The organism is Metabacillus idriensis (genome assembly GCF_050483325.1).
In the GTDB taxonomy this organism is placed as follows: domain Bacteria; phylum Bacillota; class Bacilli; order Bacillales; family Bacillaceae; genus Bacillus_P; species Bacillus_P idriensis_A.
The window spans coordinates 57672-112462 of sequence record NZ_JBCMYF010000006.1; the positions used below are offsets into that span (position 1 = coordinate 57672).

A 54791-nucleotide genomic window follows, 5' to 3' on the forward strand; every position below is an offset into this window, starting at 1 on the left:
CCGAATCCGGAATGGGGAATGATGCTGAGCGAAGCAAGAAAAGTAATGTTTACAAGGCCTGAGCTTATGCTTGCCCCCGGATTTGCTATCATAGCGGTTGTAACGGCCTTTAACTTTTTGGCTGATGCCCTTCAGGTTGCCGCTGATCCTAAGCTTGGAAAAGCCAAGAAGAAATTAAATGATTATCATTCGATTTCAACAGACAAAACTCAAAGGCTGGCAGTAAAATGACTAAATTACTAGAGGTTAAAGATCTTACAATCCGTGATAGCGGAGATGACCGTACGATTGTTGAGTGCAGCACGTTTGCCTTAGAAAAAGGCAGGTGCCTTGCCATTGTCGGTGAAAGCGGGAGCGGGAAGTCAGTGACATGCAGAGCGCTTATGAGGCTGAATAAACCGCACCTGCATCAATCAGGGGAAATACGATTAAATGGAGAAGACCTGATGAGTCTGACTAACAGGGAAATGCGGAAAAAGAGGGGGAAAAACCTATGCATGATTCTACAAAACGGGATGAGTGCATTTGATCCTACTTGTGTAATTGGGGTCCATTTATATGAAACACTTCATGAACATTACGGCTGGAGTAAAAGAGTAATTGAAGACAAAGTGAAATATGCAATGGAACGTGTAAACCTTAAAAATCCGGGAGAATTATTGAAAAAATATCCCCATCAATTGTCAGGGGGGATGCTGCAGCGGATGATGATTGCGCTGGCACTCGTATTGGAACCGGATATTATCATCGCAGATGAACCTACCACAGCTCTTGATACCATTTCCCAATATGAAGTGATTGAACAATTCAGCAGATTAAGAGAAAGAATGGGCTGTTCGCTTATTTTTGTTTCACACGATTTGGGAGCTGTGAGAAAAATTGCGGATGATGTCATGATTATGAAGGATGGAAAAATCGTCGAAATGGGAGAAAAAGAAATCATCTTTTCCAGCCCCCAGCACCCGTATACAAAATATTTAGTATCAACCAGGTATTCTTTAAGTAACCACTTTAAAAAACTGATGGGGGAGGAGCTTTAATTGCTTAAGGTTGAGGGAGTTGAGAAGAGCTATAAACAAGGCGGTCTTTTCTCAAATGAAAGTCAGAAAATAATCAAAAACGTCAGCTTTGAGTGCAGGAACGGAGAATGTCTGGGGATTATAGGAGAAAGCGGCAGCGGTAAATCGACTTTGGGGAGAATGCTAATTGGAATTGAAAAACCGGATTGCGGAAATGTTTTGTTTGAGGGAAAGGATGTAAGCAGCAGAAGAGTCAGATCGGGAAAAATCAGTGCTGTTTTTCAGGATTATACATCTTCTATTAATCCGTTTTTCACAGTAGAAGCAGCGATCCTGGAGCCTATGAAAAGCCAAATATCAGAACGTGAGCAGAGCAGCAGAAAAGTAGATCAGCTGCTGAACCGTGTAGGATTGGACCCATCCTACCGGAAAAAATATCCCCATGAACTTTCAGGAGGTGAAGTTCAGAGGGTGTGTATTGCACGGGCTATTTCTACAAACCCGAAGTGCATATTGCTGGATGAAGCTGTCAGCTCATTGGATGTCTCCATACAGGTTCAAATTCTGGATTTGCTTAAGGATCTGAAAGAAAGTGAGAATATGAGCTATATTTTTATTACTCATGATGTCCAGGCAGCTGCTTATTTATGTGACAGAGTCATCTTTTTTAAAGATGGCCGGATCGAAGAGCTGCTTGAAATCAGCCAGCTGAAAAATGTGAAGTCTGAATATGCCAAAAAGCTGTTAAACAGTCTTTTGATGTTTTAATCGTGTTTTCGAAAATAATAAGCGGTTTTTTTGAGGAGTGAAACAAAAGTGAGCGGAGCTTTATCCTGGCCTTTTTTGCGATTATACCTGCTGGTGCTTCTTTATTTCAGTGCCAACTCCATATTGAATGTGCTGATACCTCTTCAGGGGAATGCATTAGGGGCCACTAACACGACTATAGGCATCATAATGGGAGCCTATTTGTTTACAACGATGTTTTTCAGGCCATGGGCCGGCCGTGTCATTCAGCAGTACGGGCCTATAAAAGTCTTAAGAGTTATCCTTATTATAAATGGTTTTGCATTAATTCTGTACACGTTTATCGGTCTTGGGGGATACTTTGCTGCGCGTATGCTGCAGGGAGTATCGACGGCATTCTTTTCAATGGCGCTGCAGATTGGCATTATTGATGCCCTGCCGGAGAAAGACAGATCACAGGGCATATCTCTCTATTCCTTATTTTCCTACATTCCGGGAATTATTGGTCCGCTGCTTGCTTTAAGTATATGGCAGGGGGAGATGACTTATTTTGCAGCTGTGATGATTGTGATTGCCGTTTCCACTGGTTTATTTGGATACAGTGCAAGAATAGAGGGAAAAAAGGAAGAAGTGACGGATGTTCCGGCTGGAAAAGAGGAAGTTCATACATTTAAGGTATTTGGCCAGCTGTTTAAAAATCCTTTCCTGTTCAAATGCAGCATATTAATGCTGATTTCATCCATTGTTTTTGGAGCCATTACAGCGTTTATACCATTGTATGCCCTGGAGCTAAAGGGCGTCAGCGCAGGAATTTACCTGATGATTCAGGCATTGACCATTGTTGTAGCACGATTTACATTGAGGAAAAAAATCCCTTCTGATGGAAAATGGCATTCCTCATTCGTAATGGGGACGATGCTTCTTTTGGCCGCGGCCGCTTTATGTGTAAGTGCTGCACCTTTTGGAGGACCTGTTATATTTTACTCCGGTGCGGTATTAATGGGATTCGCCCAGGCAATGGTTTATCCGACTCTGACGACTTATTTAAGCTTCGTGTTACCAAAGGTAAACCGTAATGTTCTGCTTGGTCTGTTTATTGCCATGGCGGATCTTGGCGTTTCCATGGGCGGTGTTATTATGGGGCCGGTTGCTGATTTATTCTCATATTCAGTTATGTATACAATATGTGCGTGTCTTGGTGCATGTCTGATTTTATTTGCGTATGACAGACGGAAGATGTTTGTTGAGGGAGTTTCTTTATAGGTGATTATCCTTTAATGATGATTGTCTGACTAAGTATATTTTTTAATTCCTCCTGAAATACTAAATGTAAGATTGAAAATCGGGAGTGATAAGAGAAATGCAGCATTCAGTTCATAAAGGAGATCATCCGCATCAGCACGGTATGGCTTGCGGACATACAAAAATTAATCATGACGGCCATATTGATTATGTGCACAACGGGCATCTGCATCACGAACATGAGGGACACTGGGATGAATGTAAAATACCAGTGAGTGAAACAAATCCTGAAGAATGCAAACCTATACCTTGTGAATGCCATCATGATGAAGACTGCGGACATGAAATGGTCCCTCATGGAGATCATATGGACTATCTTGTAAATGGAAGACTCCACCATGTGCACAATGGACACTGTGATGACCACGGGCCTGTAGAGATCATTGGAAACTAATAATCTCATTTACACATTGAAAAGAGAGGAAAACCTCTCTTTTTTTGTGGTCTCTAAGTCAGTACCTCAGCTTGAAGGCCTTCTTATTTCTTCACCATGAAAAGGAAGCTCCAACATCTAGGTCTGCATATTTTAATCGATGGTGATATGAAAGCAGACTGGTTCTAATATTCCTGTGAGCAGAAAAAATTTCAAACAGCATTTACATACAAAACCCTTTCGTTTTTAAGACTGTGCGTGTATAATATATAAACAAATCGTAATTATTACGATTTGTTTATACTCTCATCGAAACCGGGGTGCTGAGATTGAATGAAAAAGGGATGAATGTTCTGGCAAAGGGAATTATTGCAGGTCTATCTGAGACAAAAAGAAACGTTTATCGATATATAGAGAGCAGAGAAGATGAACTTGCGTCCCAATGCGAAACAAAAGAACAATTTCTAACTATGCTCGTTCAAGTGTCGCCTTATCATGAAGCAGCAAACAGGTTCAGTATAAGTGTTGAAGAAATTTACCGGCTGATGAAGGAAACAGAAGCTGAAATCAATAAAAAGCTCGAACAACAACTGAGCACTTATAAATGGATCGACTGTACAGAACGAATAGAAAATGGTTCGGCAAGCAACAAAAAGCATTTTCTCTTTCTAACATAATGGACCGGAAACAGTTTGCATTTTAAATCGTAATGATTACGGAAAGGAAGGATGAATGAACTATGGCAAAAAAATCCAAAGTAGCAAAAGAAAAAAAGCGTCAGGAGCTTGTTGAAAAATACCGTGAACTGCGTGCAGAATTAAAAGAAAACGGAGATATTGAGGCATTGCGCAGACTGCCGCGCGATTCTTCTCCAACACGATTAAAAAACCGCTGCGAGGTAACAGGCAGACCTAGAGGGTATCTGCGTAAATTTAAGCTGTCAAGAATTGCATTCCGTGAGCTTGCCCACAAAGGCCAGCTTCCCGGTGTGAAAAAATCAAGCTGGTAAGGAAAAAGAAGGAAAACATACTCTGCCAAGATGTGACTGAAGCATGCCATTTGCCGTGGTATGCTTTTTTCATTTGTATATAAGTATCTATTTTCAATAAATAAACATCTTCTTCCAAGGTATGACTGGCTGCTTTTGATATGTCTTCTCATGCAGTGGCTGATGCTGAAATCAGGCCTTGAAACGAAGGATGAACTTAAAGTCATTACACTGTTCCATATCATCGGGCTTGCCCTTGAACTTTTCAAGGTGCATATGGGCTCCTGGTCATATCCGGAGGAAGGGTATTCCAAGGTTTTTGGAATTCTGCTATACAGCGGCTTTATGTACGCAAGTGTAGCGAGCTACTTATGCCAGGCTTGGATGCGTCTCGGGGTCGAGCTGATAAAATGGCCCTCTCTCTGGGCAGTCGTGCCGCTTGCTGCTGCCATCTATTTAAACTTTTTTACACACCACTTCTGGATTGACATTCGCTGGTTGCTTTTCGGACTGGCCATCCTTATTTTCTGGCAGTGCTGGGTTTTCTGATGAGGTGAACGGAACCAGGTACCGCATGCCTCTTGCTCTATCTTTTGTTCTGATCGGCTTTTTCATATGGATTGCCGAGAATATTGCCACCTATTTTGGAGCCTGGAAGTATCCGAATCAAACAGACGCCTTGAGCCTCGTCCATGTGGGGAAAGTCAGTTCATGGCTGCTGCTTGTGATTGTCTACATTATATTTAAAAGATGTTTAAAAATAGAAATTAAAAAAGAGGTTTTAAAGGGCCATATTGATACGTTACTTTTGTCACTGCTTAAAAACCGGATTATGTACGGCTATGAGCTGGCAAAAATGGTGCGGGAAATAAGCAATAATCAATTTGAATTAAAGGAAGCTACTCTCTATTTATCCTTAAAGCGGCTGAAAAAAACAAGTGGATTTCATCTTACTGGGGTGAAGAACAGGGTCCGGGAGAAAGGCGCAGATATTATAAAGTGACACAATTGTTGATTTTTATAAGTGTCTTATGGAGCCCCGATACCTTGCCTTCTTTATGTGATTGCGTCTGCTGGTGTAGTCAGCGTCCATTCTGAAGGTACGCTGGTTTTTCGGTCCGAGCCAGCCGGGATCGCTGTCGAAAAGTTTTACCCTGAAGGGGTGGCGCTTTAGCATCGTTACTTCTCCCGGATAAAGATCTGCAAGCTTATTCGAAAGGTGAGCTGCCGTCATTCCGCCGCCAATGACGGCTACCTGACCGGGAAGCTTATCAAGCTCCAGGTCTTTGTCAAAAACATGATAGATTTGTTCAAAATCTTTTTTCGCTGCTTCAGCCCACTCTGGCCAATAAGGCTGTTCCCCGATGCCAATGGCAAGGACAATATTTTCAGAGATCAGCGTTTCCCCGTTTGAAATGGTAACCTTCCAATGTTCACCTGCTTTTTCCAGCGATTTCATACGGCCCTGAATCCAGCAGTTTTCAAGATTAAGTTCCCGGTATATGTGATCACAGTGGTTTTTAAATAACTCCAGTGAAGGTCTTTTAAACCTGCCATAGAAATCATGATATCCCATCTGTTTTGAAAAGCGCTCAAGTCCAAAGGGATTCATCTCAATATGGTGAACAGATGGAGACCGCAAAAATGGCATAGATATTGCTTCTGTACAGTTTCTCCAGTTTTCAAGAGGCTCGGAATGTGGATCAATCACTCTCAATTTTTCCGCCTCCGTTTTTTTGCTTTGCAGAAGAAAAGCGGCCATTGTCATTCCCTGAACTCCGCCTCCGATAATGATCCATTCGTACATAATCCCACTCCTAAAACGTAATTGTTACGATTTAATTAGTTTACCTAATCCCTATGAATTTTACAATAGGAGGGATTTGTCATGAAATTGCATAATTTAAGAACCGGCCCCGTATGATATAATGCTAGGAGAAATAATAGGATTGGAGTTTTAAGATGAAAAAACCGGCGTTTTCTATTGTGAAAGAGTCTCTGGCTCTTGCATTAATAGGGTTGTTTATTTATCTTTTTATATTTATAGATTTCGGGGACTTCCAGGTTGAAGCTCCTAAATCGTTCTTAAACTTAAATACGATTTTCCTGAGCATTGTGCTTGAAGCCATTCCCTTCATCCTGCTCGGGGTATTTGTTTCCGCTTTGATTCAGTCATTTGTATCGGAAGAGATGATTCAAAAATACCTTCCTAAAAATGCTGTTATTGCCCTGTTTCCTGCAGCACTGCTCGGCATTATTTTTCCTGTCTGCGAGTGTGCCATTGTTCCGATTGTGAGACGATTGATAAAAAAAGGCATGCCGCTTCACGTTGGAATCGTGTTCCTGGTTTCTGCTCCGATATTAAATCCAGTCGTGTTCGCATCTACATTCTATGCGTTTCAGTCCTCTAAAGAAATCGTATACGGCCGCATGGGGCTTGCCTTCATCGTTGCGGTTCTGGTTGGTCTTGCGGTGTATCTGATTTTTAAAAATCGCGATCAGCTGAAATGGACAAGAGAGGAGCTTGTTGGAAGAACGGTTCCTTTAGAGCCTGTAAAAGGTGTAAGCAAGTGGAAAGAAACACTTTTCCATGCAAGCGATGAGTTTTTTGAAATGGGGAAATACCTCATTCTTGGAGCGTTCATTGCAAGTGTCTTCCAGACGTTCCTTGACCGCACCCTGCTGACGGATCTTGGATCGAGCGAATTCCTGTCTCCGGCCATCATGATGGCATTTGCCTACATTCTTTCGCTCTGTTCAGAGGCTGATGCGTTTGTGGCTGCCTCATTCGGCGGGACGTTTTCGGCAGGTTCTCTGCTCGCCTTCCTGGTTTATGGACCAATGATCGATTTGAAAAATACAATCATGCTGTTCGCCTTTTTTAGAGCGAAATTTGTTTTTGCTTTTATTGCGATTGTAACAGCAGCTGTTTATCTATCCGTGCTGGTTTATCAGCAGGTAATCCTGTAAGGAGGAAAACCGATGGAAAATAAAAGAGATTACCGTTTTCACTTATATTTGCGCGGCATTATCCTCATGGGCTTTACGATGCTTCTTTTTAAACTCATCGTCACAGGAGACATCCGGAATTTTATTGCACCCCGGATGCTTCCGTTTATCTATTTTGCCGTTATCACGTTTTTAATTCTAGGTGTCGTTCAAATCTGGAGGAGCGGCAGTAAAAATGCTGAAGAGCTCTATTGTAACTGCGGTTTTGATCATTCAGGAAAAAGTTCGCCGATTCAGTCGCTTGTTATCTACTCGTTCTTTATCTTTCCTGTCATTACAGGTTTTGTTTTCCCTGACACGGTCCTTGACAGCTCAATTGCTGCTAAGCGCGGCTTTAAAAACGGTCTGGCCCAGTCTCAGGAACAGCAGGCCGAATCAGAAGAAGACGCTCAGATGGATGAAGAGCTCGCTGATCTGTACTTGCAGGATCCAGATGAGTATATGAAGCAGCTTGAGGAAAGAGTAGAGGAGAAATCGCAGTCGCCTGAATCAAGTCCAGACGTACCTCTTGAACATCCGGACGGATTCCAGATCCAAGCTCCGCCAGATGGTTATTATGAAGAGCTGGAAGCTAACATGCTGAAAATGGACAAAATTGTTCTGAATGAGAAAAACTATATCGCAATGACCAATATATTAGATAAAAACCCTCAGAAATTTGAAGGCAAAGAAGTGGAAATGCACGGATTTGTTTACAGAGAAGAGGGTTTTGAAGAGGATCAGTTTGTTGTCGCCAGATTTGGCCTATCGTGCTGTGTAGCGGATGCTTCAGTGTATGGAACTCTGGCTTCTATTGAAGACGGGGAGACATACGAACAGGATGAGTGGGTAAAAGTAAGCGGCAAAATAAAGAGTGTGAAATTTAAGGACTGGACGCTGCCGAGTGTGGAGATTCAGTCTATCAAGAAAATCGGGCAGCCGAAAGAACCTTATGTTTATGAAGAATATTAAAACGAAGCGCGGATTAAGTATCCGCGCTTTTGTGTTCGAACTCTAACGGGTGAAAGTCCCGAGTACGACCAGGTAGCGGTAAGTACATAGCCAAAAGCAGCAGGGGAGAGCGGAAGCGGGAAGAGTATGACAGCAGCGGCTGTACTTGGACTTCTTCCTCCTAATATCGGGATTTCAGAAGGCAGTATTCTTTTTTCAGGAAACGAAATGACAGCCATGCATGAAAAAGATAAAAGAAAAATACGGGGCAAAGAGATTGCCTATATTTTTCAAAATTATCAGGGAAGCTTTACTCCATTCATTAAAATAGGAAAGCAGCCCGTTGAAGCGATAGTATCTCACAGAAAAATAGGAAAAGAAAATGCGAAAGAGGAAGCACTCCTAACATCTTTCCATGGCAATCATCGATCCGTCGGAGCAAGTTCAGGAACACGCAAAAACCTATATTACGATTAGAATATGGGGAGCGCCATTTGCTTTAATGAATTATGTGATCCTTGGCTGGCTTATGGGACTGTCAAAAATTAAGTTCGCGTTTTATCTGCAAGTCGGAATGAATGTGCTGAATATTCTTCTTGACCTGCTTTTTGTTTTTGGATTTTCCTGGAATGTGGCAGGTGTAGCTGCAGCAACACTGATTGCTGAAGCAGCCGCGGCTGCGCTGGTTTAACGTATATCCTTAAAAGTCAGCGCAACCTGCTGAGGCTTCCGAATCTAAAGAAAACGGCAGATATTACTTCCTTAATGAAAATGATGACAGTGAACAGGGATTTATTCCTTCGCACCGTCTGTTTACTGATCATGTTCAATATATTTACAAAGTACGGAGCTTCCTTTGGAACAGACGCACTTGCAGCAAATGCCATCTTAATTCAAATTCATTACATCATGGCTTACTTCTTTGACGGATTTGCCAATGCCTCCAGTATTTTAACCGGAAGTGCGATAGGGGCAAAAGATCGAAACGGGTTTGATAAAATTCTTTCCCTGTCCTATCAATGGTCTGTATATGCCGCTTTGCTGATTACATTGGTGTACTGTTTTGTGAAGGACAGCGCAATCGAGCTTTTTACGCAAATTCCAGCCGTTGCAGAGCTAGCTTCTCATTATGGAGACTGGCTGCTGCTGTATCCTCTGTCTGCCTGTGCCGGATTGATTATCTATGGCGTGTTCACGGGTGCAACATCTGTCGTTCATGTAAGAAATTCAATGATCTTTTCTCTAATTGTCTACCTTCTATTTCTCTGGGCGTTTTTGCCCGTATACGACAATCATGGCTTATGGGCAGCATTTCTTGCATTCAGCTTCTGCAGATCTGTCTTTTTAATGATGTATGTACCGCGGTTAAGAAAAAATTTGTTTAGCCGTTAAGAGCTGCGTCGGTAAAAATACGGTTGCTTAACAAAAATCAATTCGATATACTGTTCTCATTGCTTATACAGTTGTCCGTACAGGAAATACATACGGACTTAGGAGGAATCAGGATGATAGGAAGACTATTGATTTCATGTGAGGACCGTCCGGGAATTGTCGCCGCGGTTTCAAGGTTTCTGGCAGATGAGGGGGCTAATATAATTCACTCGGATCAGCACTCCACCGATCCGGTCGGCGGGCTTTTTTTTATGAGGATTGAATTTCAGCTTCATGGCATAGAAGATCATATAAATGAACTCAGAACCAGATTTGAACAAACAGCAGCACCCTTTCAAATGAAATGGCGCATGTCCTGTGCCAGCGAGAAAAAGAAGATAGCCATTTTTGTTTCTAAAGAAGATCATTGTCTGCAGGATCTTCTTCAGCGTTTCCGGCTTGGAGAGCTGTCTGCGGACATCTCAATGGTCGTCAGCAATCATGATGACATGAGAGAAATTGTGAAACCATACGGCATTCCGTATCATCATGTTCCGGCAACAAAGGATACAAGGGAGGAAGCAGCAGAACGCCATCTATCATTGCTTGAAGAAGCCAATGTTGGTACTGTTGTGCTTGCGCGTTATATGCAAATCATTCCGCCAGTTATGATTGAGCAATATAAAAACCAAATCATCAATATTCATCATTCGTTTCTTCCCGCATTCGTCGGGGGTAAACCGTACAATCAGGCATATGACCGCGGTGTGAAAATCATTGGTGCTACAGCCCACTATGTGACAGAAGAGCTTGATCAAGGCCCGATTATCGAACAGGATGTTGAGCGGGTGAATCACCGCTATCAAATTAAGGATTTAAAAAGAATTGGAAGAGATGTCGAGAAGCTTGTTCTGTCAAGAGCAGTAGGCTGGCACTTAGATGATAAAGTCCTTGTTTATGAAAACAAGACGGTTGTGTTTCCATAAGAAATTAAATCATGCAAAAAAGCCGCTATTTGCGGCTTTTTTCATGTGACGTCGAATAGACTATTTCTTTACACTCTGCTTTGAATCAATTTTCTCATACACTTTATCAAGCAGAATTTTATCATTCAAGATGGTTTGTTTATTTTCTTCGACCAGTTCTTTAAATGATTTCTTTTTAATTCTCATCAGGTTATCTCCTTCCCCTGCATTCTTTCGCTGAATTCCTTCTCAAGCTTGGTTTCGCAAAGCTCGTAAAGCTGACCTTCTGCGGTTCTATATATCCCCATATCAAGCAACCGTTCAATTAATTCATTTTTTCTTGAGTCAGCAGCTCCATGAATTGTTGGTTTCATTGTGAAAAACTCACCTCGTTATAAATGATTACGATAATCATTCTCAATTAAAGTATACATGCAATGAATCATTCTTGCAAATATTTTCTGAATTTTCAAAGGGCAAAAATGTATCCCATTATATATATCACCAAATGAAGAAAACAAAACTAGAAAATTTGTTTTTTGAGGAAAGATGGTTTATTATACAAATAATAATAATTACGATTTGGTGCATCGAAAGAATTAATCCGTCAGAAAATGGTTGAAAAATATAGAGAACTAAGACTTCATCTAAAAGCGGAAGGAGATTTAGAGGCTTTAAGAAACCTGCCGCGTGATTCCTCGCCGGCACGTTTGAAGAATCGCTGTGCAATCACCGGCAGACCAAGGGGGTACATGCGCAAGTTTAACCTTTCAAGAATTGCATTTCGAGAATATGCCCACAAAGGACAGCTGCCGGGAGTGAAAAAAGCAAGCTGGTAGAGATAAAAAAGCGGGGGATATTGGCGTCCCCCGCTTTTTTAAAGTATCAGAATTTATATGTTTTTCTATGGTGTCTAGCTCCACCGCTCAGGCTCCTCGGCCAGAACGGCTCCGTCTGTAAAGGCAAAAAGCGCCTTTTCAGCCGGATCCTTATCTGTCTGTCGGAGCTAAACGGGCGTTTCCGCTTTTCGTGCTGTCTAGCTTCACCGCTCAGGCTCCTCGGCCAGAACGGCTCCGTCTGTAAAGGCAAAAAGCGCCTTTTCAGCCGGATCCTTATCTGTCTGTCGGAGCTAAACGGGCGTTTCCGCTTTTCGTGCTGTCTAGCTCCACCGCTCAGGCTCCTCGGCCAGAACGGCTCCGTCTGTAAAGGCAAAAAGCGCCTTTTCAGCCGGATCCTTATCTGTCATGCCTTTGCTAAAAGGGCGGTTGCGCTTTTCTCATTTTCGGTAAGAAAGCTCTGCAACAGCATCATGAAGATGAATGGATTCTTCATTTCGGCATTCGACATGAAAAGCTGCCACAAAATCCAGCTCGTAAAGATCTGCTGCGACCAGCCGCACCATATCTTCGACAAAACGAGGATTTTCATAGGCTGTTTCGGTTACCATTTTTTCATCAGGACGTTTTAGGACGGGGTGGATCATCGCACTTGCATTTGTTTCTGCAGCAGCAAGCAGTGCTTCTTTCCAGTCCTGCTCCTCACGGTAGTCATCTGTAAATTCAACATCCATAGTGATAAATCCGCGCTGATTATGCGCGCTGTATTCACTGATTTCTTTTGAGCACGGACAAAGGGTTGTGACAGCACAAGTAAGCTTAGCACTGGAAGTGAACCCTTTATTTTCTTCATATTTAATTTTTAAGCCTGCCGTTGCATGATTTAAGCCTGCAAGCTCAGAACTCGGTCCTTTTCGCTCATAAAACCATGGGAAAGTGACTTCAATTTCGGCATCCTTTTGTTTAAGGCGCTCTGCAAGTTCTTTAGTGAAATCATAAAGCTCGTTTAATGAAAGTGTGAATCCTCCATTTAAGCGGTATTTCTCAAGCTGTTCTGTAAAGCGGCTCATGTTTGTGCCTTTCGCTTCATAAGAAATGGATGAGGTCATTTTAAAAGAAGCAACAGTGGTCTGCTCCATTGGACTTAATGAAGACAGGATCTGAACAGGGTATTTAACGTTGCTGATTCCAACTGCATTTATATGAAAAAGAAAATCTTTTTTAGAATTTTGCAGATCAGGCATTTTGTCTTTTTCGGTTGGTTTTGTTTTTAAACCAGGTTCAACAGAGCCGAAGAGTCTGTGTCTCTCTTTTTTCGGCGGTAATGTAATCTCTCTAATCATGGATGATCTCCTCTCAAGTGCCTCAATAATAGAGAGTATACTGTACAAAGATAGATAACGGCAATTAAAAATGCTTTACAAAGGAAGATAAACTCAGGTTTTTTGGGCGAATTTTTAAATTCGAAAGGCTGTTTTCTCATAGAATGTTGTTTTTTATTAAAAATGTTGTTCGTTCCTTTCCGCTTTAGGAACTTGCTTTCCGCGGGGAGCATGGGAGCCTCCTAGGCTTTGCCTGCGGGGTCTCCCATTTTGCTCTATCTCCCGCAGGAGTCAAGTTCCTTCCGCTGCAATCCACTAAAGGTTACCAACATTTAGTCTAATAGCAACAAAATTAAAGAATTTGACGCCGCATTGCATAATTTATGACAGCCATCAGTATGATATATTGCTAGAAGAAAAAATAGGATTGGAGTTTTAAGATGAAAAAACCAGCCTCTTCTATTGTGAAAGAGTCGTTAGCTCTTGCCTTAATAGGATTGTTTATTTATCTTTTTGTTTTCATAGACTTCGGGGATTTTCAAATTGATGCCCCAAAAGCATTTCTTAACTTAAATACTATTTTCTTAAGTATCGTGCTTGAGGCAATCCCGTTTATTTTGCTTGGCGTTTTTGTTTCGGCACTCATTCAATCGTTTGTATCTGAGGAAATGATTCAGCGGTTTTTGCCAAAGAACGCAATTATTGCTCTATTTCCGGCGGCTCTGCTCGGCATTATTTTTCCAGTTTGCGAGTGTGCGATTGTCCCGATTGTCAGACGATTAATCAAAAAGGGCATGCCTCTGCATGTAGGAATTGTCTTTTTAGTTGCCGCTCCAATAGTAAATCCAGTCGTCTTTGCGTCTACATACTATGCATTTCAGTCCTCAAAAGAAATTGTATATGGAAGGATGGGACTTGCGTTCATCGTTTCTATATTAGTTGGATTCGCGGTGTATTTGTTATTTAAAAACCGCGATCAGCTGAAGTGGACAAGAGAAGAATTAGTTGGAAGAAGCACAGGGGCAGAGCCTGTCAAAGGTGTGAATAAATTTAAGGAAACACTCTTCCATGCCAGTGATGAATTTTTCGAAATGGGGAAATATTTGATTTTGGGTGCATTTATCGCCAGTGTTTTTCAAACCTTCTTAGACAGAGCTCTATTAGCTGAACTGGGTTCCAGTGACTTTTTGTCACCGGCAATTATGATGGCATTCGCCTATATTCTCTCGCTTTGTTCAGAAGCCGATGCGTTTGTTGCCGCTTCATTCGGGGGAACGTTCACTGCTGGCTCGCTGCTGGCATTCCTGGTTTATGGTCCGATGGTAGATTTAAAGAATACGATTATGCTGTTTGCTTTTTTCAGAGTGAAATTCGTGGCCGCGTTTATTGGAATCGTGACGGCGGCCGTTTATGTCTCTGTTATAGTTTATCAGCAGTTAATTTTATAAAAGAAGGAGTCCTGAAGAAATGGAAAAGCAAAGAGATTACCGTTTTCACCTCTACCTGCGCGGAATTATCTTAATTGGTTTTACCATGCTTCTCTTTAAACTGATCATAACGGGAGATATTCAAAATTTTATAGCTCCCCGCATGCTGCCGTTTATCTATTTCGCAGTGATGACTTTTTTGCTGCTGGGAGTAGTCCAGATTTGGAGAAGCGGCAGTAAAAATGAAGAAGAATTATACTGCAATTGCGGTTTTGATCATTCAGGAAAAAGCACGCCGATTCAATCATTAATTATTTACGCCATGTTTATCTTCCCGGTAGTCACCGGTTTTGTTTTCCCGGATGTCGTTTTAGACAGTTCGATTGCTGCAAAGCGCGGTTTTAAAACCGGCTTAAGCGCTTCTCAAGAAACGGCAAAAACGGAAGAGGAAGAACCAATGGATGAAGACTTAGCCGATCTTTACCTGCAGGACCCTGATGAATATATGCAGCAGCTTGAAGAAAGGGTGCAGGAAAAATCTCAATCCCCGGAATCGAGTCCAGATGTTCCGCTTGAACATCCGGATGGATTCCAAATCCAGGCTCCGCCGGAAGAATTCTACAAGGAGCTCGAAGCAAAAATGCTGAAAAAGAAAAAAATTGTTCTAACAGAAGAGAATTACATTGCCATGACAAACATAATGGATGAAAATCCTGAGAAGTTTGCTGGGAAAGAAGTAGAAATGCTCGGTTTTGTTTATCGTGAAGATGATTTTAAGGAAAATCAATTCGTGGTAGCAAGATTCGGATTATCGTGCTGTGTTGCCGATGCATCTGTCTATGGAACACTTGCATCGATTGAGGATGGAGAAAAATATCAGCAGGATGAATGGGTAAAAGTCACCGGGATTATAAGGAGCGTTAAGTACCAGGACTGGGTTCTCCCAAGTGTGGATATTCAATCTATTGAAAAAATCGAACAGCCGAAGGAACCATATGTTTATGAAGAATATTAAAAGAAACCGGCTTCCCTGAGTGGATGCCGGTTTATTTTTGGTCTTTTTCGTTTTCATTCGATTCATCTTTTTTCAGAGGATCAATTTTATGCTCGTATTTATACGCTTTTGAAGTAGTCAGAACACTGAGCAGAAGCACGATAATAATGATGAGAATACAAATCGCAAAGATAAAAAACATATTAAATCTCCTCCTGTGTATCATTAATTGTATCAGAAATCTGCTCAGAAATTGTTTTATTTTCTCTTAAAAGGGGTAATTTATAAGTACAATAAGGAGGAGACTTGAATATGTCAGAAAAATTAGTGCAAACCGTCAATAAACAAGTAGCTAACTGGACAGTTTTATATGAGAAACTACATAATTACCATTGGTATGTAAAAGGACAGAATTTCTTTACTCTGCATGAAAAATTCGAAGAGCTTTACAATGAAGCGCACGTTCATATCGATGAACTTGCAGAACGTCTGTTGGCACTTGAGGGAGCTCCTGTTGCAACGCTGAAAGAATGCCTGGAACTCTCAACAGTAAGTGAAGCAGAAGGAAAAGAAACAGCAGAGCAAATGGTGCAAACCGTGTATAACGACTTTTCAAAAGTTGCCGATGAACTAAAAGAAGGCATGGACCTTGCAGATGAGGTCGGTGATGAAACAACGGGTGACATGCTCCTTGCTATTCACCAAAGTCTAGAGAAGCATAACTGGATGCTGAAATCATTCTTAGGGAAATAAGGCTGCCGCAGGGCAGTCTTTTTCGTTGATTAATCTCTTCTGGAAAAAACGTAAAATGGAGGTTTGCTCAATGATTTTTATCGGCATCCGAACCGGTCTTTTGGCTGCTTGTAGATTAGCACATTTTTTTAGGGATGAGATACCTGCTAGAGCAAGGTGAGAAACGAAAACATAAAATAGATGGAATGTATTCTTATAGAAAGGATGGCAAGAACATGTCTCGTCTGGAAATGGGCTTGCTTATGCTTACCTCTATCTATTTCTCCGTACTCACCTTCATAATCGGCGAACTTCATGAAATCTTTTTAATTCTGTTATCATTAATGTTAATCGAGTTTTTAACGTTTATTTTGGCTGACGCTCTTACTGACACTGCGAATTTGCTGAAAAATTCGGCATCAAGGCTTGTTGCAAAAGTTATCATCATTTCGGTTGTGGCCGTTGCGAATTTACTTGATCTTGTATTAAATACAAATTACATTCTGCGCGATGGAACGATTTGTTTCTATATTGTTTTTGAAGCTCTGCGAATATTGAGAAACGCCCATAATGTCAAGCTGCCTGTCCCTAAGTTTTTAATCAGGATTTTAGAGTATATTGAGCAATTGTTTAAAAAATGAGTGCCGAATAATTTGTTCATGAATAGGAAAAAAATAAACAATGGACAAGTAAAGGGGTGCTTAAAGAAATGTCAGATACGAAGCAAACTTATTATGTAACGGTTGCGAACGGTGAAATATCACAGCTGAGCACGGAAGCTCCGTGGGATTATAAGATTGAAGCGACAGAAGAGGAAATTACATCTCTCAGAGAGTATTTTGATCAGGTGTATTCATCTGACTGGCAGGGATTTTTCAGAGCCCATGTTCCGTACTTGGAATATCATTACGACAGGCAGAATGATGCGGTAGATCAAACAAATTATAAAATTTATGAAATGATTTATCAGCTTGGAGACGAAGAAGCAAGGAACCATATTCGCTCACAGGGAATTTTAAAAAAGATTGAAGAACAACAATAGGTCTTATACAAACTCTTTCATTGTGATAAGATTTTTATGGACACATAGAAATTGAGGGATAGGAAAATGTTTCGATTTAAAGATTATTATCACAATGAAGTTCATCTGTCTTTTGAGGAAAATGCATTCTCAAAAGATCCTAAGCATGTTTGGGTCATTTGCCGTTACGGAGATCAGTGGCTGCTTACGATTCATCGCGATCGGGGATATGAATTTCCGGGAGGCAAGGTCGAAGAATCTGAAAGTCCTGATGATGCTGCTGTCAGAGAAGTCAAAGAAGAAACAGGGGCGTCTGTGTCGAAGTTAACGTATATCGGACAATACAAGGTGCTTGGAAAAGAAAAAACAATCGTCAAGAATATTTATTACGCAGAAATTGGGGAGATCATCCCCCAAACAGATTATCTTGAGACAAAAGGGCCTATCTTATTTGACTCCCTGCCTTCGGATATTGGGAGAAATCGAAAGTTTAGTTTTATCATGAAAGATGAAGTATTGGTTAAGAGCTTGATGAAAGTAACAGCAGAGTATATTTAGTGAATCCCGGCAAATGAATGCCGGGATTTTTTTATAGAATCATAAAAAAACAATGGAAAATATAGTAATATGAAGAAGAGCAGATGAAATTAGGGGGGAATACAATGTCTCACAGTGAACCAAGGTACGTATGGATTGCTGTTTCTTTGTTATTGGCAGTCTCAAGTTTTTTTGTCATTCTGATTGTTCCGTATACCATACATAACATTTTATATCACACAATGAATACCGCTACGATCCAAACGCCTAAGCTTGTCCTGTATATGTACGGAGTCTCTATTGGAATACTTGCTCTTTCCAGTTTTTTGATGTATTTAAATCAGAAAAAACTGTGGAAAGCGGCATTGCCTCTGGCGATTATCGGGTTTATCGGAATTGCACTTGGCACAGATCACTATAAAGTAGTGACCTATGATGAAATTAAGTTCAGTAACCCATGGTCCTTTTCTGAAACAAGCTACAAGTGGAAGGATGTTAAAGAAATTATCACCGAAGAGTCTGATGATGAGGCGGTTAACTGGCAAGTAAAGTTTTTATTCAAAGATGGGGAAGAACTTGTCTTTCTGCGCGACAGAAGATTTAACAGTGATCATGCGAATTTTTATTCTGCTGCAAAAATGAACGGTGTTCCTTACAAAGGAATAAATGATAAATAATAAAACAGGCTTTCGGATATCCGAAAGCCTGTTTAAATGGATCATACTCCAATAGATGAAGCAATATTTTCTTTTTTAAGAAAATCAGCCAGCAGGTCTGGAGCCGTCAAGTAGATTAAGCCGTTTCCTTCAAGACTCTTAGGAAAGCCAAGCGGAATCGTTCGTTTCATCAGCTGGGCATAGATTTCCGGTTCTGAAAGTTTTCTTTCGAATTCACTCTCAGCAAGCTTCTTGACTAATGCAAGAGCCCCTGAAACATGCGGTGCGGACATGGATGTTCCGCTGAATACGGCATATTTTCCGCCGGGAATGGTAGAAATGATTTTCTCCCCAGGTGCGACGGCGTCTATTTCATTATTTGAATTGGTAAAGTAAGAAGATTTTCTTTGGAGACTGATCGCTCCGACTGAAATGACTTCATTGTAGCAGCCGGGGTATGAGAATTCCGATGTTTTGCTGTTGCCGTCTCCTTCGTTGCCTGCTGAACACACAACGAGAATTTGGTTTTGTACAGCTTTTTGTATCACTTCATGAAGCTCAGGCACATCAGATGGCCCCCCGAGAGACATTGAGATAATATCAGCCTTTTCTGAAATGGCATATTCAATGGCATTGATAATCCACTCATAGGCACCTGAACCTTCTTCTCCCGCAAGTGCTTTTAAAATAAGGAGCTTAGCTTCAGGTGCAACACCAATCACACCTGATGCCGCATTTACGGCAGCAATCGTACCGGCTACGTGAGTTCCGTGGCCGCTGTAATCTGTAAATACATCAGGATCTCCATTATCATCATCGGTAAAGTTGCGGCCGCCGATTACTCTGCCCTCTAAATCAGGATGCTGTGCGTCACATCCAGTATCAATTACTGCAATCAATACATCTTTGCCTTTAAATCCTTTGCTCCATAATGCGGGGGCTTGAATCATATCCACGCCTTCCGGGATTTGCTGAGCCTCTGCAAGATGATTGTCAACTTTGTACGGGATCAATTTAATAGACTTTTCCATTACAACCCCTCCTATCATTTCTTCAGAAACAAATGTAAGGCCAGAGACAGAGGTATAATAATCAGAACTTTCTGTTAAATTTTATCATTTTCCATCAATTCTAGCAAATGCCAAATAGACTAGAGATGAATAATGAAAATGGCACAGACGACTTAGACTGATAAAACAAAAATACGGCCCAATTAAGACCGTATTTTTTATTCATCATCCTTAACCAGCTTTCTCTCCAGCAGTTCAACGGCCTGATACATAATGGTTGCAAAGCAGGCAATGATGATAAGCGAGAGGAGGACAAGCGTAAAGTTGAAGACCTGAAAACCGTAAATGATCATGTACCCCAATCCTTTTGCGGATACCAGGAATTCTCCTACAATGACTCCAACCCATGAGAGTCCTACATTGACTTTAAGGGTTGATATAATCGTTGGAAATGATGCAGGCAGTACGGCTTCTTTGAACATCTGCCATTTCGACGCCCCAAAAGTTTGAAGCACCTTCAGATAGTTGGAATCCATTTCCCGGAATGCCGTATAAACTACGATTGTTGTTATTATGATAGAGATGATGGCACCCATTGCAATGATAGAGAAATAACCAGGTCCAAGCGCCACAATTAAAATAGGTCCTAGCGCTACCTTTGGCATAGCATTTAAAATGACCAAGTAAGGATCAAGAATATTTGACAGCCGTTTAGACCACCAAAGAACAGCTGCAAGCACAGTTCCGGACAGTGTGCCGATGATAAAGCCAAGCACGGTTTCAAATAAGGTGACGCTCAAATTTGAAAGAAGAGATCCGTCCGCAATCTTTACTAAAAATAAGTTCCATATTTTTGAAGGGTAACTGAACAGCAGAGGATCAATCCATTCTCTTTTTCCTGCTATTTCCCAAAGGGAGAAAAACGTGATAAAGATAAGAAGCTGATAAAACCTTACCCAGTTTTTCTCTTTTTTCAAGCCTTTTAAATAAGATTGATGCAGTCTGTTTAATTCACTCTTTTCCATCAAGCTGATCCAGCTCCTTCCAAATATGCTGAAACAGGTCTGTAAAGGAGGGGTGCTGTCTCGCTGTAAATGGTGTCATGATTTTTAATTCTTCTGGAACTTGAAAGATTTTAGCGATTCTTCCAGGTTTTGAGGAAAGAAGAAAGATGCGGTCGCTCATAGCGATGGCTTCACCGATATCATGTGTGACAAGCAGCGCCGTTTTCCTGAAATCCTTCAATGTGCTCCAAACGAGGTCTTCAAGCTTAAGCTTTGTTTGATAATCCAGCGCAGAAAAAGGTTCATCAAGCATGAGAAGCTTAGGATTCGTAGAGAGTGTTCTGACCAGAGCTGCACGCTGTCTCATCCCGCCTGACAGCTGGCGCGGATAGTTCTTCTCGACATTCTCAAGTCCCATATCTTTCAGCAGAGTAAGACTTTTCTTTATTGCATCAGCTGACATGCTGCCCCCGATTTTTAATCCGAGCAGAATGTTTTCTTCAATTGTTTTCCACGGGAAAAGGTAATCCTGCTGCAGCATGTATCCAATGGCAGATGTGTCATGTTTGACCGGTCTGCCTTCCATTAAAATGCTGCCTTTTGTAGGTGAGATCAGACCCGCGATAATGGACAGCAAGGTAGTTTTGCCGCATCCGCTCGGGCCAAGAAAGGAGATGAATTCTCCTTCCTCCACTTGTAAATCAATATCCTCTAATGCAAGAGTTGCTGATTCTTTTGTAAAATACATATGGTGGATATGCTGGACCGTCAAGAAAGACATGCTGAAACCTCCTTACTTTGCAGCGTCTTCTGCGAACTTCGTATTAACCAGTGTTTCGTGCTCAATTCGCTCAGGCAATTCGTTCGCTTCTTCCATGATGTTTTGAAGATTCGTCCATTCTGCCTCATCAAGGATTGGATCATTTGCAAAAGATCCCTGCTCTTTATAGCGCTCTACTACTGTTGTGATAAGCTCAAGTTCTGTATCTTTAAATTGCGGGGCAATTGCCTTTGCAATGGTTTCAGCACTATTTTCCTCTACCCATTGCTGGGCTTTATAAATGGCTTTTGTGAATTTTTCTGCTGCTTCTGAATCTTCTTTTAAGAAGCTTTCTTTTGCCATAAATGTTGTATAAGGAACTTTTCCGGATTCATTCCCGAATGATGCCACAATGTGCCCGGTGCCTTCTTTTTCAAAAATGCTTGCTGTAGGCTCAAAAAGCTGGACAAAATCGCCGGTTCCTGAAGCAAAAGCGCTTGGAATATTGGCAAAATCAATATTTTGAATCAGATTTAAATCATTTTGCGGATCAATACCATGCTCCTTTAAGACGAATTCTCCAACCATCTGCGGCATTCCGCCTTTCCGCTGGCCAAGGAACGTGCTGCCTTTCAGCTGATCCCAGCTGAAATTCTCGATTTTTTCTCGTGACACTAAAAAGGTGCCGTCCGTTTGTGTAAGCTGGGCAAAATTGATTACGGGATCTTTAGAGCCTTGAGCAGAAACGTAAATCGACGTTTCAGAGCCGACAAGTGCAATATCCGCACCATCTGAGAGAAGAGCTGTCATTGTTTTATCTCCGCCCCATGTTGTTGTAAGCTCAACATCAAGACCCTCTTCTTCAAAGAAACCTTCAGACATTGCAGCATACAATGGTGCGTAAAAAATGGAATGGGTAACTTCAGCCAACCTGATTTTTTCCGGCTTGTTTTGATTGCACGCACTTAGTGTAAAGATAAGAAGAGCGAGTACCGCAAAGCCGATGAGACTTTTTTTCATATAAAATCCTCCTTGGTGACAGACACCATCAAAAAATATTAAAATGAGTATCCAAATTTGTAACGCCTAGAATAATGTATGAGAGCGAAAAAAATGTGTGAATGCCTATAAATGATTTTGCGAGGTGCAAGAAAAAATGGAGAATGGTTCAATTATCGAGCGTCAGCTGCTGCCGTCGCCTAATCCTAAAATCAGACTGCAGCTCATCACCTATTTATCCGAAGGGCTTAAAGTAAAGGGACTCCTGGCTGAACCTCAGAAAGAAGGAAAATATGACGGTTTTCTTTATTTAAGAGGCGGAATTAAAAATGTTGGCAAGGTCAGAGCGGGACGAATTGTGCAATTTGCTTCAGAAGGATTTGTCGTGATGGCTCCGTTTTACCGGGGGAATCAAGGGGGAGAAGGAAACGAGGATTTCGCGGGAGATGACAGATATGATGCGCTGCATGCGCTCACTTTATTAAAAAACCATCCTAAAGCTGATCAGGAACGAATCCATGTCTTCGGATTTTCAAGGGGAGGAGTAATGGCGCTTTTTGCTGGAATTTTAGACCATGACGTCCGTTCAGTCGTTACATGGGGAGGCGTTTCTGATATGTCCCTTACATATGAGGAGCGGGAAGATCTGCGGAGAATGATGAAGCGGGTGATAGGAGGGACTCCTTCAAAATATCCTGAAAGATATAAGTGGAGAACGCCTCTGTATAATCTGGATTCATTGAAGGCTCCAATTCTTATTATTCATGGCGCACATGATCAAAATGTATCTGTGGAACATGCTTACCTGCTTGAAAAAAGACTTGGTGAACTTGGAAAAAGCGCAGATACGATGTATTTTGAGGAGTATACACATTACTTTCCGCCTGCCGTTAACCGAAAAGTAGTAAGAGAGCTGACTTCCTGGATGAAAAAGCAATAAATACGGGGATCCTGAGCTGAATGAATATGTTAAAATAATGATATATGAAAAGGAGTGATTGAGATGGGGATGCCTTTAGAATTGAACACGATGATCGTGACAAAAGGGAGAGAAAACCGATTAGAAGAGAATCTATTTTCTCTCGAGAAAGAGGGCTATCGCATTTATCCGCTGGAGATTCCCGTTGAAGTCAGGAAAACAAAAGAAGGGGACGTCAGCGGACAGGCTCTGATCAAAAAACTTGAGCTTTCTGATTCTAAGACCATTCTGACGTATCAGCTGATTGCGCTGAAATCAACAAATTAATTTTTAACGTAAGAAAAGCTGCCTGCGGGCAGCTTTTTTCATGGGGAGCATATCAATTCAATCTGAACATGTTCTATTTATCCGGCAAGCTGTGATTCTTTCATCTTTTGGGGCTTTTTTGTGCTGAATTTATTGACGAGCATTGTCAGAGCTCCGTCACCTGTAACATTTGTTGCTGTGCCAAGGCTGTCCTGAGCGAGGTATAAAGCAATCATAAGGGAAACCATTGTCGGATCAAAGCCGAGCATTGTTTCAAGCAGGCCGATTGCAGCCATTACTGCTCCACCTGGTACTCCAGGTGCGGCAACCATTGTAACACCGAGCATTAGAATAAATGGAATCATCATTTCAAATGATGGAGTTGTGCCGTTCATAAACAGAACACCCATTGCGCAGCAAACAAGTGTAATTGTACTTCCTGACAAGTGAACAGTTGCCAGAAGAGGTACACTGAAGTCTGCTATCTTTGACTGAACGCCGGTTTTTTTAACTTGTCCAAGCGTTACGGGAATTGTAGCTGCGGAAGATTGTGTCCCGAGTGCTGTAAAGTATGCCGGAGACATAATCTTTAAAAGCTTTATTGGGTTGTTTTTAGTCAGCAAACCGCTAGTGCAATATTGAATCAAAAGCATTGTGATATGAAGCAGGATAATAAGGACAAAAACTTTTGCAAAAACAGATAAAATCGACTGAACTTGTCCTCCGTAAGTCATATTTGCGAAAATACCAAAAATGTGGAACGGAAGCAGCGGGATAATCGCTGTTTTGATCAATTTCTCAACAATCTTTTGAAAGTCTTCAAATGCATTTTGCAGTGTATTTCCTTTGATGGATGCAAGCCCAATTCCAATGATAAAAGAGAATATGAGGGCGCTCATGACTTCCATAACAGGCGGCATTCCAATTTCAAAGTATGGTGATAATAAAAATTCCTCAGGATTATCAGTCTTTACAAGCTGATTTCCAGAAATGAAATTTGGCAGAATAGATAAGCTTGCTGCGAACGCAAGCAGTCCTGCAAAAATCGTAGAGATATAGGCAAGTCCTGTTGTAATTCCAAGCAATTTGCCAGCACCTTTACCAAGCTGGCCGATGCCAGGTGCAATAAATCCAATAATAATAAATGGAATCACAAAGCCTATAAAGTTGCCGAATATCCCATTAAATGTTGCAAATCCTTTTACGAGCCATTCTGGTGAGATACTGCCGATTACGACACCGAGAAGAATAGCAAGTATGATTTGCGGCAAAAGTCCGAGCTTTAATTTCATGATGTTGTCCTCCCGAAAAATACATGTGTACATGTGTTATAGAACTACTTTAGCACAGGAATGAAGGGTTTTGTATAAAAATGTTCATTTTTATTTTATTAATATATGGAAAAGAAAATAAAAAGCTATGCCGGAACATATGGCATAGCTTTTGAAAGGTTTATACAGCTGGTCCGCCAAGGGTCTCGATCTCAGCTGAAACATTATTGAACTTCTTGAAGTTTTGCTTGAATTTTCCAGCAAGCTCTCTTGCTTTTTCATTATAAGCATCCATGCTGTCCCAAGTTTTAACCGGCTGCAGCACTTCATCAGGTACACCAGGCACATGAATTGGAATTTGAAGTCCGAAGTTTTCATCCTTGACAGTTTCCACATTGTCTAACTCACCTTCAAGAGCGGATTGAACCATTGCGCGCGTATATTTCAGTTTCATGCGCTGGCCCGTTCCGTATTCTCCGCCAGTCCAGCCTGTATTCACTAAGAATACATTAGCTTGATGCTCATCGATTTTCCGGCCGAGCATCTCTGCATAAACAGTGGCTGGAAGGGGGAGGAAAGGTGAACCAAAGCATGTTGAGAATGTAGCCTGAGGCGATGTAATGCCGCGTTCAGTTCCAGCAAGCTTGCTTGTGTATCCGCTTAAAAAGTGGTACATGGCCTGTTCTTTTGTTAACTTGCTGATAGGAGGCAGAACGCCAAATGCATCAGCTGTTAAAAAGACAATTGTATGTGGGTGGCCGGCAATACTAGGCTTCACAATATTATCCATTGCTTCAAGCGGATAGGCTGCTCTTGTATTTTCAGTAAAGAAAGTATCATCGTAGTCAGCGATTCGTGTATCATCGTCAAGGACTACATTTTCAAGCACTGATCCAAATCTTATTGCATCAAAAATTTGAGGCTCTTTTTCACGTGAGAGGTTGATGCACTTGGCATAACAGCCTCCTTCGATATTAAAAACACCAGCATTGGACCAGCCGTGCTCATCATCGCCGATTAATTTGCGCTTTGGATCAGCGGAAAGGGTTGTTTTTCCTGTGCCTGACAGACCGAAGAAAAGGGCAACATCGCCTTCCTGGCCAACATTTGCAGAGCAGTGCATTGGCAGGATACCGCTTTCAGGAAGCAGATAGTTCATGACAGAGAAAATGGACTTTTTCATCTCTCCTGCATATTCAGTGCCGCCGATAAGAATGGTTCTTTTCTCAAATGAAATGATGATAAATGTTTCAGAATTTGTTCCATCCACTGCAGGATCTGCTTTAAAGTTAGGAGCTGAAACGATTGTGAAAGGATTGTCATGCTGAATCAGCTCATCCGTGCTCTCTGGCTGAATAAATAATTGCTGAGCGAACAGGTTGTGCCATGCGAATTCATTTACAACCTGGATCGGCAGGCGGTATTTTGCATCAGCGCCGGCAAAGCCTTTAAAAACAAAGAGCTCATTGCGGTCTTTTAAGTATGAAAGAACTTTTAAGTACAATTTTTCAAATGCTGTTTCTGAGAAAGGCTGATTAACAGTTCCCCACTCAATTTTGTCATTTGTTGCTTTTTCATTTACAATAAATTTATCTTCAGGTGAACGTCCTGTGTAAGTACCCGTTGTTGCACGGACTGCTCCCGTCGAAGTTAATGTTCCTTCACCGCGTTCTAAAACTTTTTCAACAAGAACAGGAACTGATAAGTTATGAAATGCATTTTCCCCTTTAAGCAACACATCAAGCTCATTTGTAATTTCGATTGAATTCATCCCATACCCATCCTTTACCTATATTTCTATTATTATTTTTAACTATATGTTAAGTGACTCTTCTTAATTAGTATAACACATTATAATAAATAGTCTATACTATTTAACTCATTCTACGTACAAAATCATGAAATGGAACCGTTTAAAGGACGATTTTGATGAAAATGATACATATATAATAGGAAGTGTTTTTATTTCGGCATTTTGTGGAAACATACTAGAAGGGACCAAAAAAATCGAATCCGAAAACCTTGTCATTTTTTGTTGACACCTGGAGGAAATATACGATATTATATGTCCTTGAACGGATTCTCTTATCCCGAGCTGGTGGAGGGACAGGCCCAATGAAACCCAGCAACCTGCTTTATTTTTAAAATTCATTCATGAATTTTTGCAAGCAAAGGTGCTAACCTGATGCAAGGCGAAAGCCCTTGATCGATAAGAGCGAAAGGCTACGATTTTAGTAAATAACCTTTCCTCGCGGGAAAGGATTTTTTATTTCGAATAAATATTTTTTGCCTGAAAGTACTCGTGGATTCTCCTAAAACATGCCAACTGAAATATTTTGCCGAATGGTCAAAATATGAAAGGGAATGAGTTCCGTATCATCTAACCTTTTGAGGAGGAAAACTTTAATGACTAAACAACGTCGTCTGTTTACTTCAGAGTCTGTAACTGAAGGTCATCCTGATAAAATTTGTGACCAGATTTCTGACTCGATTTTAGATGCAATCCTAGAAAAAGATGCAAATGCCCGTGTAGCTTGTGAAACATCTGTTACAACAGGTCTTGTTCTGGTTGCTGGTGAAATTACAACTTCTACTTATGTAGACATTCCAAAAATCGTTCGTGAAACGGTGAAAGAAATTGGCTACACTCGTGCAAAATATGGTTTTGATGCAGAAACTTGTGCAGTACTTACTTCAATTGATGAGCAGTCAGCAGACATCGCAATGGGTGTTGACCAGGCGCTTGAAGCACGTGAAGGAAAAATGACTGATGAGCAGATTGAAGCGATTGGTGCAGGTGACCAAGGATTAATGTTCGGTTTTGCCAATAACGAAACGAAAGAATTAATGCCGCTTCCGATCTCTCTTGCTCACAAACTTGCACGCCGTTTAACAGAAGTACGCAAAGAAGAAATTCTTCCATACCTTCGTCCGGACGGCAAAACTCAAGTAACAGTTGAGTATGATGAAAATGACAAGCCAGTTCGCATTGATACAATTGTTATTTCAACTCAGCACCACCCTGAAATTTCATTGGAGCAAATTCAGCGCAACGTAAAAGAGCATGTTATTAACCCGGTTGTACCTAAAGAATTAATTGATGAAGATACTAAATACTTCATCAACCCGACTGGCCGTTTCGTTATCGGCGGACCACAGGGTGATGCAGGCTTAACAGGCCGTAAAATCATCGTTGATACTTACGGAGGCTATGCCCGTCACGGCGGAGGCGCATTCTCAGGTAAAGATCCAACAAAAGTTGACCGTTCTGCAGCATATGCGGCTCGCTATGTAGCTAAGAACATTGTAGCAGCAGGCCTTGCTGATAAATGTGAAGTTCAGCTTGCTTACGCAATTGGCGTTGCTCAGCCAGTATCGATTGCAATCGATACTTTCGAAACAGGCAAAGTGAAGGAAGATGTGCTGGTTGACGTTGTTCGTGCTAACTTCGACCTTCGTCCGGCAGGAATCATCAACATGCTGAATCTTCGCCGTCCGATTTACAAACAAACAGCTGCTTACGGACACTTCGGCCGTAATGATCTTGACCTTCCATGGGAAAGAACGGATAAAGCAGAAGCTCTTAAAGAGCAAGCGTTAAACCAATAATTAAATGAAGGATGAAACCGGCTTTGAGCCTGGTTTCATCCTTTTTTTATGCTAAATTGCTGAACCTGAAGATCTGTGATTGGCATGTTGGCGGTATATGTAAAGAAACTGAATGTACTCCTGCCATCTAAATGCTTAATCTCGATCCAAAGGTATCATTCTTGTCTTTTTTTGTAAAAACCTGCAACATTCTCTCAAAATCTGTCGTTTAATAAGCAATCAGTATTTTGGAGGGAAATAAATGTGCGGTTTTGCAGGAGTAATTGATTTTGAAAAAGGGCATTCAAAAAGGTACCGCGAGTATATAGAGGCAGCAAGCAGACAAATTGTGCATAGAGGACCTGACGACAGCGGAATGTTTGAGGATGATCATGCTATCCTTGCTTTTAGGCGGCTCAGCATCATTGATGCAGATGGCGGACATCAGCCTATGCCATATGGAGATGATGACCGCTATCAGATTGTTTTTAACGGGGAAATCTATAATTATGTGGAACTTAGAGAACTCTTAATTCAAAAAGGAGAAAGGTTAAGAACAGAAACAGATACTGAAGTAATCGTTGCGCTGTTTCATCTATATGGTAAGGATGTTCTTTGCTATTTAAGGGGGATGTTTTCCTTCCTGATCTGGGATAGGCGGGAGCAGCATCTTTTTGCTGCCAGAGATCATTTTGGAATAAAGCCGCTGTACTACATAGAGGATGGATCAGCTGTCCTTTTTGCTTCTGAAATGAAATCCTTGAAAGAATACAAAAGAATATCTCGTGTTAATGATGTGTCTTTACAGCATTATCTTTCATTTCAATATGTTCCTGATCCTGATACCATCGAGAAAGAGATTCACAAAGTTCCGCCAGGATATTGTGTGACAAAAGAGGCAGGCGACCGGATGGTATTAGAGAAGTATTGGGAACCAAAGATGAAGCCTGTCAAGTCAAGTGATAAGAGCAGGATGATTGATGCCATTCAAACTGTGATCGTCGATTCGGTGAAAATGCATATGCGAAGCGATGTTCCGGTTGGCTCTTTTTTGTCTGGGGGTGTTGATTCGAGTATCATTGCTTCCATTGCAAGACAGTTTCACCCAGGCTTAAAAACATTTTCTGTTGGATTTAAGCAGGATGGCTACAGTGAAATCGATGTAGCAAAAGAAACAGCAGCTGTCATTGGAGTAGAAAACTTCGCATATTATGCAGATCATACCGAGTTTATGAGAGAGCTTCCAAAGATCATCTGGCATATGGATGATCCGGTAGCAGATCCTGCTTCTATCCCGCTGTATTTTCTTGCCCGGGAAGCCCGCAAGCATGTAAAGGTTGTATTATCAGGTGAAGGGGCAGACGAACTGTTTGCAGGCTATAACATTTATAAAGAGCCTTATGATCTGTCTGTCTTTAGTCATCTTCCAACTGGCATCAGGCAGGCATTAAAACAGCTTGCATCCGTCTTTCCTGAAGGAATGAAAGGCAAAAGCTTCATTGAAAGGGGAACAACTCTTCTAGAAGACCGCTACATAGGAAATGCCAACATTTTCTCTGCAGATGAAAAAAAACGGCTCCTCACAGGAAGAGATCAATATGTGAAACCAACGGAAATCACAGGAACTCTTTTTGAAAATGTCCGTCATCTCGACAGTGTTTCAAAAATGCAGTATATCGATCTTATGACGTGGCTGAAAGGAGATATTCTAGTTAAAGCAGATAAAATGACAATGGCTCATTCTCTGGAATTAAGAGTTCCCTTTCTGGATAAAGAGGTCTTTCAGGCAGCGGCAGCTATTCCTTTTGAATGGAAAGTGAAAAATGGCGAGACCAAATATCTGCTTCGCCAGGCTGTCCGTGATCTAGTTCCATCACACGTCCTCAACAGAAGAAAGCTTGGGTTCCCAGTGCCAATCCGTAATTGGCTGAAACATGAGATGTATGGGTGGGCGAGTGCCCTCATTTCAGAAAGTGAATTAGATGATTTGATTAATAAGGGATATGCCCATGAACTTCTTCTGAAACATAGAAAAGGGGAAGGAGATTACAGCAGAAAAATATGGACGATTTTAACATTTATTCTCTGGCATCAGGTTTTTATAGAGAATGTATACAGCTTTAACAGGGACAAGCTTGCTGCAGCAAAATAAAAAAAGCCTCTTCATATGAAGGGGCTTTAAGCATAACGGATAAACTCATGCTGATGAAGGACTTCACTGTATTCATTAAGGAGTCCTTCAAATATGCTGTCCCATGTTTGACTGAGGGCGTAAGCACGCGCACTCATTCCCATCTGATACCGCAAAGCATCATTTTGCAAAAGTGTTTCAATGGCGCTTATGAACTCTGAAACCGATCCTGTGGTGCATAAATACCCTGTTTTTCCCTGCTGAATAATGTTTTTTACTCCGCCTGAGTTTGCCCCGACAACAGGAGTTCCTGCAGCGAATGATTCAAGAACAACGTTTCCGAAAGTTTCAGTAGGTGAGGGAAAGACAAAAAGATCAGAGCCGGAATAGATCTTTGCAAGCTTTTCGCCGCTTGCGTATCCGGCAAATGTCATATTGTCCGGTGCATCTTTTAACATTTCTTCTTTAGACGGTCCATCCCCGACAATTAAAAAGTGCACTTTGCATTTTAGGTGCTCTGGAAGCTGGTGGGAGATCTTCATCAATGTCTCAACATCTTTTTCGGGTGCAAGCCTTCCCACATAAGTTAAGATGAATTTCTCTTTTATTTGATATTCAAGCGTGACTTCTTTCCGCAAATAGTTGGGGTGAAATAATTGGCAGTCCACACCCCTCGACCATATATGGACATTTTCAAATCCCTGATGCAGCACTTGCTGCTTTGTTTCTTCAGAAGGCACAAAGATTTTCTCCAAGGGCCTGTGAAACCAATGCATATACTTCCATAAAATCTTTGAGAATATCTGCAGATCATAAAATTCCAGATATTGATCAAAATCAGTATGATAGGAACCGACAATGGGAATATTTAATTTCTTGGCATAATGCAGTCCGCATAAACCAATGTTAAAAGGAGTGGCTACATGAATAATGTCAGGCTTGAATCTGATGAGCTCCGACTTTACTTGCAGCATGTTCGGCCAGGCAAGCCTGCATTCCGGGTATAAAAAAAAGGAAGAACTCGCAAACCTGTGGATATGGCTTGAAAAAAGAGATTCCTTTGTGCTTTCGGGAGCAAAAACTTTATATTCATGACCTTTGCTTTCTAAATAATCGGTAAGACGTTTTAACGTTCTCGCAACACCATTTACATCCGGTGCAAATGTGTCTGTGAATATCGCAATTTTCATCTTATCCCTCCATAAATCAGTTACAGTAGCCTGAGTTTGTTACAAATTCAGCTGGAACTTAGAGAATCAGAGAAGCCCCGAAATATTTATTAATAAGAAGAAAACAAGTAATGCCTGCTGTAGTGCCGAGTAAACATCCTGCAAGTACATCAGAAGGGTAGTGCAAGCCAAGATACATTCTTGAGACGCCGATGATGACACCGAGCGGCAGAAGCAGGATGGCTGCCTGTGGAAGAATAAAAAGAAAAGGAATAATAACTGAGAAAACAGCTGTTGTATGTCCTGATGGAAAAGAATGATCTTCTAACGGATTTGCTGTTACTTTAATTTCTAATAAAGCGAGATAGGGACGTTTCCGGGGATAGCGTTTTTTGACAAATGCTACAGGCAGATGACTAATGAGCAGAGCTGCTGCACTTGAAATGGCCGCCATGCGTGTTGCGCCGTCCGTCATGAATATAAGCAGCAGACAAATGGAAATCGTGAAGGTAGCTCCGCCAATGTGTGTAATATTTCGGAAAAAGCAATTCATAAATTTCCGGTCAAAATGTCTGTTAACACTGCGGAACAATCTGCATTCGAAATCGTACATGTTTTCCATTAGTTTGGTCATCAATCGGATGCTCCTTTTCACTGTTTAACCACATTGTAAAACACAAATATTTAGCAAATAATAAGGAAATGTAAAATTTACAAGTAAATTATTTACAAAACAGCACCAGAATCGTTTGATCAGCCTGAAGCTATTTTCACAAAATAAAAGGAGGAGCACACAATTAACAGCTAATGAAAAAAATCCGTGAAACCGCAGACAAGGGCAATTTCACGGAAATACAGGATGATGAAAACACCCATTACTCGGTGTTAACATATATGAGGAGAGAGCATAAATTATTCTTGGTTCTCCTGGATCTTCTTATAATATTGACCTTTTTCAGCATACTCTCGGCGAATGCGTTCCATGTCTTTCCGGTCTTCCTCAGTTAATTCGCGGACTGCCTTTGCAGGTCTTCCGAAAGCAAGTGTGTTTGGCGGAATCTTCTTGCCCTGGGGGACCAAGCTTCCAGCTCCAATGAAAGCACCTTCGCCTATTTCTGCCCCATCGAGTATAATGGAACCCATCCCGATCAATGATTGCTTTCTGATAATCGAGCTATGTAAGATGACTTGATGGCCCACAGTTACCTCATCTTCAATGATAAGGGGAGCATCCGGGCTTTGATGAAGACAGCACTGATCCTGAATGTTGACCCTGCTGCCAATAACTGTAGGTGAAACATCGCCTCTTATCACCGTATGAAACCAAATGCTTGATTCAGCGCCAATTTTGACGTCACCGGTAATCACAGCGGAGTCTGCGATAAATGCCGATTCGGAAATTTGCGGAAAGCTGTCTTTATAAGGGTATATCATAAATTTATATCTCCTTTATATATGTAAAATGTACACATCGTTATTATAGCAAACTAAACCTTATTTTCTTAAAAGAAAGGTGTGAACAAGATCATGTGGAAATGGGAATGTGAAGACTCTGATCCTAAGGGTGTCATCGTAATTGTGCACGGAGCTGCAGAACATCACGGACGTTACCGGTGGCTCGTTGAAATGTGGAAGTGCTCCGGGTATCATGTCATTATGGGAGATCTCCCGGGTCAGGGCACATCAACGAGAAGACGGGGGCATATTCTGTCATTTGACGAGTATATCACCGAATTTAACGTATGGGTAGAAGAAGCGCGGAAGCTTGGATTGCCCCTTTTTTTACTTGGTCACAGTATGGGCGGGCTGATCGTCATCCGGGCCATGCAGGAAAAACACCAGCATATTAACGGTGTTATTTTATCTTCGCCATGCCTTGGGCTCGTATATAAGCCAAGTAAAGCGATGGAACTGATCTCTAAGCCATTAAACATTATTGCTCCAGCGTTAAGAGTTGATTCCGGCTTATCTGTAAGTATAGCAACAAGAAATAAAGAAGTGAGAGACGCCGATGAGAATGATACACTTTATGTGACAAAGGTGTCCATCAGGTGGTATCGTGAATTAATTAAGGCAATTGAGCAGGCGCATATAAACGTGAAGAAGTTTCCTGATTTACCGCTGCTTGTCATGCAGGGCGGGGATGATAAAGTGGTGGACAGTTCTGCTGTTAAGACATGGTTCAACCGTGCTGCATTGTCTGAAAAAGCGTTTAAAGAATGGAAGGGCTTCTATCATGAAATTTTTAATGAGCCTGAGCGGGATCAAGTATTTAATTATGCTCAGTCATTTGTTGACGCACATTTAGAGAGCAGATAATAAAGAGGTGATCTTATTGACGGCAATACCGCAGCACCCTCTGCGATTAATGGCAAAAATTTATAAAGATATTTTTCCGATTGTGCACACCCATCTCAATCGATGGAGAGAAAAAGCAAGTCAGATTCAAAACGCGGAACTTAGAAATCAGGCGCTCTCAAGTATAAATGATAAATCCTTCCACTGTGAGGGCGGAGGGATTTTTGGTCTTTTATCAGAAACACACAAGCATGTATGCATTGAATTTATTGTAGCTTATCAGACGATAAGTGATTATCTTGATAATTTATGCGACCGGAGTACATCGCTTGATCCACTGGACTTTGCCATGCTGCATCAATCAATGAATGATGCACTGACTGTAGGTTCACCCCTGAAGAATTATTATGCTTACCGGACCGATCAAAATGACGGCGGATACTTGCAATCACTCGTATCCACTTGCCAGAATATATTAAGTAAACTTGGCAACTACTCTCTAATTGCAGAACATCTGCTCGAATTATCTTGTTATTACTGCGATTTACAAGTACATAAACATGTAACTATGGATGAGCGCATTCCAAGGCTTGAAACATGGTTTGAAAAAAATAAACCGGCATTCCCGGACATGCAGTGGTATGAATTTTCTGCATGTGCAGGATCAACTTTAGGCATTTTTTGTCTCGTCTCTTACGCTTTCCGAGATGATTTCAGCGAGAAGGAAGCTTTCCGAATCCGTGAAAGTTATTTCCCGTATGTTCAAGGACTGCATATTCTGCTCGACTATTTAATTGATCAGGAAGAAGACCGGATCGGCGGAGATCTGAATTTCTGCAATTACTATGAGACTGAGAATGAAATGATGATGAGGCTTGAGCATTTCGTCCTTAAGGCTGATTCAAATCTCAGCGGAATTCCTCATGAAAACTTTCATAAACTTATTCACAGAGGGCTGCTTGGCGTTTATTTATCCGACGAAAAAGTAACTTCAAGAAAAGACCTCGGGAAGCTTGCCAGAAAGTTAATTAAACTTGGCGGAAAAACGTCTTCGTTTTTTTATTGGAATGGACGGGCCTACCGTGCTATTCAGAAAATGGCTGCGAGAACCTCTTAAGCAAAAGAGACCGGAATTTTTTCCCGGTCTCTTGCTATGCCTGCATTTTTTCAATTGCTAGAACAAATGGAGCACTGTTCTTCTGATTAAGAAATTGATACTGCAGAACGTGCGCCTTTTTTTGATCCAGCTGTCCTGCATATTCTATTAGGGCATCACGTTCCATTTTCCCGCCGTGGTGACCGTGATAAACAACAAGAATGATGACTCCTCCCTGCTTCATCATGGAGAAGAGCTGTTCAATCGCCCTGATTGTTGACTCAGGCTTCGTGACGATTTCTTTGTCGCCGCCAGGCAAATAACCTAAGTTGAAGATAGCTGATGCTATATTTCCTGAGACAGCGGCCGGCAGACAGTCAGCTGCCTTTTCATGGCTTTCTTTGAATAATGTTACACGGTCTGTTAATGCGTGTTCTGACAGTCTTGCTGAAGTAGTCAAAATGGCATCATCCTGAATATCAAACCCAAAAACATGCCCGGTTTCACCGACAAGATCTGCGAGGAAAACCGTATCATGTCCATTTCCGATTGTCGCGTCTATTGCAATGTCTCCTTGAGTCACTGTCTTGGATAAGAGGGATTTTGCAAAAGGAAGCACCCGTTCTAATTTCATTCTGCGATTACCTTTTCTTTCTGAAAATATTTTCCCTGATAGCTGCCCCGTGCTTTTAATTCTGCATCAATGGAGTTCAGAACATCCCACTTGTTCACACTCCACATCGGGCCAATCATTAAATCAATAGGTCCATCCCCTGTAATCCTGTGAACAATCATTTCCGGAGGCAGAATTTCAAGCTGGTCGCATACAAGGCTCACATAGTCTTCTTTTGTTAAAAATTCCAGTTTGCCCTTTTCATATTGCTTTACCATTGGCGTCCCTTTTAAAAGATGAAGAAGATGGATTTTAATGCCCTGAACATCAAGTTTTGAAACAGAACGGGCTGTTTCCATCATCATCTCATTTGATTCAAGGGGAAGACCGTTAATAATATGGGAACAAACACGAATGTTATGTTTGCGCAGCTTTTCAACGCCTTCTTTATAGCATTCATAATCGTGGGCACGATTTATAAGCAGTGCTGTCCGTTCATGAACAGTCTGCAGCCCAAGTTCGACCCAAAGGTACGTTCTTTTGTTTAATTCGGCAAGATACAGAACAACGTCCTCGGGAAGGCAATCCGGCCGTGTTGCAATCGATAATCCGACAACGCCGTCTAATTCAAGAACAGATTCAAATTTCTCACGCAGGACCTCTACAGGTGCATGGGTATTTGTATACGCTTGAAAATAGGCCATATATTTCCCGTTTTTCCATTTTTCGTGCATTTTATCTTTGATTTGATTGAATTGAGCAACAAGATCTTCTGCGCGGTTTCCTGCAAAATCGCCTGAACCGGCTGCACTGCAAAATGTGCAGCCTCCGTATGCTGCTGTGCCGTCACGATTGGGGCAGTCAAATCCCCCGTCTAATGCTACTTTAAAAACTTTATGTCCAAAGTGATTTCTTAAATGATAATTCCATGTATGATACCGTTTTTCATCTGCTGCATATGGAAAAGGGTTTATCTGCTTCAAACTAGAAAAACCTCCTTACTTCGTAAATAGCCATCAGAGCATTTTATCATGGTGTCTGTCTCTATGACAAACACCTGTACCATCATTTCCAATTGTTTATCCGTAATTTGAATGCTTAGATTGAGCAAACTATCCGTAATGAAGTGAAATGCTTCATTTACTTATAGGGGGTTTGCAAAATGGCAACAAGACAATCTGTAACTGAATGTCTCGACCGATGCACAAATACGTATGACTATGCCAGAAGTCAATATGCTGAGGGATCAAAGCAGGAGCATTACAATGACACAGAATATTCACAAGCTCAGCAAATGCTTGAGGATGCGGTAAATGAGTGCAATTCTTTAACATTAAGCGCCAACGATCAGCAAAAAGAACAGCTATACAGAATGCGTCTTCAGCTTCAGCAGCTTCAAAATGAAATGATTCTACTGAACCATTAGGAGGACTGTGTCAAAATGAAAAAACGTTCAAAACAAAATAATCCTGAACAAAAGACAAGAAACGGCGCTAATAATCAAGATGTTGAATTTGGGAAAGACTTCGATCCTGTTAAGCAATCCAAGAAAAAGTACGAACAGCAGGGACAGCCTGTAAAATCGAAACAGCATTCAGAATAAGTTTGAAAACTGCTTCCATTATGGAGGCAGTTTTCATTTTTTTAGGCTCTTTTCTTAAAGATTGCTGTTTTTAGTGAGGGAATTGGTTGATTCCCTTTTACAGTGCAAAAATTAAAATGGTGGAAACAAAGCGTGTGGCTGATTGCACCTTACAGTGCAAAAACCAAAATGGTGGAAACATAGCGTGTGGTTGATTCCACTTTTCAGTGCAAAAACCAAGCTGATGGAAACAAAGCATGTGGTTGATTCCGCTTTACAGTGCAAAAACCATAATGGTGGAAACAAAGCATGCGGTTGATTCCCCCTTACAGGGCAAAACCAAAATGGTGGAAACAAGCATGCGTTTGATTCCACTTTTCCGTGCAAAAACCAAAATGGTGGAAACAAGCATGCGTTTGATTCCACTTTTCCGTGCAAAAACCAAGCTGATGGAAACAAAGCATGTGTTTGATTCCGCTTTACAGTGCAAAAACCAAAATGGTGGAATCAAAGCATGCGGTTAATTCCCCCTTACAGGGCAAAAACCAAAATGGTGGAAACAAAGCGTTTGGCTGATTCCACTATACAGTGCAAAAACCAAAATGGTGGAAACAAGCATGCGTTTGATTCCACTTTTCCGTGCAAAAACCAAAATGGTGGAAACAAAACATGCGTTTGATTCCATTTTTTAGTGCAAAAACCAAAATAGTGGAATCATAACATGCGGTTGATTCCACCTTACAATGCAAAAACCAAAATGGAGGAATCATAGCGTGCATTTGATTCTGCACAATAACCAAATTTATAGTGGGTAATCAAAAATAATTATCTATGCGAAAACAGCCTTTTTAAAAAACATTGACAATGTATGTAAAAAAATATATTGTATTAGGTGTACTATATAAACTAGTACACCTAATACAATACGAATAGTTAATATCCCGGTTAAAGAAAGAAGGGAGACCGATGATTCAGATTGATCCGCGAAGTTCAACAGCAATCTATGAGCAAATCATACAGCAGATGAAAGAGCTTTGTTTAAAGGGAGTATTAAAGCCTGGTGAAAAACTGCCGTCTGTAAGGGAGCTCTCAACAATGATTATTGCAAATCCAAATACAGTGAGCAAAGCTTATAAAGAATTAGAACGGGAAGGCATCATTGAAACTTTAAGAGGCAGAGGAACCTTTGTATCTGAGAATGCCCAAATTACATTGGATCAGGGGAAGATGGAGATGATTAAAGAACAGTTGAAACCGCTTATTGTTGATGCGGTATATGCAGGTGTGGAAATTGAAATCCTCCATAAATGGATTGAGGAAATCAGCATGGAAATGAGGGGCGGAAAAGATGATTGAACTAAAGAATCTTTCGAAAACGCTTGATGGAGAAAAAGTTCTTGATTCCATCTCCCTGAAGCTCGGCAAAGGAGAAATATTTGGATTACTTGGACGAAATGGTTCGGGGAAAACAACGATTTTACGATTAATTCAGCAGATCATTCTGCCAGATGATGGAGAGGTTTTGTTTGATGGCGTCTCAATGAAAGAAAATCCTCTTGTTAAACGGAAAGTGGTTTTAGTGTCTGTTCAAAATCCATTTTATGACAGATACACGTACAGAGAACTAGTACGTATTCTTAAGCCGCTCTATCCGGATTTTGATGTAACGTACTCAAATGAACTGATTAACAGATACGCTATTCCGGAAACGAAAAAATACCGTGAGCTTTCAACGGGTTTAAAAAAACAGCTTGCCCTGATTCTTGCATTTGCGACCCGTCCAGCAGTGATTCTGCTTGATGAACCGACAGACGGCATTGACGCTGTAACACGTCATGATCTCCTGCAGCTGATGATAGATGAAGTTGCAGAAAGGGAAACGGCTATTCTCATAACATCCCATCGGTTAGAAGATATTGAACGAATTAGCAGCCGCATTGGTTTTTTGGAAGGGACATCTCTTACAAATGTGATGGAAATGGACGCAGTAAAAGAAGATTACATGAAAATTCAGGCGGTCTTTGAGGAGGATGTTCATCTGAAAATCAGAGAACGGAACATCTCAATTCTAGATTATACAGGTGTCTTTTATACCCTTCTTCTAAAAAGAGATGATGAAGAGAGTCAGAATTGGCTGAGATCATTGCAACCTAAAGTGTGGAATCAGCTTCCGGTCAATTTAGAAGAAGTATTTATCGCTAAGTTTGGAGGGAAGCGGAGATGGTAGGAGGAGGTCTTTTTGAAAAAGAATTTAAGCAAGTGAGAACCCTTTTTCTCTTCTTGTTTATATTTAATTCGTTCGCATTGCCATTTGCCATTTGGTCACAGTATTCAAGTTATATGGAATTTTTGAAAAAGCATCCAACCTATACTCTGGAACCCTTTGTCATTCGATTTGGGGAAGATCCGATTCTTTTCATCAGCACATTGTTTCTCTTTTTTATTGCTATTAATCAAATGGGAACAGAACGGGCAAAGGGAATAATGGATTTTACTTTAGCACTGCCGTATAAGAGATCGAAAATATTCTTTGTGAAATGGATTTTAGCTATTGGAATAATCGTATTTTCTACACTCATTTCGCTGATTTTATCAGGAAGCTATATCGAATGGCACGATATCGCTGTTTCAGAGCCTCTGCTCAATTATTATTTTATCTACTTTTCTTCCCTTACTATGTTTTATACTTTGACCTTGTCGGCAGGAGCACTTACCGGAACGCCATTTGCGCAGGGACTGACAGCAATTAGTGCTTCTGTTCTGCCGCTGCTGTTTACATTTGTTGTTGGGATGAATGTCGAGGCATTCAAAGTTGTTTCCTATCCAGAGATGGAAAAGTTGTATGAAGCAGGGTATTTACTTACTCCGGCTCTTCAATTTTTCGGGGGGACGTTCTTTCGGGAGATCGCATCCGCTTACAGGTTCTATTTCGCCATTCCAGGCAGTATGGCCATCATTTTCTATCTTATCGGCTATTTTTCGTTCATAAAGCATCCAAATGAGCGAAACGGCAATTTCTTTTTGTGGAAACAGCTGAATTTTCCAGTTCAATTAATTGTTATTCTGCTCGGTGTGCTTGGTTTCAGTTCATTTGGATACGGTATCGCTAATGAAAGTTTTACCGGATATATCTTAGGAGCCATAATTGGTGCAGCAGTCAGTGTCATACTTGGCTATTACTTGATTTATAAAAAAACAAAGCAGTCATAGGAGAGAGAAGCATGATTAAAGTTGACCATTTAAGCCACTCCTTTAAGGTTGGAAAAAAAGGAAATGAAAAAGAAATTCCGGTTCTGAAAGATGTAACACTTGAAGTGAAAAAAGGGGAAATTGCATCGATTGTCGGCAGAAGCGGTTCCGGAAAATCGACTTTGCTGAATCTTGTATCAGGTTTTATCCCGCCGACAGCCGGAAAGATTCTGGTAGACGGTACACTTGTTACAGATTTCAATGAGAAAGAGTGGGCAGAGTTCCGGTTAAACACATTCGGGTTTATTTTTCAAAGCTTTCAGCTGATTCCAAGCTTGACGACATTTGAAAATATTGAACTTCCTTTGACATTAAAGGGCATACCTTCGTCTGAACGCAAAACAATCGTGACAGAGATGCTTTTTCGGATTGGGCTTGAAAACCATTCATCCCATTATCCGAATGAACTTTCTGGAGGTCAGCAGCAGCGTGTTGGAATTGGCCGAGCTTTAATTACGAATCCTGAAATCATCCTGGCCGATGAGCCTACAGGAAGCCTTGACAGTGAAACAGAAAAAGAGATTCTTCAGCTGATCAAAGAATTAAACGCTGAAAAAGGCATTACTTTTTTCATCATCACGCATGACGAGGAAGTAGCTGCATACAGTGACCGCAGATTTGAACTTCAAGATGGTGTGCTAAAGGAAGGGGGAGTTCCGGTTGAAATTTAAAGATCAGCTAAACTTAGTGAAACGCAATATGAAAAAAAACCGGATGCGGGTATTTATGACCATCCTTGCGACAACGATTGGCTGCGCCTTTTTAATAGTTCTTGCGTCTGTTGGATTCGGCATGCAAAAAAGTATGCAGGAGGAGCTGTTAAGCGCACAAAAGCTGAATGAAATTCAAATCAGCGGTAAAGAAACAGACGGCAAATATGAAGAAACTCGGGCGGCTCAGATAAATGAGCTTGAGAACATGAAGAATGTTGCAGCGGTAGTGAGAAGATCAGGTGTTTCTCAAACTGCTGAAAAAGTCGTAAAGCTTTCAGACAGAACAGCTTATTCTGCGAGTCCCATTCTCACAAATATGGAACAGGAGCTCAAAGGGAATTTAGAACTTGAAACCGGAAGTATTCCACAAAAAGACAATGAAGTCATTGTGGGCTATCACTTCGGGAAAGCCTTGCTTACTGAAGAAGAAAGAAAAACACAGAATGAAATCGATCAAAATTCGGACTCAGCTCTAACGCCGCCAGAAGGATACAACGGGGAACTGATTGGGAAAGAAATTGTGTTTTCAATGATCGAGCAAGTAGACGGGAAGCCTGCAGAGAAAAGCTGGAAATTTAAAATTACGGGGATTGCAAAAGAGCCTGCAAGGGATTACATGGAGGATGCATCTGTCTTTATCAGTGAAAAATGGAAACCTGAAATAACAGCTTTTGCTGAGACGGCAGATGGAGCTTCAGAATTTGAAATGGCTGAGTATGATCAAGTCCTTGTTTATACAGCAAGTATTGATCAGGTAGAAGGGGTCACTCAAGCATTAAAAGAAAAGGACTATCTTGTGTATTCAATTACCGAAGAACTGGATAATTTGAATTTATTCTTTAATGCATTTAAAGCAGGACTGATTTTCATTGGAACGGTAGCAGTACTTATAGCATCAATCGGAATTTTTAATACGATGACAATGGCTGTGACAGAACGCACACAGGAAATTGGCATCATGAAAGCAATTGGTGCGCAGCCTGGAATCATAAGAAGAATATTCCTATTGGAAAGTGCATTTATTGGCATACTTGGCGCTTTGCTTGGAGTCGCGCTTTCTTATGTCATTAGTTTGGCTGCTAATTTCGCTATCCCACTCATCTTAGAGTCGGTCTCAGAGGGAAGTATGGATGGAGTAAATTTTACCTTTTCTTCTATCCCGCTCAGCCTTGTCCTGATTGCAAGCGGGATCAGCGTGGGAGTAGCAATTGTCTCTGGTTTGAGACCTGCTGTGAAAGCTACTAACATCAATGTCCTTTCTGCACTGAGACGTGAACTATAATAAGAAGCAGGCCTAATTTGTCTGCTGAGAGGAGGGTTCAGATGAAGAGAGGAATTCTAAATCTGCTGATTGCGTTTATCTTCATGCTCTTATTCTTCCTGCCTGTTAAACATTTTCTCAGCAGCGGAATGAATATATCCGTACAGAATTCAACTGGGCACGAGATCAGCGGTCTTGAAATTACGTATTATTACAATGATGAAAAAATACTCATTCCTTCACTGAAACCGAATGAGGAGTTTGAGATTAAGATTGTGCCGGATGAGGATTTCAGTGAGAGCTTCATGCAGCTTGTTTACACAGATCAAACCGGTAAGCTGAGACAGGAAATGATATTCGGCTACTTTGAAAAAGGGTATAAGGGCACTGCGAAAATAACGGCAAGTTCAGTGAACAGCAAGGGAGTTATTACATTCAAGGTGATTGAAGATTTGAATGTATATTGAGATTGGCAAGGTTGTATCCTACCTAATCAAAAAGTGCCTGAAATGTACTAAAAGTAGATTATTCATGAAAGATTTCATTTACTTGCTGAATCGAGTGAAATACTTGCCAGAATGCTGCTTTTACTTGCCCAATATGGATAATACTAGCCGAAATAGAGGAAATCCTATCTTTTTTCCAGGATCCTCCTAATTAGTGCGCCGCAGAGCAAGTATTTTGCGTTGTCCTAAATCATGAGAAAAAACGATTCGACAACTATGAATACTAGTCTGTTTCTGGGATGTGAACATCCGCTCAAGTATTTCTTTATTGCATTCTCCGCCAAAAAGGACTACAATCTTCAATGGATTAAAAAAGACGCGAAGGCCGGATGCTTTCGTGCTTTTTTGTGAGTTTTTTTAAAGGAGGTTTTATCATGCCGCGTTCTTTATGGCTATTGATTATTGGCATGCTGATCAATGTAACGGGATCATCGTTTCTATGGCCTTTAAATACGATTTATATTCATGATCATCTCGGCAAATCGTTAACCGTTGCCGGAGTTGTTCTGATGTTAAACTCTGCTGCGAGTGTGGCAGGTAATCTGATTGGGGGTGTGTTATTTGACCGCTTTGGAGGATACCGCTCCATCTTAAGCGGAATCATCCTGACGTTTGCGGCTATTTTAGGTCTGGTGTTTTTTCATGGCTGGCCTTCATATATCTTCTTTTTGACACTTGTAGGGTTTGGATCCGGAATTGTGTTTCCTTCTATGTATGCACTTGCTGGAACCGTTTGGCCTGAGGGCGGCAGGAAGGCATTTAATGCCATTTATGTCTCTCAAAATGCAGGAGTCGCTGTCGGAGCAGCACTTGGAGGATTAATTGCAGGTTATTCTTTTCAATATATTTTCATCGCAAATGCAGCCTTGTATGCTGTTTTTTTCTTGCTTGCATGTTTCGGATATCGAAATATAGCTGCACGTCCAGCAGCACAAACATCGATCCTTCAGCAGTCATCTAAAGTGAAAAAGAATGATAAATTTTCTGCCCTTATTATTCTTTGCGCAGGATATGCACTTTGCTGGGTGGCCTATGTACAGTGGCAATCCACAATCGCTGCACATACTCAGGAGCTTGGCATTCCGCTTACCCAATACAGCTTAATATGGACTGTCAACGGGGCATTAATTGTTTTTGCCCAGCCTCTAATGAATACCTTTGTTAAGTATTTTGCTGAATCCATTAAAAAACAGATGATGATAGGGTTTGTTATTTTTATCATTTCGTTTGCAGTGGTTTCGTTTGCAGATGCGTTCAGCGGATTTATGGCAGCGATGATTATTTTGACAGTTGGAGAAATGCTTGTGTGGCCGGCTGTCCCAACGATAGCAAACGACCTTGCACCTAAGGGGAAAGAAGGTTTTTATCAGGGATTCGTCAACAGTACAGCGACAGGCGGAAGGATGATTGGTCCTCTCCTCGGCGGGGTCCTGGTGGATATGTACGGAATGAACATGCTGTTCCTCGTTTTGATTGGCTTGCTTTTTCTTGCAATGTTCACAACCTCGATCTACGATAAAAAAATGAAAGAACAATCTATTAGTGAACCAGCAGTGAGTTCATAAGGAGAGAGGCGCAAACAGGCGCTTCTCTTTTTTTAATCTTAGGAAGGCAACCGTTTTCACAGCATTTGTGATACGATGATAAAAATGGGTTAATGGGTGGGAGAAACAATGTTCAATCAAAGCTTTCCATATGCAAAAGAGATTTTTGAAACCGTTATTGAAAATGCATTTGCCTGGATAGTGATTGTAGATGATAAAGGGAAAGTCATTTATATGAACGAAGACTATTGCAGATTTCTTGAGGTAGACCGCAATACCGTACAAGGACAGCATGTAACGGATGTGATCGAAAATACAAGAATGCATCTGGTCGTTCAGACTGAAAAAGAAGAAATTGCAGATCTTCAATACATTAGAGGCAACTACATGATTGCCAACCGAATTCCGATTTTTGCAAACGGGAAGATTGTCGGAGCGTTTGGGACCGTTATGTTCAGAGATACAAAAGAGTGGAATGAAATGAACAGCCAGGTGAGGCATCATTTATCATCTATTCAAAAATACCTTGATCAGCAGGAGCAGACGGGTGCGAAGTATACGTTAAATGATATTAAATCAAATTCAAGAAAAATTTTAGAATTAAAAGAGAAAGTGAAGGCCATTGCTGCAAGTGACAGCTCTGTTCTTTTAAGGGGCGAAAGCGGGACAGGAAAAGAATTATTTGCTCATAGTATTCACCAGCTGAGCCACCGCAATGATCAGCCGTTTATTAAAGTGAACTGCGGGGCTATTCCTGAGCATCTGCTTGAATCTGAACTCTTCGGCTACGAGGAAGGAGCGTTTACTGGAGCAAAAAAAGGCGGAAAGAAGGGGAAATTCCAGCTCGCAAATGGAGGAACCATTTTTCTTGATGAAATTGGAGATATGTCATTGCATATGCAGGTTAAGCTGCTACGCGTGCTGCAGGAAAAAGAACTGGAGCCTGTAGGCTCGATAAAAAGCATTTCGCTTGATGTCCGGGTAATTGCGGCAACCAATCGTCCGCTTGAATTGATGATGAAAGAAAATCGCTTTCGGGAAGATCTTTATTACCGCATAAGTGTCATTCCATTTAATATTCCATCGCTCAGAGAACGGATTGAAGATATAGAGACTCTGGTTAATCACTTCATGCAGAAAATATCCCTGCGCACAGGCAAACGGATTATCGGCATTCATGAAGATGTGATGAATACCTTCTATCAATATCATTGGCAGGGCAACATCCGTGAGCTTGAAAATGTCATAGAAGCCGCCATTCACCTGACTGATGATGTCATTATAGGCATTGATGCCATTCCTGAGTACATCCGGAACATTCATTCCTTCGAAACGGAAGATATTACGTTAAAAGAGATGATTGAAGAAACGGAAAAAAGGGTCATTATTGCTGCGTTAAAAAAATGGAGCGGCGATAAACAGAAAGCCGCTAAATCTTTAGGCATCAGCAAATCAAGCATGTATGAGAAAATACAAAAATATGAGCTTGCGATATAGTCCAGAATTTCGGAATGGAGTCCGGAATTCTGGACTTTTCCTTTTTCTTATACAGGCCATATCGCCTAGTTCTAATAAAACTTGTCCAAGGTTAGTTTATTTTCCGAAAAATCGGAATATAAACTAAATCTGTGAACGATTTTTTACTCTTTATCCCCTTTTTTAAAGTTGGCACGGCTCTTGCATATATAATAGCGAGAACAAAGAAGGGAGGATCTTTATGAAAACACTTCATCAATCATTCACCGATGCCGTTAAAGATATAAAAGACGGATCGACGCTTATGGTCGGCGGATTTGGTCTTTGCGGCATTCCAGAAAATCTGCTGCTTGCTCTAGTAGAAACAGAAGTAAAGAATTTGACTGTGATCTCCAACAATTGCGGTGTAGATGATTGGGGTCTTGGACTGCTTTTGAAAAATCGTCAAATAAAAAAAATGGTGGCATCTTATGTTGGCGAAAATAAGGAATTTGAACGTCAGGTTTTATCAGGCGAGCTTGAGGTCGAGCTTTTGCCCCAAGGCACTTTAGCTGAAAAGATCCGTGCCGGAGGAGCAGGTATACCAGCTTTCTTCACACCCGCTGGAGTAGGCACACAAATCGCAAAAGGGAAAGAAATCCGCGTTTTTGATGGAAAGGAATATTTACTTGAGACTGCACTTACGGCCGACTTCAGTCTGGTCAGGGCTGCCAAGGCAGATAAGTGGGGAAATTTAATTTACAATAAGACAGCTCAAAATTTCAATCCGATGATGGCAGCTGCCGGAAAAATAACGATTGCGGAGGCAGAGGAAATTGTCGAGGCGGGAGACTTAAATCCAGAGCATATCCATACACCAAGCATTTATGTTCAGGGCCTGATTCAGGGTGTACAGCAAAAGAAGATTGAGAGATTGACCGTTCAAAAAGTGTAATGGAGGTGAAAAGGATGACAGGAGAGAAGTATTCACAGAGGGAAAAAATCGCAATAAGAGCCGAACAGGAAATTGAAAGCGGTTACTATGTAAATTTGGGAATAGGTATGCCAACCCTTGTCGCAAATTTTATTTCGGAAAATAAGCAGGTGGTGCTGCAATCTGAAAACGGTCTTCTCGGAATTGGGCCATTTCCGTCAGAAGATCAGGTGGATCCGGATTTAATCAATGCGGGGAAAGAGACCGTTACCGCGATTAAGGGGGCAAGTTATTTCAGCAGTGCAGAATCTTTCGGAATGATTCGCGGGGGACATATTGATCTCGCCATCCTCGGAGGAATGGAGGTATCGGCTGCAGGCGATCTTGCAAACTGGATGATTCCCGGAAAAATGATAAAAGGCATGGGCGGCGCTATGGATCTTGTGCATGGTGCGAAAAAAATTGTGGTGATCATGGAGCATGTCTCTAAAAATGGAGCTCCTAAGATTGTAAAGGAATGTTCGCTTCCCCTTACCGGGAAAGGCGTAGTAAACAGGATAATAACAGACCGGGCTGTTATAGACGTGACTGGGGATGGTCTGAAGCTTATTGAGGTTTATGACGGGTATACTGTGGAAGAAATTCAGGCGATTACAGAGCCTGAACTGATTGTCAGTGAACAGCTTTTAAAACAGAGACAGTTGGATTAGGGGGAATGTAAATGTTGAGTATGATCGGGTTAATCGGCGGTCTGGCATTATTAATTTTTTTAACAATGAAAGGAATGAACCTGCTTGTTGCAGGTCCATTATGCGCATTATTTGTAGCGGTTCTGAGCGGAATGCCGCTGTTTCCTCAGCTTGTCGGCGAAGGGGAAGCCAATTTTGTAGGAAATTATATGACAGGGTTCTCAAGTTTTGTTACCTCATGGTACTTAATGTTCTTGCTTGGAGCCATATTCGGAAAGGTTATGGAGGACAGCGGTGCAGCAGACAGCGTTTCGCAGTGGATCGTATCCAAAATTGGGATGAAGCGCGCTGTTTTGGCAATTGTTATTGCCTGTGCTGTACTGACATACGGAGGCGTAAGCTTATTCGTTGTAGCGTTCTCTGTGTACCCGATGGCTATCAGCTTATTCAGACAGGCTGACCTGCCGCGCCGTTTTATTCCGGCGGCACTTGCATTTGGTTCTGTTACGTTTACGATGACTTCAGCCGGTTCTCCTGAAATTCAAAACTGGATCCCAATTGAGTTTTTAGGTACAACTCCGTATGCAGGCTGGGAAGTCAGCTTGATCGTTGCCATCTTCATGATGATTTTCGGCTACTGGTGGCTGAAACGAATGATCAGCAAAGCAGTCGGCAAAGGGGAAAGATTTGAAGCGAGGGATAATGATCCTAAAAATGAAAACCGTGATTTGCCGAATCCGTTCCTTGGACTGGTTCCGCTCCTGGTCGTTCTAATCATCTCATTTATTTTCCATGATTCATTAAAGCAGTCTGCTTTAATTATCGCTCTCCTTGGCGGTGTAATTGCGACTTATTTATTAAACAGAAAATATTTCAAATCGTTCTGGAACGCTGTCTCCGAAGGAACGATGGGTGCTCTAATAGCAATCGGAAACACAGCAGCTGTAGTAGGATTTGGCGGCGTTGCAAAAGCAGTGCCTGCATTTGAAACCGCTGTTAATGCAATGACGAGCATTCCTGGAAGCCCGCTGATCGGCGGAGCCATCGCGGTCAGTGTTATTGCCGGTATGACAGGTTCATCATCTGGCGGCCAGGCGATTGCCCTTCCATTACTTGCGCCACACTATTTGGATATGGGAGTCAATGCGGAAGCACTTCACCGCACAATTTCGATTTCTTCCGGAGCGCTTGATTCATTGCCGCACAATGGTTATGTAGTTACTACGGTTCGCGCGATTTGCGGAGAGTCTCACCAGGCAGCATACGGAGCAGTAGGAGCCGTAACTGTTATTGTTCCTCTTTTAGGCACAATACTTGCTATCATCTTGTTCTCTCTTGGACTGGGAATCTAATACTGGAGGTTTACGATTTTGGTAAAAGATCAGGTTGTTTTTATAACAGGAGCTGCGCAGGGCATTGGCTTTGAACTGGCAAAGGCTTTTGCCGAAAACGGTGCTAAAGTGGCCCTTACAGATTTAAACGAAGAAAAAGTAGCCGAGAGTGCCGAATCCTTGAAAGCATCAGGATATGAGGCAATTGGTATTAGATGCAATGTCACAAATGAAGAAGATATTGCGGCAGCCATTTCGCAGACTGTGGAAAAATTTGGTGCTATTCATATCTTAATGAACAATGCAGGACTGCAGCATGTCTCAATGATTGAAGATTTCCCGACAGAAAAATTTGAGCTTCTTATCAATGTGATGCTTGTTGCACCATTTATAGCCACGAAACATGTTTTTCCAATCATGAAGAAGCAAAAATTCGGCAGAATCATCAATCTGTCATCAATAAACGGTCTTGTCGGATTTGCCGGAAAATCCGCCTATAACAGTGCCAAACATGGTGTGATAGGATTAACAAAAGTTGCAGCGCTTGAGGGTGCTGAAGACGGCATCACGGTTAATGCCATTTGTCCCGGTTACGTCGACACGCCGCTTGTCAGAAATCAGCTGAGTGATCTTGCAAAGACAAGAAATGTTCCTCTAGAAAGTGTTCTTGAGGAAGTCATCTATCCGCTTGTCCCGCAAAAAAGATTGCTTCAGGTGTCTGAAATTGCTGACTATGCATTATTTTTGGCAAGTGAAAAAGCAAAAGGAATCACGGGTCAGGCAGCTGTCATTGATGGAGGCTACACAGTGCAGTGACGACTGGTACTTATCGCTTATTCTAAAAACCGAAAAAACGTTCGGTCTAGTGAAAAAGTATGACAAATAGTTTCCTGAAAATTCCTTCTATTTAATCAAGCTTGTTTTACCTCCATTCACATATAATGGAAGTAAAACAAGCTTCTGTTTTTTCATAAATCTGTACAAGCAAAGAGAAGCTTAACTATCTTGTACCTGAAGTCGCGTGCCGAAATTATTACGGCTTTAGGAAGGTGATCTTATGCTGCAGACAGTAGTTGTGGCGTCATTGATTGGGGGGTTAATGGGTTTACTCGGTCATATTAAAAAGAAAGGAAGGATAGAAAAACCAAGAATGACCAAACGGTTTATCTACTTAGGATTCTGGGAAGATATCGCAATGGGAATAACAGCTTCGATCCTGCTTGTTTTATCTACAGAACCCTCATCCTCATTTCAGCTTGTCGTGCTTTCTATTATCGCTGGGTACAGCGGGGAAGCGGTATTAAGGAGTTTTGACTTTGTCAGACAGCAGCAGGACAGCGCCGTGCAGCCAGAAAAAGACAATGAGCGTCAAGCAAAATAATCTCCTGATGACAGCAAACTCACTTCTTTATCTCTCAACATCTTACACTTCTCATTTCGCAGAAATTAAAATATCTCTGCCGCCCATCATCCGATTTCATCTTTTTCTTCATTTAACAACTTGCATCACGGTAACAAATTCTATAAAATACAATATATAAAGGTATACGATATGAACGGTGATAAGGAATAGTAGCAGACTATAGTTGTTCAGAGAATTGACGGCAGGTGCGAGTCAATCATCTATTGTCTGTGAACTCGCCTTTGAGTTACAGACGTCAACTGCAGTGCAGACTGCACAGTAATGTCTGTCGTGATCCACGTTACGGATGCTTAAGTGAGTGCCTACTGCTGGCGCTAAATTGGGTGGTACCGCGGGAAATCAAACCTCTCGTCCCTTATTGGGATGAGAGGTTTTTTTCTGTTGTACGGTTTAATCCGGGGGACAGCCGTTCAGACTGAATACTAAAAGCGAAGAGCAACGCATCAATTTGAGGAGGATTTAGTATGAGTTTTAAGCACGAAAAAGTTGAGAAAAAATGGCAGGATTACTGGCTTGATAATAAAACATTTAAAACAACAGAAGACAAAGGCAAACCGAAATTCTACGCGCTGGATATGTTTCCGTATCCATCAGGAGCAGGTTTGCATGTAGGGCACCCTGAAGGCTTTACGGCAACAGACATTCTGTCACGGGTGAAACGGATGCAGGGGTTCAATGTGCTTCATCCGATGGGCTGGGATGCATTTGGTCTTCCGGCTGAGCAGTACGCGCTTGACACAGGAAATGACCCTGCTGAATTTACGGCAAAAAATATTGATACGTTCCGCCGTCAAATTCAGAGCCTGGGCTTTTCATATGACTGGGATCGTGAAATCAATACAACAGACCCTGAATATTACAAATGGACGCAATGGATCTTCCTTCAATTATATAAAAAAGGATTAGCATACGTAGATGAAGTAGCTGTAAACTGGTGTCCTGCTCTTGGAACAGTTTTGGCAAACGAAGAAATCATTGACGGCAAAAGTGAGCGCGGCGGACACCCTGTTGAGCGCCGTCCGATGAAACAATGGATGCTTAAAATTACTGCTTATGCGGACAGATTAATTGAAGACTTGGAAGAAGTGGATTGGCCTGAGAGCATTAAAGAAATGCAGCGCAATTGGATTGGCCGCTCAGAAGGTGCTCACGTTCATTTCGGCATTGACGGTCATGAACAATCGTTCACTGTCTTCACTACCCGCCCTGATACTCTTTTTGGAGCAACTTATGCCGTGCTTGCACCTGAGCATGCGCTTGTAAAAGAGATTACAACGGAAGATCAGCAAGAAGCGGTTGCCGCTTATATCGATAAAGTGAAAAGCAAAAGTGATCTTGAACGAACAGATTTAGCCAAAGAAAAAACGGGTGTATTCACAGGCGCCTATGCATTAAATCCTGCAAATGGCGAGAGAATGCCAATCTGGATTGCCGATTATGTGTTAGTCAGCTATGGAACGGGAGCTATTATGGCGGTTCCGGCTCATGATGAAAGAGACTATGAGTTTGCAAAAACATTCGATCTTCCTATTAAAGAAGTAGTTGAAGGCGGAAACGTTGAGAATGAAGCTTACACAGGCGATGGACTTCATGTAAACTCTGACTTTCTTAATGGCTTAAATAAGCAAGACGGCATTGAAAATATGATTAACTGGCTTGAAACAAATAAAAAAGGCGAAAAGAAAATCACATATCGTCTCCGCGACTGGCTTTTCTCCCGTCAGCGCTACTGGGGCGAGCCGATTCCGATCATTCATTGGGAAGACGGTACAATGTCTGCTGTACCTGAAGATCAGCTTCCGTTAACATTGCCTAAAACAACAGAAATCCGTCCATCAGGTACAGGCGAATCACCGCTTGCCGTGATTGAAGAATGGGTGAATGTGACAGATCCTGAAACAGGCAAAAAAGGCAGACGTGAAACAAATACAATGCCTCAATGGGCAGGCAGCTGCTGGTACTACCTGCGCTATATTGATCCTAAAAATACCGAGCATCTTGCTGATCCTGAAAAAATTAAAGAGTGGCTTCCTGTTGATACGTATATCGGCGGAGCAGAGCATGCAGTTCTGCACTTGCTGTACGCGAGATTTTGGCATAAGGTTTTATATGACCTTGGAATTGTGCCGACAAAAGAGCCATTCCAAAAATTGTTCAACCAGGGTATGATTCTTGGCGAAAACAATGAAAAAATGAGTAAATCTAAAGGCAACGTTGTAAATCCGGATGACATTGTAGCAAGTCACGGAGCAGATACTTTACGTTTATACGAAATGTTCATGGGGCCGCTTGAAGCTTCAATCGCATGGTCTGAAAAAGGATTAGACGGAGCACGCCGTTTCTTGGATCGTGTATGGCGTTTATTTATTGAAGATAACGGGGCATTAAGTCCAAAAGTGACAGATAACATGTCTGACAGCTTAGAGCGTGTCTACCATCAAACAGTTAAAAAAGTAACGGAAGATTACGAGGGCTTGAGATTTAATACAGCCATTTCACAATTGATGGTCTTCATCAACGAAGCATACAAAGCAACTGTACTTCCAAAAGCTTATATGGAAGGGTTTGTGAAATTATTGTCTCCGGTTGCTCCGCATCTTGCTGAAGAATTATGGGAAAAGCTTGGACACGAAGGAACGATTTCCTATGAAACATGGCCAGCTTATGACGAAGGCAAATTAGTTGAAGATGAAGTTGAAATAGTCGTTCAGGTTAACGGCAAATTAAAAGCAAAACTGCACGTTCCAAAAGATGCAACACGCGAGGAAATGCAGGAAATTGCCCTATCTGATGCTGCAGTTAAAGAACAAGTAGACGGGAAGACCGTCCGTAAAATCATTGCGGTGCCAGGAAAGCTTGTAAACATCGTAGCAAACTAAGAAAAGCGGAACCGACTGTTCAGCTCCGACAGGCAGATAAGGATTCGGCAGAAAAGGCGCTTTTTGCCTTTACTGCCGAATCCGTTCTGACCGAGGAGTTAGGAGGTGGAGCTGGACAATAAGAAAAGCGGAACCGACTGTTCTGGCCGAGGGGCTAGGAGGTGAAGCTGGACAATGAGAAAAGCAGAACCGACTGTTCAGACCCGACAGACAGATAAGGCTCCGCCAGTAAAGGCGCTTTTTGCCTTTGCTGGCGGAGCCGTTCTGGCCGAGGGGCTAGGAGGTGGAGCTGGACAATGAGAAAAGCGGAACCGGCTGTTCAGCTCTGGCAGGCAAATAAGGATTATGCAGAAAAGGCGCTTTTTGCCTTTGCTGGCGGAACCGTTCTGGCCGAGGGGCTATGAGGTGGAGCTGGACAATAAGAATGGCGGAACCGACCGCTTAGCTCAGTCGAATTTGTTCTGACCGAGCAGTTTGACAGCGGATCTGGACAATTAGAAAAACAAAAGCAGGCGCTGATGGGCAGTGCCTGCTTTTTTCTGTTAACGCGGCATAGATGTCTTAAACTGGTATGACCTCAGGCTGCTTTGGTATAATATACACATCTGTTAGTGAAAGGGAGTAATCTAAATGAAAGAAATTTCGACAGAAGCATTACATAAGAAACTTAAAAGCGGCGAAACATTGAATCTTGTAGATGTGCGCGAGGATGACGAAGTAGAAGAAGGCATGATTCCAGAAGCGAAACACATTCGAATGGGAGAAATTCCGGAAAAGCTCGATGCATTTGATAAAGAAAAAGAATATATCATCATCTGCCGCTCAGGCGGACGCAGCGGAAATGTCTGCGCATACCTTGAGGACCAAGGCTATAAGGTTACAAATATGGCCGGCGGCATGCTTGACTGGAAGGGCGATGTAAAACGCAAAAGTGAATTAGGATAAAGATAAAGAAGGTCCCTGTTTAGAACAGGGATTTTTTTTGTCATTTGTTGAGCGAAAGATTGTTAGAACCCGTTTCTGGATAGTGAGCCGCCAATTTTTAGCGTAATCTTATAGGTTACTTGCCAGATTCGTATTTTTACTTGCCGGAATAGCTTCTTTACTGGCGAAAACCGGAGAAATACTTTCCGGACTGGAGAAAATACTTTCTTTTTTCCATAATACTCCCAGTAGACGGATAAGTTTGTTCATCACTCCATAAATGAAAACGCTATCATAAACTTAGCTCCGCCAAAATACAATAAAATAAGGAGGGATGTGATATGTCTGAATATCACAAGCTTGATGTAACGGACCGGGTGCTTGCAAGGCTCCATGGGGATTTCATGGAATTGTACATTGGAAAGGAGTATATCGGGAAGCTTGTCATAACTTCTGAGGGACGGGAATATGAATTAGAAAGCGGATTTGTAGTGGAAGAGGACAGGTTTTACCGGATTTATGAACGAAATTGCGAGCTTCAGCAGCAATATGCAGAGGGGTATGATATGGGATGGTGTTAAATGTACAAGGTAGCCGTTTTTGATAAGGAGCATGAAAAAGATCTTGAACGTGAAATTAACCACTTTTTAAAATCAATCTCAGACGAACAGCTTGTGGATATAAAGTATAACGTGGCAGCTGCCTGCAATGAAGATGGCGAGCAGCTTTATTGTTTTTCAGCGTTAGTTTTATACAGAACTTAAAAAAAGGAAGCAGCTACAGGATAGCCGCTTCCTTTACATATTCTGCGGCATTTTTGCCGGCGAGCCTGCCTGTAACGAGCGCAGATGTAATGTTGTATCCTCCTGTATATCCATGGATATCAAGGATTTCTCCGCAAAAATAGA

At 41.6% G+C, this 54791-nt stretch carries 64 protein-coding genes, 3 pseudogenes, 1 riboswitch and 1 other annotated feature (2 of these 69 cut by a window edge); of the genes and pseudogenes, 50 read left to right on the plus strand and 17 right to left on the minus strand.

From position 1 onward, the window contains the following. From cntC to ABEQ24_RS03495, 9 genes and pseudogenes are all read left to right on the plus strand, one after another. Nucleotides 1–231, plus strand: partial view of a staphylopine uptake ABC transporter permease subunit CntC gene (gene cntC / locus ABEQ24_RS03455; protein WP_430005471.1) — the 3' end only. It extends 663 nt beyond the left edge of the window; 231 of the gene's 894 nt are visible here — the last part of the coding sequence; its start codon lies off the left edge, out of view; it ends in the stop codon at nucleotides 229–231. Continuing rightward, nucleotides 228–1040 (plus strand): staphylopine uptake ABC transporter ATP-binding protein CntD, encoded by an 813-nt coding sequence (gene cntD, locus ABEQ24_RS03460; protein WP_430005472.1) that lies wholly within the window; start codon nucleotides 228–230, stop codon nucleotides 1038–1040. Before cntC ends, cntD begins: the two co-directional genes overlap by 4 nt. Beyond that, nucleotides 1041–1787: an ABC transporter ATP-binding protein gene (locus ABEQ24_RS03465; RefSeq protein ID WP_430005473.1), complete on the plus strand. Its 747-nt coding sequence runs from the start codon at nucleotides 1041–1043 to the stop codon at nucleotides 1785–1787. Nucleotides 1788–1835: 48 nt separating this feature from the next. Continuing rightward, the gene (cntE, locus tag ABEQ24_RS03470; RefSeq protein WP_430005474.1) at nucleotides 1836–3029 is read left to right on the plus strand and encodes a staphylopine family metallophore export MFS transporter CntE; all 1194 of its coding nucleotides are present in this window, start codon (nucleotides 1836–1838) and stop codon (nucleotides 3027–3029) included. Nucleotides 3030–3126: 97 nt separating this feature from the next. Next, a complete protein-coding gene (locus ABEQ24_RS03475; protein ID WP_430005475.1) occupies nucleotides 3127–3462 on the plus strand; it encodes a hypothetical protein in 336 nt (111 codons plus the stop codon). A 308-nt stretch (nucleotides 3463–3770) separates the two neighbouring features. Next, nucleotides 3771–4118 carry a hypothetical protein gene (locus tag ABEQ24_RS03480; protein WP_430005476.1) on the plus strand — a complete coding sequence of 116 codons (348 nt, stop codon included), beginning with the start codon at nucleotides 3771–3773 and terminating at the stop codon, nucleotides 4116–4118. Nucleotides 4119–4180: 62 nt separating this feature from the next. Beyond that, the gene (gene rpsN / locus ABEQ24_RS03485; RefSeq protein ID WP_430005477.1) at nucleotides 4181–4450 is read left to right on the plus strand and encodes a 30S ribosomal protein S14; all 270 of its coding nucleotides are present in this window, start codon (nucleotides 4181–4183) and stop codon (nucleotides 4448–4450) included. 111 nt (nucleotides 4451–4561) lie between these two features. Continuing rightward, nucleotides 4562–5228 (plus strand): annotated as a pseudogene (locus ABEQ24_RS03490) (DUF817 domain-containing protein); the annotation flags it as partial. Next, nucleotides 5223–5440: pseudogene (locus tag ABEQ24_RS03495) on the plus strand (PadR family transcriptional regulator); the annotation flags it as partial. The pseudogenes ABEQ24_RS03490 and ABEQ24_RS03495, both read left to right, overlap by 6 nt. A 7-nt stretch (nucleotides 5441–5447) precedes the next feature. On the opposite strand, the gene ABEQ24_RS03500 reads toward ABEQ24_RS03495, so the two are convergent. Beyond that, nucleotides 5448–6236 carry an FAD/NAD(P)-binding protein gene (locus ABEQ24_RS03500; RefSeq protein WP_430005478.1) on the minus strand — a complete coding sequence of 263 codons (789 nt, stop codon included), beginning with the start codon at nucleotides 6234–6236 and terminating at the stop codon, nucleotides 5448–5450. 155 nt (nucleotides 6237–6391) lie between these two features. Between ABEQ24_RS03500 and ABEQ24_RS03505 the strand changes: the two genes are divergently transcribed. From ABEQ24_RS03505 to purU, 6 genes and pseudogenes are all read left to right on the plus strand, one after another. Further along, nucleotides 6392–7399 (plus strand): permease, encoded by a 1008-nt coding sequence (locus ABEQ24_RS03505; RefSeq protein ID WP_430005479.1) that lies wholly within the window; start codon nucleotides 6392–6394, stop codon nucleotides 7397–7399. Between the two features lie 12 nt (nucleotides 7400–7411). Then, a complete protein-coding gene (locus tag ABEQ24_RS03510; RefSeq protein ID WP_430005480.1) occupies nucleotides 7412–8389 on the plus strand; it encodes a TIGR03943 family putative permease subunit in 978 nt (325 codons plus the stop codon). Between the two features lie 114 nt (nucleotides 8390–8503). Then, a pseudogene (locus ABEQ24_RS03515) lies at nucleotides 8504–8845 on the plus strand (ATP-binding cassette domain-containing protein); the annotation flags it as partial. Further along, a complete protein-coding gene (locus tag ABEQ24_RS03520; protein WP_430005481.1) occupies nucleotides 8784–9059 on the plus strand; it encodes an MATE family efflux transporter in 276 nt (91 codons plus the stop codon). The pseudogene ABEQ24_RS03515 and the gene ABEQ24_RS03520, both read left to right, overlap by 62 nt. Nucleotides 9060–9133: 74 nt before the next feature. After that, a complete protein-coding gene (locus ABEQ24_RS03525) occupies nucleotides 9134–9760 on the plus strand; it encodes an MATE family efflux transporter (RefSeq protein ID WP_430005482.1) in 627 nt (208 codons plus the stop codon). Nucleotides 9761–9873: 113 nt separating this feature from the next. After that, nucleotides 9874–10725: a formyltetrahydrofolate deformylase gene (gene purU / locus ABEQ24_RS03530; RefSeq protein ID WP_430005483.1), complete on the plus strand. Its 852-nt coding sequence runs from the start codon at nucleotides 9874–9876 to the stop codon at nucleotides 10723–10725. A 60-nt stretch (nucleotides 10726–10785) separates the two neighbouring features. Here purU and ABEQ24_RS03535 read toward each other — a convergent pair whose 3' ends face one another. Continuing rightward, a complete protein-coding gene (locus ABEQ24_RS03535) occupies nucleotides 10786–10911 on the minus strand; it encodes an FbpB family small basic protein (RefSeq protein WP_083328337.1) in 126 nt (41 codons plus the stop codon). Continuing rightward, nucleotides 10911–11078 carry a Fur-regulated basic protein FbpA gene (locus tag ABEQ24_RS03540; protein WP_430005484.1) on the minus strand — a complete coding sequence of 56 codons (168 nt, stop codon included), beginning with the start codon at nucleotides 11076–11078 and terminating at the stop codon, nucleotides 10911–10913. The genes ABEQ24_RS03535 and ABEQ24_RS03540 overlap by 1 nt, the downstream gene beginning before the upstream one ends. Nucleotides 11079–11306: 228 nt before the next feature. Here ABEQ24_RS03540 and rpsN (ABEQ24_RS03545) point away from each other — a divergent pair, with 228 nt between their 5' ends. Then, nucleotides 11307–11543: a 30S ribosomal protein S14 gene (gene rpsN / locus ABEQ24_RS03545; RefSeq protein ID WP_430005644.1), complete on the plus strand. Its 237-nt coding sequence runs from the start codon at nucleotides 11307–11309 to the stop codon at nucleotides 11541–11543. A 437-nt stretch (nucleotides 11544–11980) separates the two neighbouring features. On the opposite strand, the gene folE2 is transcribed toward rpsN (ABEQ24_RS03545), so the two are convergent. Beyond that, a complete protein-coding gene (gene folE2, locus ABEQ24_RS03550) occupies nucleotides 11981–12883 on the minus strand; it encodes a GTP cyclohydrolase FolE2 (protein WP_430005485.1) in 903 nt (300 codons plus the stop codon). Nucleotides 12884–13302: 419 nt separating this feature from the next. Here folE2 and ABEQ24_RS03555 point away from each other — a divergent pair, with 419 nt between their 5' ends. Beyond that, on the plus strand, nucleotides 13303–14310 hold the full coding sequence (locus ABEQ24_RS03555; RefSeq protein ID WP_430005486.1) for a permease: 1008 nt from the start codon (nucleotides 13303–13305) through the stop codon (nucleotides 14308–14310). A 19-nt stretch (nucleotides 14311–14329) separates the two neighbouring features. Continuing rightward, on the plus strand, nucleotides 14330–15304 hold the full coding sequence (locus tag ABEQ24_RS03560) for a TIGR03943 family putative permease subunit (protein WP_430005487.1): 975 nt from the start codon (nucleotides 14330–14332) through the stop codon (nucleotides 15302–15304). A gap of 31 nt (nucleotides 15305–15335) precedes the next feature. On the opposite strand, the gene ytzI is transcribed toward ABEQ24_RS03560, so the two are convergent. After that, complete coding sequence (gene ytzI / locus ABEQ24_RS03565; RefSeq protein ID WP_430005488.1) at nucleotides 15336–15485, minus strand: YtzI protein; 150 nt, start codon at nucleotides 15483–15485, stop codon at nucleotides 15336–15338. 110 nt (nucleotides 15486–15595) lie between these two features. Between ytzI and ABEQ24_RS03570 the strand changes: the two genes are divergently transcribed. The 5 genes from ABEQ24_RS03570 to ABEQ24_RS03590 all read left to right on the plus strand — a co-directional run bounded on the left by ABEQ24_RS03570 (nucleotide 15596) and on the right by ABEQ24_RS03590 (nucleotide 18250). After that, a complete protein-coding gene (locus tag ABEQ24_RS03570) occupies nucleotides 15596–16036 on the plus strand; it encodes a Dps family protein (protein WP_430005489.1) in 441 nt (146 codons plus the stop codon). Nucleotides 16037–16251: 215 nt separating this feature from the next. Beyond that, nucleotides 16252–16656 carry a phage holin family protein gene (locus ABEQ24_RS03575; RefSeq protein WP_430005490.1) on the plus strand — a complete coding sequence of 135 codons (405 nt, stop codon included), beginning with the start codon at nucleotides 16252–16254 and terminating at the stop codon, nucleotides 16654–16656. Between the two features lie 68 nt (nucleotides 16657–16724). Then, the gene (locus ABEQ24_RS03580; RefSeq protein ID WP_430005491.1) at nucleotides 16725–17057 is read left to right on the plus strand and encodes a hydrolase; all 333 of its coding nucleotides are present in this window, start codon (nucleotides 16725–16727) and stop codon (nucleotides 17055–17057) included. A 66-nt stretch (nucleotides 17058–17123) separates the two neighbouring features. After that, complete coding sequence (ytkD, locus tag ABEQ24_RS03585) at nucleotides 17124–17594, plus strand: RNA deprotection pyrophosphohydrolase (protein ID WP_430005492.1); 471 nt, start codon at nucleotides 17124–17126, stop codon at nucleotides 17592–17594. 104 nt (nucleotides 17595–17698) lie between these two features. Continuing rightward, on the plus strand, nucleotides 17699–18250 hold the full coding sequence (locus ABEQ24_RS03590; protein WP_430005493.1) for a hypothetical protein: 552 nt from the start codon (nucleotides 17699–17701) through the stop codon (nucleotides 18248–18250). Nucleotides 18251–18291: 41 nt separating this feature from the next. Here the strand turns inward: ABEQ24_RS03590 and ABEQ24_RS03595 are convergent, their stop codons facing one another. The 4 genes from ABEQ24_RS03595 to ABEQ24_RS03610 form a co-directional block, all read right to left on the minus strand. Beyond that, entirely contained in the window at nucleotides 18292–19260 is a 969-nt protein-coding gene (locus ABEQ24_RS03595; protein WP_430005494.1) for a S8 family peptidase, read from the minus strand. Nucleotides 19261–19457: 197 nt separating this feature from the next. Beyond that, nucleotides 19458–20264, minus strand: coding sequence for an ABC transporter permease (locus ABEQ24_RS03600; RefSeq protein ID WP_430005645.1), 807 nt, complete (start codon nucleotides 20262–20264; stop codon nucleotides 19458–19460). Beyond that, a complete protein-coding gene (locus tag ABEQ24_RS03605; RefSeq protein WP_430005495.1) occupies nucleotides 20251–21024 on the minus strand; it encodes an ABC transporter ATP-binding protein in 774 nt (257 codons plus the stop codon). Before ABEQ24_RS03605 ends, ABEQ24_RS03600 begins: the two co-directional genes overlap by 14 nt. 12 nt (nucleotides 21025–21036) lie before the next feature. Then, nucleotides 21037–22023, minus strand: a complete 987-nt coding sequence (locus ABEQ24_RS03610) for an ABC transporter substrate-binding protein (RefSeq protein WP_430005496.1) — start codon at nucleotides 22021–22023, stop codon at nucleotides 21037–21039. Between the two features lie 136 nt (nucleotides 22024–22159). Here ABEQ24_RS03610 and ABEQ24_RS03615 point away from each other — a divergent pair, with 136 nt between their 5' ends. Both ABEQ24_RS03615 and ABEQ24_RS03620 read left to right on the plus strand, forming a co-directional pair. Beyond that, nucleotides 22160–22942, plus strand: a complete 783-nt coding sequence (locus tag ABEQ24_RS03615; RefSeq protein WP_430005497.1) for an alpha/beta hydrolase family protein — start codon at nucleotides 22160–22162, stop codon at nucleotides 22940–22942. A gap of 63 nt (nucleotides 22943–23005) precedes the next feature. After that, nucleotides 23006–23248, plus strand: a complete 243-nt coding sequence (locus ABEQ24_RS03620) for a DUF2584 domain-containing protein (RefSeq protein WP_070878780.1) — start codon at nucleotides 23006–23008, stop codon at nucleotides 23246–23248. Between the two features lie 77 nt (nucleotides 23249–23325). On the opposite strand, the gene ABEQ24_RS03625 is transcribed toward ABEQ24_RS03620, so the two are convergent. Together ABEQ24_RS03625 and pckA are read right to left on the minus strand one after the other, a co-directional pair. Further along, nucleotides 23326–24519, minus strand: coding sequence for a dicarboxylate/amino acid:cation symporter (locus ABEQ24_RS03625; protein ID WP_430005498.1), 1194 nt, complete (start codon nucleotides 24517–24519; stop codon nucleotides 23326–23328). Nucleotides 24520–24679: 160 nt separating this feature from the next. Further along, nucleotides 24680–26269 (minus strand): phosphoenolpyruvate carboxykinase (ATP), encoded by a 1590-nt coding sequence (pckA, locus tag ABEQ24_RS03630; RefSeq protein WP_430005499.1) that lies wholly within the window; start codon nucleotides 26267–26269, stop codon nucleotides 24680–24682. Between the two features lie 311 nt (nucleotides 26270–26580). Further along, a riboswitch (SAM riboswitch) is annotated at nucleotides 26581–26714 on the plus strand. A gap of 190 nt (nucleotides 26715–26904) precedes the next feature. On the opposite strand from pckA, the gene metK reads away from it, so the two are divergent. Continuing rightward, a complete protein-coding gene (gene metK / locus ABEQ24_RS03635) occupies nucleotides 26905–28107 on the plus strand; it encodes a methionine adenosyltransferase (protein WP_430005500.1) in 1203 nt (400 codons plus the stop codon). A 241-nt stretch (nucleotides 28108–28348) separates the two neighbouring features. Further along, a complete protein-coding gene (gene asnB / locus ABEQ24_RS03640; protein WP_430005501.1) occupies nucleotides 28349–30238 on the plus strand; it encodes an asparagine synthase (glutamine-hydrolyzing) in 1890 nt (629 codons plus the stop codon). Nucleotides 30239–30264: 26 nt separating this feature from the next. Here the strand turns inward: asnB and ABEQ24_RS03645 are convergent, their stop codons facing one another. From ABEQ24_RS03645 to ABEQ24_RS03655, 3 genes are all read right to left on the minus strand, one after another. Continuing rightward, a complete protein-coding gene (locus ABEQ24_RS03645; protein WP_430005502.1) occupies nucleotides 30265–31407 on the minus strand; it encodes a glycosyltransferase family 4 protein in 1143 nt (380 codons plus the stop codon). A 58-nt stretch (nucleotides 31408–31465) separates the two neighbouring features. Beyond that, nucleotides 31466–32020, minus strand: a complete 555-nt coding sequence (locus ABEQ24_RS03650; protein WP_430005503.1) for a phosphatase PAP2 family protein — start codon at nucleotides 32018–32020, stop codon at nucleotides 31466–31468. A 278-nt stretch (nucleotides 32021–32298) separates the two neighbouring features. Beyond that, nucleotides 32299–32820, minus strand: coding sequence for a gamma carbonic anhydrase (locus ABEQ24_RS03655; RefSeq protein ID WP_430005504.1), 522 nt, complete (start codon nucleotides 32818–32820; stop codon nucleotides 32299–32301). Nucleotides 32821–32913: 93 nt separating this feature from the next. On the opposite strand from ABEQ24_RS03655, the gene ABEQ24_RS03660 reads away from it, so the two are divergent. Both ABEQ24_RS03660 and ABEQ24_RS03665 read left to right on the plus strand, forming a co-directional pair. Next, nucleotides 32914–33705 carry a lysophospholipase gene (locus ABEQ24_RS03660; protein ID WP_430005505.1) on the plus strand — a complete coding sequence of 264 codons (792 nt, stop codon included), beginning with the start codon at nucleotides 32914–32916 and terminating at the stop codon, nucleotides 33703–33705. Between the two features lie 49 nt (nucleotides 33706–33754). Then, nucleotides 33755–34801 (plus strand): tetraprenyl-beta-curcumene synthase family protein, encoded by a 1047-nt coding sequence (locus ABEQ24_RS03665; protein WP_430005646.1) that lies wholly within the window; start codon nucleotides 33755–33757, stop codon nucleotides 34799–34801. Nucleotides 34802–34835: 34 nt separating this feature from the next. Here the strand turns inward: ABEQ24_RS03665 and ABEQ24_RS03670 are convergent, their stop codons facing one another. Then, complete coding sequence (locus tag ABEQ24_RS03670) at nucleotides 34836–35414, minus strand: class I SAM-dependent methyltransferase (protein WP_430005506.1); 579 nt, start codon at nucleotides 35412–35414, stop codon at nucleotides 34836–34838. Continuing rightward, nucleotides 35411–36376, minus strand: coding sequence for a TIGR01212 family radical SAM protein (locus ABEQ24_RS03675; protein ID WP_430005507.1), 966 nt, complete (start codon nucleotides 36374–36376; stop codon nucleotides 35411–35413). Before ABEQ24_RS03675 ends, ABEQ24_RS03670 begins: the two co-directional genes overlap by 4 nt. Before the next feature lie 179 nt (nucleotides 36377–36555). Here ABEQ24_RS03675 and ABEQ24_RS03680 point away from each other — a divergent pair, with 179 nt between their 5' ends. The 21 genes from ABEQ24_RS03680 (at nucleotide 36556) to ABEQ24_RS03780 (ending at nucleotide 54647) form a co-directional block, all read left to right on the plus strand. Then, nucleotides 36556–36819: a YtzC family protein gene (locus ABEQ24_RS03680; RefSeq protein WP_430005508.1), complete on the plus strand. Its 264-nt coding sequence runs from the start codon at nucleotides 36556–36558 to the stop codon at nucleotides 36817–36819. A 15-nt stretch (nucleotides 36820–36834) separates the two neighbouring features. After that, nucleotides 36835–36996, plus strand: coding sequence for a glycogen biosynthesis protein GlgD (locus ABEQ24_RS03685; RefSeq protein WP_430005509.1), 162 nt, complete (start codon nucleotides 36835–36837; stop codon nucleotides 36994–36996). A gap of 236 nt (nucleotides 36997–37232) precedes the next feature. Beyond that, nucleotides 37233–37499 (plus strand): hypothetical protein, encoded by a 267-nt coding sequence (locus ABEQ24_RS03690; protein ID WP_430005510.1) that lies wholly within the window; start codon nucleotides 37233–37235, stop codon nucleotides 37497–37499. A 442-nt stretch (nucleotides 37500–37941) separates the two neighbouring features. Beyond that, nucleotides 37942–38331, plus strand: coding sequence for a GntR family transcriptional regulator (locus tag ABEQ24_RS03695; RefSeq protein ID WP_430005511.1), 390 nt, complete (start codon nucleotides 37942–37944; stop codon nucleotides 38329–38331). Further along, nucleotides 38324–39202 carry an ATP-binding cassette domain-containing protein gene (locus ABEQ24_RS03700; protein WP_430005512.1) on the plus strand — a complete coding sequence of 293 codons (879 nt, stop codon included), beginning with the start codon at nucleotides 38324–38326 and terminating at the stop codon, nucleotides 39200–39202. The genes ABEQ24_RS03695 and ABEQ24_RS03700 overlap by 8 nt, the downstream gene beginning before the upstream one ends. After that, nucleotides 39196–40185 carry an ABC transporter permease gene (locus ABEQ24_RS03705; protein WP_430005513.1) on the plus strand — a complete coding sequence of 330 codons (990 nt, stop codon included), beginning with the start codon at nucleotides 39196–39198 and terminating at the stop codon, nucleotides 40183–40185. Before ABEQ24_RS03700 ends, ABEQ24_RS03705 begins: the two co-directional genes overlap by 7 nt. Before the next feature lie 11 nt (nucleotides 40186–40196). Further along, on the plus strand, nucleotides 40197–40895 hold the full coding sequence (locus ABEQ24_RS03710) for an ABC transporter ATP-binding protein (RefSeq protein ID WP_430005514.1): 699 nt from the start codon (nucleotides 40197–40199) through the stop codon (nucleotides 40893–40895). After that, entirely contained in the window at nucleotides 40885–42219 is a 1335-nt protein-coding gene (locus ABEQ24_RS03715; RefSeq protein WP_430005515.1) for an ABC transporter permease, read from the plus strand. Before ABEQ24_RS03710 ends, ABEQ24_RS03715 begins: the two co-directional genes overlap by 11 nt. A gap of 41 nt (nucleotides 42220–42260) precedes the next feature. Next, the gene (locus tag ABEQ24_RS03720) at nucleotides 42261–42665 is read left to right on the plus strand and encodes a hypothetical protein (protein ID WP_430005516.1); all 405 of its coding nucleotides are present in this window, start codon (nucleotides 42261–42263) and stop codon (nucleotides 42663–42665) included. Between the two features lie 413 nt (nucleotides 42666–43078). Then, a complete protein-coding gene (locus tag ABEQ24_RS03725) occupies nucleotides 43079–44269 on the plus strand; it encodes an MDR family MFS transporter (protein WP_430005517.1) in 1191 nt (396 codons plus the stop codon). A 108-nt stretch (nucleotides 44270–44377) separates the two neighbouring features. Further along, the gene (locus ABEQ24_RS03730) at nucleotides 44378–45745 is read left to right on the plus strand and encodes a sigma-54 interaction domain-containing protein (RefSeq protein ID WP_430005518.1); all 1368 of its coding nucleotides are present in this window, start codon (nucleotides 44378–44380) and stop codon (nucleotides 45743–45745) included. Nucleotides 45746–45965: 220 nt separating this feature from the next. Next, nucleotides 45966–46658: a CoA transferase subunit A gene (locus tag ABEQ24_RS03735; RefSeq protein ID WP_430005519.1), complete on the plus strand. Its 693-nt coding sequence runs from the start codon at nucleotides 45966–45968 to the stop codon at nucleotides 46656–46658. A gap of 14 nt (nucleotides 46659–46672) precedes the next feature. Beyond that, nucleotides 46673–47347 carry a CoA transferase subunit B gene (locus tag ABEQ24_RS03740; protein ID WP_430005520.1) on the plus strand — a complete coding sequence of 225 codons (675 nt, stop codon included), beginning with the start codon at nucleotides 46673–46675 and terminating at the stop codon, nucleotides 47345–47347. An 11-nt stretch (nucleotides 47348–47358) separates the two neighbouring features. Beyond that, the gene (locus ABEQ24_RS03745) at nucleotides 47359–48678 is read left to right on the plus strand and encodes a GntP family permease (RefSeq protein ID WP_430005521.1); all 1320 of its coding nucleotides are present in this window, start codon (nucleotides 47359–47361) and stop codon (nucleotides 48676–48678) included. A gap of 18 nt (nucleotides 48679–48696) precedes the next feature. Further along, the gene (locus tag ABEQ24_RS03750) at nucleotides 48697–49473 is read left to right on the plus strand and encodes a 3-hydroxybutyrate dehydrogenase (protein ID WP_430005522.1); all 777 of its coding nucleotides are present in this window, start codon (nucleotides 48697–48699) and stop codon (nucleotides 49471–49473) included. Nucleotides 49474–49714: 241 nt separating this feature from the next. Next, nucleotides 49715–50038 carry a DUF4257 domain-containing protein gene (locus ABEQ24_RS03755; RefSeq protein ID WP_430005523.1) on the plus strand — a complete coding sequence of 108 codons (324 nt, stop codon included), beginning with the start codon at nucleotides 49715–49717 and terminating at the stop codon, nucleotides 50036–50038. Nucleotides 50039–50207: 169 nt separating this feature from the next. Continuing rightward, nucleotides 50208–50439, plus strand: a binding site (T-box leader). 105 nt (nucleotides 50440–50544) lie between these two features. Continuing rightward, nucleotides 50545–52959, plus strand: a complete 2415-nt coding sequence (leuS, locus tag ABEQ24_RS03760) for a leucine--tRNA ligase (protein ID WP_430005524.1) — start codon at nucleotides 50545–50547, stop codon at nucleotides 52957–52959. Nucleotides 52960–53133: 174 nt separating this feature from the next. Then, complete coding sequence (locus ABEQ24_RS03765) at nucleotides 53134–53259, plus strand: hypothetical protein (RefSeq protein WP_430005525.1); 126 nt, start codon at nucleotides 53134–53136, stop codon at nucleotides 53257–53259. Between the two features lie 330 nt (nucleotides 53260–53589). Next, nucleotides 53590–53904, plus strand: coding sequence for a rhodanese-like domain-containing protein (locus ABEQ24_RS03770; RefSeq protein ID WP_430005526.1), 315 nt, complete (start codon nucleotides 53590–53592; stop codon nucleotides 53902–53904). Between the two features lie 320 nt (nucleotides 53905–54224). Further along, nucleotides 54225–54464 (plus strand): DUF2553 family protein, encoded by a 240-nt coding sequence (locus ABEQ24_RS03775; protein WP_133313465.1) that lies wholly within the window; start codon nucleotides 54225–54227, stop codon nucleotides 54462–54464. Further along, nucleotides 54465–54647 (plus strand): sporulation protein Cse60, encoded by a 183-nt coding sequence (locus ABEQ24_RS03780; protein ID WP_070876571.1) that lies wholly within the window; start codon nucleotides 54465–54467, stop codon nucleotides 54645–54647. A gap of 13 nt (nucleotides 54648–54660) precedes the next feature. Here ABEQ24_RS03780 and ABEQ24_RS03785 read toward each other — a convergent pair whose 3' ends face one another. Beyond that, a protein-coding gene (locus ABEQ24_RS03785) for an NAD(P)/FAD-dependent oxidoreductase (protein WP_430005527.1) crosses the window boundary here: on the minus strand, nucleotides 54661–54791 show its final stretch. 1147 nt of this gene lie beyond the right edge of the window; only the last 131 of its 1278 coding nucleotides appear in the window; the start codon falls outside the window, past its right edge — the gene reads right to left on this strand; it ends in the stop codon at nucleotides 54661–54663.

What these genes read in the sequence shown, in the direction of transcription:
- cntD (WP_430005472.1), top strand. Translation starts at nt 228, where the DNA reads ATGACTAAATTACTAGAGGTTAAAGATCTTACAATCCGTGATAGCGGA.
- ABEQ24_RS03475 (WP_430005475.1), top strand. Translation starts at nt 3,127, where the DNA reads ATGCAGCATTCAGTTCATAAAGGAGATCATCCGCATCAGCACGGTATG.
- rpsN (WP_430005477.1), top strand. Translation starts at nt 4,181, where the DNA reads ATGGCAAAAAAATCCAAAGTAGCAAAAGAAAAAAAGCGTCAGGAGCTT.
- ABEQ24_RS03500 (WP_430005478.1), bottom strand. Translation starts at nt 6,236, where the DNA reads ATGTACGAATGGATCATTATCGGAGGCGGAGTTCAGGGAATGACAATG.
- ABEQ24_RS03505 (WP_430005479.1), top strand. Translation starts at nt 6,392, where the DNA reads ATGAAAAAACCGGCGTTTTCTATTGTGAAAGAGTCTCTGGCTCTTGCA.
- ABEQ24_RS03510 (WP_430005480.1), top strand. Translation starts at nt 7,412, where the DNA reads ATGGAAAATAAAAGAGATTACCGTTTTCACTTATATTTGCGCGGCATT.
- ABEQ24_RS03520 (WP_430005481.1), top strand. Translation starts at nt 8,784, where the DNA reads ATGGCAATCATCGATCCGTCGGAGCAAGTTCAGGAACACGCAAAAACC.
- ABEQ24_RS03525 (WP_430005482.1), top strand. Translation starts at nt 9,134, where the DNA reads ATGAAAATGATGACAGTGAACAGGGATTTATTCCTTCGCACCGTCTGT.
- purU (WP_430005483.1), top strand. Translation starts at nt 9,874, where the DNA reads ATGATAGGAAGACTATTGATTTCATGTGAGGACCGTCCGGGAATTGTC.
- ABEQ24_RS03535 (WP_083328337.1), bottom strand. Translation starts at nt 10,911, where the DNA reads ATGAGAATTAAAAAGAAATCATTTAAAGAACTGGTCGAAGAAAATAAA.
- ABEQ24_RS03540 (WP_430005484.1), bottom strand. Translation starts at nt 11,078, where the DNA reads ATGAAACCAACAATTCATGGAGCTGCTGACTCAAGAAAAAATGAATTA.
- folE2 (WP_430005485.1), bottom strand. Translation starts at nt 12,883, where the DNA reads ATGATTAGAGAGATTACATTACCGCCGAAAAAAGAGAGACACAGACTC.
- ABEQ24_RS03555 (WP_430005486.1), top strand. Translation starts at nt 13,303, where the DNA reads ATGAAAAAACCAGCCTCTTCTATTGTGAAAGAGTCGTTAGCTCTTGCC.
- ABEQ24_RS03560 (WP_430005487.1), top strand. Translation starts at nt 14,330, where the DNA reads ATGGAAAAGCAAAGAGATTACCGTTTTCACCTCTACCTGCGCGGAATT.
- ytzI (WP_430005488.1), bottom strand. Translation starts at nt 15,485, where the DNA reads ATGTTTTTTATCTTTGCGATTTGTATTCTCATCATTATTATCGTGCTT.
- ABEQ24_RS03570 (WP_430005489.1), top strand. Translation starts at nt 15,596, where the DNA reads ATGTCAGAAAAATTAGTGCAAACCGTCAATAAACAAGTAGCTAACTGG.
- ABEQ24_RS03575 (WP_430005490.1), top strand. Translation starts at nt 16,252, where the DNA reads ATGTCTCGTCTGGAAATGGGCTTGCTTATGCTTACCTCTATCTATTTC.
- ABEQ24_RS03580 (WP_430005491.1), top strand. Translation starts at nt 16,725, where the DNA reads ATGTCAGATACGAAGCAAACTTATTATGTAACGGTTGCGAACGGTGAA.
- ytkD (WP_430005492.1), top strand. Translation starts at nt 17,124, where the DNA reads ATGTTTCGATTTAAAGATTATTATCACAATGAAGTTCATCTGTCTTTT.
- ABEQ24_RS03590 (WP_430005493.1), top strand. Translation starts at nt 17,699, where the DNA reads ATGTCTCACAGTGAACCAAGGTACGTATGGATTGCTGTTTCTTTGTTA.
- ABEQ24_RS03595 (WP_430005494.1), bottom strand. Translation starts at nt 19,260, where the DNA reads ATGGAAAAGTCTATTAAATTGATCCCGTACAAAGTTGACAATCATCTT.
- ABEQ24_RS03600 (WP_430005645.1), bottom strand. Translation starts at nt 20,264, where the DNA reads ATGGAAAAGAGTGAATTAAACAGACTGCATCAATCTTATTTAAAAGGC.
- ABEQ24_RS03605 (WP_430005495.1), bottom strand. Translation starts at nt 21,024, where the DNA reads ATGTCTTTCTTGACGGTCCAGCATATCCACCATATGTATTTTACAAAA.
- ABEQ24_RS03610 (WP_430005496.1), bottom strand. Translation starts at nt 22,023, where the DNA reads ATGAAAAAAAGTCTCATCGGCTTTGCGGTACTCGCTCTTCTTATCTTT.
- ABEQ24_RS03615 (WP_430005497.1), top strand. Translation starts at nt 22,160, where the DNA reads ATGGAGAATGGTTCAATTATCGAGCGTCAGCTGCTGCCGTCGCCTAAT.
- ABEQ24_RS03620 (WP_070878780.1), top strand. Translation starts at nt 23,006, where the DNA reads ATGGGGATGCCTTTAGAATTGAACACGATGATCGTGACAAAAGGGAGA.
- ABEQ24_RS03625 (WP_430005498.1), bottom strand. Translation starts at nt 24,519, where the DNA reads ATGAAATTAAAGCTCGGACTTTTGCCGCAAATCATACTTGCTATTCTT.
- pckA (WP_430005499.1), bottom strand. Translation starts at nt 26,269, where the DNA reads ATGAATTCAATCGAAATTACAAATGAGCTTGATGTGTTGCTTAAAGGG.
- metK (WP_430005500.1), top strand. Translation starts at nt 26,905, where the DNA reads ATGACTAAACAACGTCGTCTGTTTACTTCAGAGTCTGTAACTGAAGGT.
- asnB (WP_430005501.1), top strand. Translation starts at nt 28,349, where the DNA reads ATGTGCGGTTTTGCAGGAGTAATTGATTTTGAAAAAGGGCATTCAAAA.
- ABEQ24_RS03645 (WP_430005502.1), bottom strand. Translation starts at nt 31,407, where the DNA reads ATGAAAATTGCGATATTCACAGACACATTTGCACCGGATGTAAATGGT.
- ABEQ24_RS03650 (WP_430005503.1), bottom strand. Translation starts at nt 32,020, where the DNA reads ATGACCAAACTAATGGAAAACATGTACGATTTCGAATGCAGATTGTTC.
- ABEQ24_RS03655 (WP_430005504.1), bottom strand. Translation starts at nt 32,820, where the DNA reads ATGATATACCCTTATAAAGACAGCTTTCCGCAAATTTCCGAATCGGCA.
- ABEQ24_RS03660 (WP_430005505.1), top strand. Translation starts at nt 32,914, where the DNA reads ATGTGGAAATGGGAATGTGAAGACTCTGATCCTAAGGGTGTCATCGTA.
- ABEQ24_RS03665 (WP_430005646.1), top strand. Translation starts at nt 33,755, where the DNA reads ATGGCAAAAATTTATAAAGATATTTTTCCGATTGTGCACACCCATCTC.
- ABEQ24_RS03670 (WP_430005506.1), bottom strand. Translation starts at nt 35,414, where the DNA reads ATGAAATTAGAACGGGTGCTTCCTTTTGCAAAATCCCTCTTATCCAAG.
- ABEQ24_RS03680 (WP_430005508.1), top strand. Translation starts at nt 36,556, where the DNA reads ATGGCAACAAGACAATCTGTAACTGAATGTCTCGACCGATGCACAAAT.
- ABEQ24_RS03685 (WP_430005509.1), top strand. Translation starts at nt 36,835, where the DNA reads ATGAAAAAACGTTCAAAACAAAATAATCCTGAACAAAAGACAAGAAAC.
- ABEQ24_RS03690 (WP_430005510.1), top strand. Translation starts at nt 37,233, where the DNA reads ATGTGGTTGATTCCGCTTTACAGTGCAAAAACCATAATGGTGGAAACA.
- ABEQ24_RS03695 (WP_430005511.1), top strand. Translation starts at nt 37,942, where the DNA reads ATGATTCAGATTGATCCGCGAAGTTCAACAGCAATCTATGAGCAAATC.
- ABEQ24_RS03700 (WP_430005512.1), top strand. Translation starts at nt 38,324, where the DNA reads ATGATTGAACTAAAGAATCTTTCGAAAACGCTTGATGGAGAAAAAGTT.
- ABEQ24_RS03705 (WP_430005513.1), top strand. Translation starts at nt 39,196, where the DNA reads ATGGTAGGAGGAGGTCTTTTTGAAAAAGAATTTAAGCAAGTGAGAACC.
- ABEQ24_RS03710 (WP_430005514.1), top strand. Translation starts at nt 40,197, where the DNA reads ATGATTAAAGTTGACCATTTAAGCCACTCCTTTAAGGTTGGAAAAAAA.
- ABEQ24_RS03720 (WP_430005516.1), top strand. Translation starts at nt 42,261, where the DNA reads ATGAAGAGAGGAATTCTAAATCTGCTGATTGCGTTTATCTTCATGCTC.
- ABEQ24_RS03725 (WP_430005517.1), top strand. Translation starts at nt 43,079, where the DNA reads ATGCCGCGTTCTTTATGGCTATTGATTATTGGCATGCTGATCAATGTA.
- ABEQ24_RS03730 (WP_430005518.1), top strand. Translation starts at nt 44,378, where the DNA reads ATGTTCAATCAAAGCTTTCCATATGCAAAAGAGATTTTTGAAACCGTT.
- ABEQ24_RS03735 (WP_430005519.1), top strand. Translation starts at nt 45,966, where the DNA reads ATGAAAACACTTCATCAATCATTCACCGATGCCGTTAAAGATATAAAA.
- ABEQ24_RS03740 (WP_430005520.1), top strand. Translation starts at nt 46,673, where the DNA reads ATGACAGGAGAGAAGTATTCACAGAGGGAAAAAATCGCAATAAGAGCC.
- ABEQ24_RS03745 (WP_430005521.1), top strand. Translation starts at nt 47,359, where the DNA reads ATGTTGAGTATGATCGGGTTAATCGGCGGTCTGGCATTATTAATTTTT.
- ABEQ24_RS03755 (WP_430005523.1), top strand. Translation starts at nt 49,715, where the DNA reads ATGCTGCAGACAGTAGTTGTGGCGTCATTGATTGGGGGGTTAATGGGT.
- leuS (WP_430005524.1), top strand. Translation starts at nt 50,545, where the DNA reads ATGAGTTTTAAGCACGAAAAAGTTGAGAAAAAATGGCAGGATTACTGG.
- ABEQ24_RS03765 (WP_430005525.1), top strand. Translation starts at nt 53,134, where the DNA reads ATGAGAAAAGCAGAACCGACTGTTCAGACCCGACAGACAGATAAGGCT.
- ABEQ24_RS03770 (WP_430005526.1), top strand. Translation starts at nt 53,590, where the DNA reads ATGAAAGAAATTTCGACAGAAGCATTACATAAGAAACTTAAAAGCGGC.
- ABEQ24_RS03775 (WP_133313465.1), top strand. Translation starts at nt 54,225, where the DNA reads ATGTCTGAATATCACAAGCTTGATGTAACGGACCGGGTGCTTGCAAGG.
- ABEQ24_RS03780 (WP_070876571.1), top strand. Translation starts at nt 54,465, where the DNA reads ATGTACAAGGTAGCCGTTTTTGATAAGGAGCATGAAAAAGATCTTGAA.